The organism is Photorhabdus sp. HUG-39 (assembly GCF_963878365.1).
Lineage (GTDB): Bacteria > Pseudomonadota > Gammaproteobacteria > Enterobacterales > Enterobacteriaceae > Photorhabdus > Photorhabdus kayaii.
Genome location: NZ_CAWNWY010000017.1, coordinates 1 through 57,671 on the forward strand (window position 1 = coordinate 1; position 57,671 = coordinate 57,671).

The 57,671-nt window shown below is 43.0% G+C and carries 46 protein-coding genes and 2 pseudogenes (1 of these 48 running past the window's edge); 33 read left to right on the forward strand and 15 right to left on the reverse strand.

Going from position 1 to position 57,671, the window contains the following annotated elements; translation table 11 throughout:
* Both AAC155_RS12475 and AAC155_RS12480 read left to right on the forward strand, forming a co-directional pair.
* Positions 1-122: pseudogene (locus tag AAC155_RS12475) on the forward strand (IS5/IS1182 family transposase); the annotation flags it as partial.
* Complete coding sequence (locus tag AAC155_RS12480; RefSeq protein WP_191214981.1) at positions 98-403, forward strand: hypothetical protein; 306 nt, start codon at positions 98-100, stop codon at positions 401-403. The pseudogene AAC155_RS12475 and the gene AAC155_RS12480, both read left to right, overlap by 25 nt.
* A gap of 130 nt (positions 404-533) precedes the next feature.
* On the opposite strand, the pseudogene AAC155_RS12485 reads toward AAC155_RS12480, so the two are convergent.
* A pseudogene (locus AAC155_RS12485) lies at positions 534-650 on the reverse strand (phosphate acyltransferase); the annotation flags it as partial.
* Positions 651-965: 315 nt separating this feature from the next.
* Between AAC155_RS12485 and AAC155_RS12490 the strand changes: the two are divergent.
* From AAC155_RS12490 to AAC155_RS12500, 3 genes are all read left to right on the forward strand, one after another.
* Positions 966-1,268, forward strand: coding sequence for a hypothetical protein (locus tag AAC155_RS12490; RefSeq protein ID WP_205068553.1), 303 nt, complete (start codon positions 966-968; stop codon positions 1,266-1,268).
* A 61-nt stretch (positions 1,269-1,329) separates the two neighbouring features.
* A complete protein-coding gene (locus AAC155_RS12495; RefSeq protein ID WP_205068555.1) occupies positions 1,330-2,061 on the forward strand; it encodes a hypothetical protein in 732 nt (243 codons plus the stop codon).
* A 259-nt stretch (positions 2,062-2,320) separates the two neighbouring features.
* Positions 2,321-3,103: a TSUP family transporter gene (locus AAC155_RS12500; protein WP_112894039.1), complete on the forward strand. Its 783-nt coding sequence runs from the start codon at positions 2,321-2,323 to the stop codon at positions 3,101-3,103.
* A gap of 290 nt (positions 3,104-3,393) precedes the next feature.
* Here the strand turns inward: AAC155_RS12500 and pta are convergent, their stop codons facing one another.
* Positions 3,394-5,520, reverse strand: coding sequence for a phosphate acetyltransferase (gene pta / locus AAC155_RS12505; protein WP_205068557.1), 2,127 nt, complete (start codon positions 5,518-5,520; stop codon positions 3,394-3,396).
* Between the two features lie 86 nt (positions 5,521-5,606).
* Complete coding sequence (ackA, locus tag AAC155_RS12510; protein ID WP_113042483.1) at positions 5,607-6,809, reverse strand: acetate kinase; 1,203 nt, start codon at positions 6,807-6,809, stop codon at positions 5,607-5,609.
* A 318-nt stretch (positions 6,810-7,127) separates the two neighbouring features.
* On the opposite strand from ackA, the gene yfbV reads away from it, so the two are divergent.
* Complete coding sequence (yfbV, locus tag AAC155_RS12515) at positions 7,128-7,583, forward strand: terminus macrodomain insulation protein YfbV (RefSeq protein WP_113042485.1); 456 nt, start codon at positions 7,128-7,130, stop codon at positions 7,581-7,583.
* Between the two features lie 177 nt (positions 7,584-7,760).
* Positions 7,761-9,593: an SLC13 family permease gene (locus tag AAC155_RS12520; protein ID WP_113042487.1), complete on the forward strand. Its 1,833-nt coding sequence runs from the start codon at positions 7,761-7,763 to the stop codon at positions 9,591-9,593.
* Here AAC155_RS12520 and yfbR read toward each other — a convergent pair.
* The 3 genes from yfbR to AAC155_RS12535 all read right to left on the reverse strand — a co-directional run bounded on the left by yfbR (position 9,590) and on the right by AAC155_RS12535 (position 12,183).
* Positions 9,590-10,183, reverse strand: a complete 594-nt coding sequence (gene yfbR, locus AAC155_RS12525; protein ID WP_113026094.1) for a 5'-deoxynucleotidase — start codon at positions 10,181-10,183, stop codon at positions 9,590-9,592. The genes AAC155_RS12520 and yfbR overlap by 4 nt on opposite strands.
* A 559-nt stretch (positions 10,184-10,742) precedes the next feature.
* Positions 10,743-10,883 (reverse strand): hypothetical protein, encoded by a 141-nt coding sequence (locus tag AAC155_RS12530; protein ID WP_158536563.1) that lies wholly within the window; start codon positions 10,881-10,883, stop codon positions 10,743-10,745.
* A gap of 85 nt (positions 10,884-10,968) precedes the next feature.
* Positions 10,969-12,183: a pyridoxal phosphate-dependent aminotransferase gene (locus tag AAC155_RS12535; protein WP_011147308.1), complete on the reverse strand. Its 1,215-nt coding sequence runs from the start codon at positions 12,181-12,183 to the stop codon at positions 10,969-10,971.
* 812 nt (positions 12,184-12,995) lie between these two features.
* Here AAC155_RS12535 and hexA point away from each other — a divergent pair.
* The 14 genes from hexA to nuoN all read left to right on the forward strand — a co-directional run bounded on the left by hexA (position 12,996) and on the right by nuoN (position 29,641).
* Positions 12,996-13,925: a transcriptional regulator HexA gene (gene hexA / locus AAC155_RS12540; RefSeq protein ID WP_113042489.1), complete on the forward strand. Its 930-nt coding sequence runs from the start codon at positions 12,996-12,998 to the stop codon at positions 13,923-13,925.
* A 705-nt stretch (positions 13,926-14,630) separates the two neighbouring features.
* Positions 14,631-15,080 (forward strand): NADH-quinone oxidoreductase subunit A, encoded by a 450-nt coding sequence (locus tag AAC155_RS12545; RefSeq protein ID WP_011147306.1) that lies wholly within the window; start codon positions 14,631-14,633, stop codon positions 15,078-15,080.
* A 17-nt stretch (positions 15,081-15,097) separates the two neighbouring features.
* Positions 15,098-15,772 carry a NuoB/complex I 20 kDa subunit family protein gene (locus AAC155_RS12550; RefSeq protein ID WP_011147305.1) on the forward strand — a complete coding sequence of 225 codons (675 nt, stop codon included), beginning with the start codon at positions 15,098-15,100 and terminating at the stop codon, positions 15,770-15,772.
* 118 nt (positions 15,773-15,890) lie between these two features.
* The gene (gene nuoC / locus AAC155_RS12555) at positions 15,891-17,690 is read left to right on the forward strand and encodes an NADH-quinone oxidoreductase subunit C/D (RefSeq protein WP_113042491.1); all 1,800 of its coding nucleotides are present in this window, start codon (positions 15,891-15,893) and stop codon (positions 17,688-17,690) included.
* Between the two features lie 2 nt (positions 17,691-17,692).
* Positions 17,693-18,241, forward strand: coding sequence for an NADH-quinone oxidoreductase subunit NuoE (gene nuoE / locus AAC155_RS12560; RefSeq protein WP_112877600.1), 549 nt, complete (start codon positions 17,693-17,695; stop codon positions 18,239-18,241).
* Positions 18,238-19,602, forward strand: a complete 1,365-nt coding sequence (gene nuoF, locus AAC155_RS12565) for an NADH-quinone oxidoreductase subunit NuoF (protein ID WP_113042493.1) — start codon at positions 18,238-18,240, stop codon at positions 19,600-19,602. Before nuoE ends, nuoF begins: the two co-directional genes overlap by 4 nt.
* 75 nt (positions 19,603-19,677) lie before the next feature.
* Positions 19,678-22,404 carry an NADH-quinone oxidoreductase subunit NuoG gene (gene nuoG, locus AAC155_RS12570; protein ID WP_113042582.1) on the forward strand — a complete coding sequence of 909 codons (2,727 nt, stop codon included), beginning with the start codon at positions 19,678-19,680 and terminating at the stop codon, positions 22,402-22,404.
* Positions 22,401-23,378, forward strand: coding sequence for an NADH-quinone oxidoreductase subunit NuoH (gene nuoH / locus AAC155_RS12575; RefSeq protein WP_011147300.1), 978 nt, complete (start codon positions 22,401-22,403; stop codon positions 23,376-23,378). Before nuoG ends, nuoH begins: the two co-directional genes overlap by 4 nt.
* Positions 23,379-23,392: 14 nt before the next feature.
* Positions 23,393-23,935: an NADH-quinone oxidoreductase subunit NuoI gene (gene nuoI, locus AAC155_RS12580; RefSeq protein WP_011147299.1), complete on the forward strand. Its 543-nt coding sequence runs from the start codon at positions 23,393-23,395 to the stop codon at positions 23,933-23,935.
* A gap of 12 nt (positions 23,936-23,947) precedes the next feature.
* Positions 23,948-24,493: an NADH-quinone oxidoreductase subunit J gene (nuoJ, locus tag AAC155_RS12585; RefSeq protein WP_011147298.1), complete on the forward strand. Its 546-nt coding sequence runs from the start codon at positions 23,948-23,950 to the stop codon at positions 24,491-24,493.
* The gene (gene nuoK, locus AAC155_RS12590; protein WP_011147297.1) at positions 24,490-24,792 is read left to right on the forward strand and encodes an NADH-quinone oxidoreductase subunit NuoK; all 303 of its coding nucleotides are present in this window, start codon (positions 24,490-24,492) and stop codon (positions 24,790-24,792) included. Before nuoJ ends, nuoK begins: the two co-directional genes overlap by 4 nt.
* The gene (gene nuoL, locus AAC155_RS12595; RefSeq protein ID WP_113042495.1) at positions 24,789-26,636 is read left to right on the forward strand and encodes an NADH-quinone oxidoreductase subunit L; all 1,848 of its coding nucleotides are present in this window, start codon (positions 24,789-24,791) and stop codon (positions 26,634-26,636) included. Before nuoK ends, nuoL begins: the two co-directional genes overlap by 4 nt.
* Before the next feature lie 20 nt (positions 26,637-26,656).
* Complete coding sequence (gene nuoM / locus AAC155_RS12600) at positions 26,657-28,177, forward strand: NADH-quinone oxidoreductase subunit M (RefSeq protein WP_113042497.1); 1,521 nt, start codon at positions 26,657-26,659, stop codon at positions 28,175-28,177.
* A 6-nt stretch (positions 28,178-28,183) separates the two neighbouring features.
* Positions 28,184-29,641, forward strand: a complete 1,458-nt coding sequence (nuoN, locus tag AAC155_RS12605; protein ID WP_113042499.1) for an NADH-quinone oxidoreductase subunit NuoN — start codon at positions 28,184-28,186, stop codon at positions 29,639-29,641.
* Positions 29,642-29,717: 76 nt separating this feature from the next.
* Here nuoN and AAC155_RS12610 read toward each other — a convergent pair whose 3' ends face one another.
* Complete coding sequence (locus AAC155_RS12610; protein ID WP_113042501.1) at positions 29,718-30,779, reverse strand: alpha-xenorhabdolysin family binary toxin subunit B; 1,062 nt, start codon at positions 30,777-30,779, stop codon at positions 29,718-29,720.
* A gap of 45 nt (positions 30,780-30,824) precedes the next feature.
* The gene (locus tag AAC155_RS12615; protein ID WP_113042503.1) at positions 30,825-32,051 is read right to left on the reverse strand and encodes an alpha-xenorhabdolysin family binary toxin subunit A; all 1,227 of its coding nucleotides are present in this window, start codon (positions 32,049-32,051) and stop codon (positions 30,825-30,827) included.
* Positions 32,052-33,067: 1,016 nt separating this feature from the next.
* Between AAC155_RS12615 and menF the strand changes: the two genes are divergently transcribed.
* From menF to menE, 6 genes are all read left to right on the forward strand, one after another.
* The gene (gene menF, locus AAC155_RS12620) at positions 33,068-34,387 is read left to right on the forward strand and encodes an isochorismate synthase MenF (protein WP_113042583.1); all 1,320 of its coding nucleotides are present in this window, start codon (positions 33,068-33,070) and stop codon (positions 34,385-34,387) included.
* A 105-nt stretch (positions 34,388-34,492) separates the two neighbouring features.
* The gene (gene menD, locus AAC155_RS12625) at positions 34,493-36,187 is read left to right on the forward strand and encodes a 2-succinyl-5-enolpyruvyl-6-hydroxy-3-cyclohexene-1-carboxylic-acid synthase (protein WP_113042505.1); all 1,695 of its coding nucleotides are present in this window, start codon (positions 34,493-34,495) and stop codon (positions 36,185-36,187) included.
* Entirely contained in the window at positions 36,184-36,954 is a 771-nt protein-coding gene (menH, locus tag AAC155_RS12630) for a 2-succinyl-6-hydroxy-2,4-cyclohexadiene-1-carboxylate synthase (protein WP_113042585.1), read from the forward strand. Before menD ends, menH begins: the two co-directional genes overlap by 4 nt.
* Before the next feature lie 10 nt (positions 36,955-36,964).
* Entirely contained in the window at positions 36,965-37,822 is an 858-nt protein-coding gene (gene menB, locus AAC155_RS12635; protein ID WP_113042508.1) for a 1,4-dihydroxy-2-naphthoyl-CoA synthase, read from the forward strand.
* Positions 37,822-38,793, forward strand: a complete 972-nt coding sequence (gene menC, locus AAC155_RS12640) for an o-succinylbenzoate synthase (RefSeq protein WP_113042511.1) — start codon at positions 37,822-37,824, stop codon at positions 38,791-38,793. Before menB ends, menC begins: the two co-directional genes overlap by 1 nt.
* Positions 38,781-40,181, forward strand: coding sequence for an o-succinylbenzoate--CoA ligase (gene menE / locus AAC155_RS12645; RefSeq protein WP_113042512.1), 1,401 nt, complete (start codon positions 38,781-38,783; stop codon positions 40,179-40,181). Before menC ends, menE begins: the two co-directional genes overlap by 13 nt.
* Before the next feature lie 222 nt (positions 40,182-40,403).
* On the opposite strand, the gene AAC155_RS12650 is transcribed toward menE, so the two are convergent.
* The 5 genes from AAC155_RS12650 to AAC155_RS12670 form a co-directional block, all read right to left on the reverse strand.
* Positions 40,404-41,207: an inositol monophosphatase family protein gene (locus AAC155_RS12650; RefSeq protein ID WP_229015665.1), complete on the reverse strand. Its 804-nt coding sequence runs from the start codon at positions 41,205-41,207 to the stop codon at positions 40,404-40,406.
* A gap of 87 nt (positions 41,208-41,294) precedes the next feature.
* Positions 41,295-41,714, reverse strand: a complete 420-nt coding sequence (locus tag AAC155_RS12655; RefSeq protein WP_113042513.1) for an NUDIX domain-containing protein — start codon at positions 41,712-41,714, stop codon at positions 41,295-41,297.
* Positions 41,711-42,712 carry a DegT/DnrJ/EryC1/StrS family aminotransferase gene (locus AAC155_RS12660; protein WP_113042514.1) on the reverse strand — a complete coding sequence of 334 codons (1,002 nt, stop codon included), beginning with the start codon at positions 42,710-42,712 and terminating at the stop codon, positions 41,711-41,713. The genes AAC155_RS12655 and AAC155_RS12660 overlap by 4 nt, the downstream gene beginning before the upstream one ends.
* Positions 42,678-43,277 carry a Gfo/Idh/MocA family protein gene (locus tag AAC155_RS12665; RefSeq protein ID WP_113042516.1) on the reverse strand — a complete coding sequence of 200 codons (600 nt, stop codon included), beginning with the start codon at positions 43,275-43,277 and terminating at the stop codon, positions 42,678-42,680. The genes AAC155_RS12660 and AAC155_RS12665 overlap by 35 nt, the downstream gene beginning before the upstream one ends.
* Before the next feature lie 677 nt (positions 43,278-43,954).
* On the reverse strand, positions 43,955-45,397 hold the full coding sequence (locus AAC155_RS12670; protein ID WP_113042518.1) for a catalase: 1,443 nt from the start codon (positions 45,395-45,397) through the stop codon (positions 43,955-43,957).
* 286 nt (positions 45,398-45,683) lie between these two features.
* Here AAC155_RS12670 and AAC155_RS12675 point away from each other — a divergent pair, with 286 nt between their 5' ends.
* Positions 45,684-46,226 carry a YfaZ family outer membrane protein gene (locus tag AAC155_RS12675; protein ID WP_113042520.1) on the forward strand — a complete coding sequence of 181 codons (543 nt, stop codon included), beginning with the start codon at positions 45,684-45,686 and terminating at the stop codon, positions 46,224-46,226.
* A 46-nt stretch (positions 46,227-46,272) separates the two neighbouring features.
* On the opposite strand, the gene tyrP is transcribed toward AAC155_RS12675, so the two are convergent.
* Positions 46,273-47,478 carry a tyrosine transporter TyrP gene (gene tyrP / locus AAC155_RS12680; RefSeq protein ID WP_113026111.1) on the reverse strand — a complete coding sequence of 402 codons (1,206 nt, stop codon included), beginning with the start codon at positions 47,476-47,478 and terminating at the stop codon, positions 46,273-46,275.
* A 303-nt stretch (positions 47,479-47,781) separates the two neighbouring features.
* Here tyrP and AAC155_RS12685 point away from each other — a divergent pair, with 303 nt between their 5' ends.
* From AAC155_RS12685 to AAC155_RS12705, 5 genes are all read left to right on the forward strand, one after another.
* Complete coding sequence (locus AAC155_RS12685) at positions 47,782-49,461, forward strand: ShlB/FhaC/HecB family hemolysin secretion/activation protein (RefSeq protein ID WP_113042522.1); 1,680 nt, start codon at positions 47,782-47,784, stop codon at positions 49,459-49,461.
* A 60-nt stretch (positions 49,462-49,521) separates the two neighbouring features.
* Positions 49,522-54,846: a DUF637 domain-containing protein gene (locus AAC155_RS12690; RefSeq protein WP_113042524.1), complete on the forward strand. Its 5,325-nt coding sequence runs from the start codon at positions 49,522-49,524 to the stop codon at positions 54,844-54,846.
* On the forward strand, positions 54,846-55,352 hold the full coding sequence (locus tag AAC155_RS12695; protein WP_113042526.1) for a contact-dependent growth inhibition system immunity protein: 507 nt from the start codon (positions 54,846-54,848) through the stop codon (positions 55,350-55,352). The genes AAC155_RS12690 and AAC155_RS12695 overlap by 1 nt, the downstream gene beginning before the upstream one ends.
* Positions 55,353-55,515: 163 nt before the next feature.
* Entirely contained in the window at positions 55,516-56,016 is a 501-nt protein-coding gene (locus tag AAC155_RS12700; RefSeq protein ID WP_112894062.1) for a contact-dependent growth inhibition system immunity protein, read from the forward strand.
* Between the two features lie 163 nt (positions 56,017-56,179).
* A complete protein-coding gene (locus AAC155_RS12705) occupies positions 56,180-56,686 on the forward strand; it encodes a contact-dependent growth inhibition system immunity protein (RefSeq protein ID WP_113026115.1) in 507 nt (168 codons plus the stop codon).
* Positions 56,687-56,927: 241 nt separating this feature from the next.
* Here the strand turns inward: AAC155_RS12705 and AAC155_RS12710 are convergent, their stop codons facing one another.
* Positions 56,928-57,671 carry the 3' portion of a Gfo/Idh/MocA family protein gene (locus AAC155_RS12710; protein WP_113042529.1) on the reverse strand. Its footprint extends 270 nt past the window's final position, so 744 of the gene's 1,014 nt are visible here — the last part of the coding sequence; its start codon lies off the right edge, out of view — the gene reads right to left on this strand; the stop codon is at positions 56,928-56,930.

Sequence of the window (57,671 nt, forward strand, 5' to 3'; positions counted from 1 at the left end):
ATAGCTGGATGAATCGCTTTCGCCGGATACTGATCCGATGGGAAAAGAAGGTCGAAAACTATGAAGCTATGTTACATTTTGCGTGCGGGATTATAGTTTGGAACAAAACCCTATTGGGATAGGCTCTTACTCAAAAAGTTATCTATCCAATGATAAACCAGGTGTTGTGATTGAATTCAAAACAGAAAAGGACGGGTGGCTATTTAATGAATTCACAACTGAACATAAGTGTGAATATAAAGGGGAAGCTGGAACATTATCGTATGGGTTAGGTAAAAAAGGATCGAAGTGCAAGGCTCCTCCTCAATATAATACAGGAGTTGAATTTAATAAATGGTTATCAACGAATGAAATACAAGCTCAGGTTGCTTATGTATTATTATCGAAAAAGCTCAAAAAATAGGACTTAACATCTATTCTGTTACCCTGTAATTATTAACCTTAAATTTTTTCAGATAAATAAAAAGGCTGAATCCAGTGAAGTACAGGATTCAGCCTTTATCAGTCATTAATCTGCTACGGATAAGAAACGGTTACGCTTCTCCTTGTACCGATTGAATCGCAGTCAGTACAACAGTGTAAATGATATCGTCTACCAAAGCGCCGCGGGACAAATCGTTCACCGGCTTGCGTATACCTTGCAGTATTGGCCAGCAAGGGCTGGTTGGAAGAAGAGTATAATTATGAAATAACTTCTTTAGAAAATTAGTAAATAAAATTTTGTATTATTTAGTGATTATTGTATATCGGTTATACTGTGTTTTTAATAAATAACAATTAATAAGCGTAAGAAGTTATAAAAAATAAAAATACAACTTTGATTTATAATTTCATTAAAGTCACAAAATATAATAATATAGAATCTTAAAGTGTGTTTTTGTTCTGGTAATTACTTTAATAACTGATAATATAGTTTAAAATACATAATTAAATTAAATTAAATTAAAATAACTAAAGGTATAAAAATGGAATGTAATCTAGCTGTAGAAAAAAATAAAAAGATGATTTCATCGGATACTGTACAAAAAAATAAGGAAATTAACTTATTTATATTTAATGAACATCAAGCTAACCTGCTTCACTATTTTTCCGAAGATATTGCTAAACGTGGTGGTCCACAGGTTAGCGGAATTAGAATGATTGTGGTACAAGCTGGTATTGAATTAAAAAAAATATTTTCAGAAATCCAACAAGAAGTGATTAGAGTATATTCTGATGGTTTAATGTCCGCTCTAGTTTTTGAAGGGATGAAAAAAAGTTACCAATGATATACTCCCTGATAAATTACCCTCGTTTTCTTCACTAGATAATCAATATGCTATCCTTTATTTGGCGGCTCGTAATCAAATCTTACTGGAACTTGTTGAACATAGAGCTTTTGCATATGATATTGAAAATTATGGTAAAATAGTGCGTCTGGTTGCTCATTTTAAAGAGGGAGGTTTGCAGGATATTGATTCTGAAAATAATAGAGTAGAATTAAGTTCTCATTCAGGCTTATCCCTTGGCCCTCACACCGAAGGACCATATTGGAGCGCAGTGAAAGTTAAAAATAGTCACTCTCCTTCACCGTCTTCTTTGATTTTATCATCAATGTGGAATCCTCTAATGGAACCTACATTTGTTATTCCAATGCCTGAAGTATTAGAAAGGGTAGGTGCAACTAATGTTTTGGCACTGTCGTCATACAACTTTAATTTTACATATAGTGACTCTTATGCCGACGAAAAGGGAGAAGATGGTAAGGGGGTATCTATAATAGATTTTAATGAAAAATTCTCTTTCTCTATCCGATATAACTCCTACCGTTTTTCTGTTGATGAAAAAGCCTCAGATGTTGTCAAGAAAGCATATGAAATATTTTGTCAGGCAGTTAACGATGCTATACCGTATCGATATGTATTAACACAGGAATCTGCAATTGCTATTAATAATTATCGAGCATTACATTGTCGGGATATAGTAAAGGATAATCGTCGATTGTTAGTTCGGTTGTTTGGTCTTGCAAAATATGCGGAAGGAGTTGTTATCTCAGATGATCCTTTATTGCTTAAAGGCTAAATAATTACTCGTTGTATTATTACAATGAAATTTAATAAAGTATAGTTATATTTAATTTTTTGTAATGCTATATTAAATGGCACTTTTAAAGTTCTGCACTAATACTTTTTGGTTTTTTTGATCGGATTTGTAAGTATGTCACATTCTTTTGCAAAAAGGGTTGACTGAGTGTGAAGTACAATCATGAAATTCTATTGAATAGCTTGCATTATTAATAATTTAAGCTATTTTAAAACGTTTAATAATATGTGGAATCATTATGGAATGGGACCTAATAGGCATACTAGCGACTATTGCTTTTTTGGCAGGTTTTTTTGATGCAATAGCTGGTGGAGGAGGATTAATAACATTGCCCGCGCTATTTCTAGCAGGAATAGAACCTATCAGTGCTATGGCTACTAATAAATTTCAAGCAACTTCAGCTAGTATATCAGCTACTGTAACTTTTGCGCGTAAAGGGTTAATTGAGTGGAGAAAGTCAGTATTTTTAATAATTTTTAGTGTATTAGGAGGAATTAGTGGTGCATTATTTGTCACTGTGGTGAGTAAGAGAATATTAGAAGCTTGTGTGCCAATATTATTAATTGTCGTCGCAATTTATTTTATCTTCGCTCCGAAACTTAGTGGGATAAGTAATAGGAAAAGAATATCTGTATTGTTATTTTCATTTTTAGTCGCCCCGATACTTGGTTTTTACGATGGCATTTTTGGCCCAGGAACGGGTTCTTTTCTCATGATGAGTTTTATGTTCTTCTGTGGCCTTGAGATGATGCGGGCAATGAGTTTTACTAAATTAGCAAATGCTTCATGCAATATTGGTGCATTGTTTATTTTTATCACTAAAGGCGTCATTATATGGCCGTTAGCCTTAGCAATGGCTATCGCGTCCTTTGCTGGAGCACAGTTAGGAGCTCGTTGTGCTGTTAAAATAGGCCCTCGTTTAATAAGGCCGATGCTGATATTGGTATGTTGTGTGTTAGCGATTAAACTTATTAGTACTGAAAATAACCCGCTACGGATTATGATCCTTAATCTTCTATAAATTGTACTGAATTAAAACAAATCACCAGGCGGACTGAATTGTGTCCAATTTCATCAATTAAGATTGGTGTAGCATTTATACCCTATGGATTTCAAGATGGATCGCGACGGCAAGGGAGCGAATCCCCGGGAGTATAGATAACTATGTGACTGGGGTGAGTGAGTGCATCCAACAAAGAGGCAGCTTGAAAGATGACGGGTATATAGTGCAGAAGAATAAATTCAAAGGTCTGAACCTTATTAAGGAGGTCAGACCTTGATTAATTTAAGTGGGGCGCGTGCAAGAAACGGTTACGTTTCCCCCTGCGCTGATTGAATCGCAGTCAGTGCAACGGTGTAAACAATATCATCTACCAGAGCGCCACGGGACAAATCGTTCACCGGCTTACGCATACCTTGCAGCATTGGCCCGATGGAAACCAGATCCGCAGAACGTTGTACCGCTTTGTAGGTGGTGTTACCGGTGTTCAGATCAGGGAAGATGAATACGGTAGCTTGACCGGCAACCGGTGAGTTTGGTGCTTTGGATTTCGCTACGTCTGCCATGATTGCGGCGTCATATTGCAATGGGCCATCAATGATCAGATCTGGACGTTTTTCCTGCGCCAAACGGGTTGCTTCACGAACTTTCTCAACATCACTGCCTGCACCGGAGTTGCCGGTAGAGTAGGAGATCATGGCAACACGCGGTTCAATACCGAATGCTTTAGCTGAATCCGCCGATTGAATGGCGATTTCAGACAGTTGTTCAGCAGTCGGATCTGGGTTGATTGCACAGTCTCCGTAAACCAGAACCTGTTCTGGCAATAGCATAAAGAATACGGATGATACCAGCGAGCTACCCGGTGCAGTTTTGATTAACTGCAATGGTGGACGGATGGTGTTTGCCGTGGTGTGTACCGCACCGGAAACCAAACCATCAACTTCGCCCTGTTCCAGCATCAACGTACCCAGAACAACGTTGTCTTCCAGTTGTTCACGCGCAACGACTTCGGTCATGCCTTTGTTTTTACGCAATTCAACCAGACGTGAGACATAACGCTCACGTACAGCAACGGGATCAACAATTTCAATACCCGCACCCAGTTCTACGCCTTGAGCCGCGGCAACACGACGGATCTCTTCTGGATCACCCAGTAGAACGCATTGTGCGATACCGCGATCAGCACAGATAGATACCGCTTTCACAGTACGAGGTTCGTCACCTTCCGGCAGAACAATGCGTTTGCCCGCTTTGCGCGCCAGTTCTGTTAATTGATAACGGAATGCGGGTGGAGAGAGGCGGTGTGGGCGCTCAGAGTTTGCTGTCAGGGAGTCGATCCACTCTTTGTTGATATGGTGTGCGACGTAGTTTTGCAGTTTTTCGATGCGTTCACGGTCATCCGCCGGGACTTCCAGGCTGAAACTTTGCAGGCTCAGGGAAGTCTGCCAAGTGTTTGTATCAACCATAAAGACTGGCAGGCCAGTGTTGAAGGCACGTTCACACAATTGCTTAATCGGCTCGTCGATGGCATAGCCACCGGTCAGCAGAATTGCACCGATTTCAACCCCATTCATAGCCGCCAGACAGGCTGAAACCAGAACGTCTGGACGATCAGCCGAAGTGACCAGCAGAGAACCGGGACGGAAGTGCTCTAACATGTGTGGAATGCTGCGTGCACAGAAAGTCACGGATTTCACACGGCGGGTTTTGATTGCGCCTTCGTTGATAATACGGGCGTTCAGGTGTTTTGCCATATCAATGGCTCGGGTTGCAATCAGGTCAAAACTCCACGGAATGCAACCCAGGATTGGCAATGGGCTATTTTTGAACAGCGTGTTCGGATCGATGTTAGATACGATGGCTTTTGAGGATTCATCAAAGATCTCTGACAAATCCGGACGGGTACGGCCTTGATCATCAACCGGCGCATTCAGTTTGTTGATAATAACACCGGTAATGTTCTGATTTTTGCTGCCACCAAATTCAGCACGAGCCAGTTCGACACGTTCTTTCAACTGTTTCGGGGAATCATTACCTAGCGCCAATACGAATACGATTTCAGCGTTCAGGGTCTTGGCAATTTCATAGTTGAGAGATTGGGCGAATGAATGTTTGCGGGTTGGAACCAGACCTTCAATCAGAATGACTTCTGCGTTTTTGGTGTTTTCGTGGTAAAGAGCCACGATTTTTTCCATCAGCACATCTTTCTGATTGGTTGTCAGCAAAGATTCCACATGCGCCATGTCCAGCGGTTCAGCGGTCTTTATGCTGGAATGAGAGCGGATGATGGTGGTGGTTTGATCTTGGGTGCCACAGCAACGGGGTTGGGCGATAGGTTTGAAAACACTCAGGCTGACGCCTTTTTGCTCCATTGAGCGGATTACACCTAAACTAACACTGGTCAAGCCGACGCTGGTGCTAGTAGGGATTAACATAATTGTACGGGACACGGAAACCTCTTTACGGTTGCTCGTTGGTCAAAAATAGTACCGCCAGCAGTGGCTGGCGGTGGGTAAAGTGATTACGCGGTCAGGCGCGCTGCATCTTGAGCGATCACTAATTCTTCATTGGTTGGGATCACTAAAGCAGGACGGCTGTTGTCGGTAGTGATTGCACCGGATTTACCGAAGCGAGCTGCCAGGTTACGGTCGTGATCGTATTCGAAACCTAACAGAGCCAGTTTTTTCATCACCTGTTCACGAACCAGTGCGGAGTTTTCACCAATACCACCGGTAAAGATAATGGCATCCAAGCGGCCTTCCATCAGTGCGGAATAAGCACCAACGTATTTAGCCAGACGGTGGCAGTAGACATCCATAGCGCGTTTAGCATCGGCTTTGGTTTCATAGTTATCTTCTATATAACGGCAATCACTGGTGACTTCGGTCAGACCTAGCAAGCCAGATTCTTTGGTCAACAGTTTGTTGATTTGTTCAACGCTCATGCCCAGTGAATCATGTAGGTGGAAAATGATCGCCGGGTCGATGTCACCACTGCGGGTACCCATTACCAGACCTTCCAATGGTGTCAATCCCATAGAGGTGTCAACACACTGACCATTAACGATAGCCGAGATAGAGCCACCATTACCCAAGTGGCAGACGATAACATTCAGCTCTTCAACCGGTTTGTTGAGCGTTTTCGCCGCTTCACGGGAAACGAAGAAGTGGCTGGTTCCGTGGGCGCCATAGCGACGAATGCCGTGCTCTTTATACAGGTTGTATGGCAGGGCATAGAGGTAAGCCTCTTCTGGCATGGTTTGATGGAAAGCGGTATCGAATACAGCAACGTTTTTGTCAGCCAGGTGTGGGAACCCTTTTTTCGCTTCTTCAATGCCAATCAGGTGAGCAGGGTTATGCAATGGCGCGAATGGAACCGCATCTTTAATCCCTTGAATGACTTCATCATTGATGGTAACGGATGCCGTGAATTTTTCACCGCCGTGAACAATGCGGTGGCCGATTGCGGCGATTTGATCAGAAAGTTCTGGTTTTTCGGCCAGAATCGTATTAACAATAAAGTTCAATGCTTCACTGTGGGCTGCACCAGCACCTAAAGCGGCTTCATGTTTTGCGCCATCCATTTTCCACTTAATGCGGGCTTCAGGCAGGTTAAAACATTCAGCTAGACCAGAAAGATATTCTTCACCGTTAGCAGGATCGATGATAGCAAATTTCAGAGAAGAGCTACCGCAATTGAGGACCAGTACCAGCTTACTTGACATGGAAGTACCTATATCGTGTTTGTCATTGAGTCTTACAGATAAGACATGTGATTAATAAAGCGTCAATTACTCATCAGCGTAGAGCATATAGTGATGACATTAAATGATTAACATCATGCTAAGTGCAAAGAGCATGATGATAAGGTTTAAATTTTCAAAAAGGTAAAATATGCCGCTTTGCTGCTGTGTATAACATAAAAGTGAATGTAGGATACCGATAGCGAGCAGCAAAGACAAAATATACTTAATCCTACAAAAAATATTTTATCAGTTACAATGTTTTTTTAAAAAATATGTTTTTAATTGATTGAGGTCATGATGAGCGCAATACCTCCCCCCAGTAACGGATGGCTGAGAAAGATGCAACTGGGACAGCAATACATGAAAACTTGGCCGATTGAGAAACAGTTGGCACCCGCGTTCCCTGAAAATCGGATTATTAAGGCAACTCGTTTTGGTATCCGGTTTATGCCGCCGTTGGCTATTTTTACTCTGACGTGGCAAATCGCACTGGGTGGTCAGCTTGGTCCAGCGGTGGCGACGGCACTGTTCGCGTGTAGTTTACCGATGCAAGGGTTATGGTGGTTGGGGAAACGGGCATCAACCCCGTTACCCGCGGCATTGCTGAAATGGTTTCATGAAATCCGTGATAAATTCGCCGCAGCGGGTATCGCAATGGCACCTTTGCAGCAAACGCCAACTTATCAATCTCTCGCAGAACTGCTGAAACGCGCATTTAAACAACTTGATCGTTCGTTTCTTGATGATATTTGAACCGGGAGAAACCCGTTGCTAGATTATTGCAGTCAATGTACTGGAAAATCAGAGATGATGGTTCATGACGAAAAGTGGACACATTGTTGATCGCAACCGGAGATTTTCTCTTAATAAAATGGTCTACTAGCCAAGTTTTTGACACTAATATCTTCTTTTTTGTTGATAGAGGCCATTTTGAATAGCGAACTCTTGTGGGTATTGACCCTGCTACTGATAGCTATTGTTCTTTTTACCACCAATAAACTGCGCATGGATATTGTTGCATTATTGGTGATTATCGCGTTTGTCATGAGTGGAACGTTGACGCTCGGTGAAGCGACCAGCGGTTTTAGTGATCCCAATGTGTTGTTGATAGCTGCCCTGTTTGTTATTGGTGAAGGATTGGTAAGAACTGGCGTTGCTTATCAAATGGGGGATTGGCTGGTAAAAGCTGCCGGAAACAGCGAAACCAAAATGTTGGCATTACTGATGATGACTGTTGCAGGGCTTGGTGCGTTTATGAGTTCTACGGGTGTGGTCGCGATTTTCATTCCGGTGGTGCTCAGTGTCGCGGTAAGGATGAAAATTTCGCCGGGTCGGTTGATGATGCCCTTGAGTTTTGCCGGGCTTATCAGTGGCATGATGACATTGGTAGCGACGCCACCCAATATGGTGATTAACAGTGAGTTGATACGGGAAGGGCTTCCCGGTTTCAAATTCTTCTCTATTACACCTATTGGTATTTTGATGCTGTTTGCCGGTATGGGTTATATGCTGATCGCTCGCCATTGGTTGGGGAATAATCAATCGGATAAAGGCCATGATAAATGGCATCGTCGTACTTTCCGTGACCTTATCCGCGACTATAAATTATCAGGTCGCGCGCGTCGCCTGGCGATTCGCCCAGGTTCCCCGTTGATAGGTCTTTCTCTTGATGAGTCAAATTTACGTGCTCGCTATGGGGCTAATGTCGTTGGTATCGAGCGTTGGCGGCGTTTCCGGCGCGTTATGGTCAGTGCGATGGGCAATACAGAATTGAGAGAACGGGATGTGTTGCTGGTTGATATGTCAGACAGTGAGGTGGATCTGCGTCAATTTTGCAGTGAGCAATTATTAGAACCGATGGTGCTGCGCGGGGAGTATTTCTCTGAACAATCTCGTAACGTAGGTATGGCTGAAGTCTCTCTGATCCCGGAGTCGGATTTATTGGGTAAGTCACTGCGGGAAATAGGTTTTCGTACCTGCTATGGTTTGAATGTTGTTGGTATTCGACGTGATGGTGAATCGTTGTCGGGTAAACTGGTTGATGTGCCACTGCAACTTGGCGATATTTTGCTGGTTATTGGTGACTGGAAACTGATACGTATCCTGCAAACTAAAATGCGCGATTTTATTGTCCTTAATCTGCCGGTTGAGATCGAAGAGGTGGCTCCGGCAACGTCTCAAGCGCCACATGCGCTTTTTAGCTTGGCGCTGATGGTAGCCATGATGCTTACCGATGAAGTACCCAATGTGATTGCCGCATTGATAGCTTGCCTGTTGATGGGAAAATTCCGTTGTATTGATATGGAAAGTGCGTACCGCTCTATTCATTGGCCCAGTATTATCCTGATTGTCGGGATGATGCCGTTTGCTCTGGCATTACAGAAAACGGGCGGGATTGAGCTGATTGTCCGTGGCTTGATGGATATTGCGGGTGATATGGGTCCGAGGGTGATGCTGGTATGTCTGTTTATACTTTGTGCCGTAATCGGCTTGTTTATTTCTAATACGGCAACGGCGGTATTAATGGCACCGATAGCTATTGCTGCTGCACGTGAAATGGCAGTATCTCCCATGCCATTTGCCATGATTATTGGTGTGGCAGCTTCCGCCGCATTTATGACCCCGGTTTCGTCCCCAGTGAATACGCTGGTTCTTGGCCCCGGTGGTTATAAGTTTTCCGATTTTGTCCGTTTGGGCGTGCCATTTACCATGTTGGTGATGGTGATAAGTGTGCTGGTCATCCCTTGGTTGTTTCCATTTTAATGTGGAATATCAAGGCTAATTTCGTCCAATGACAGGCTGAATCCCGGTACAAAAACTTTCATAAAGTAATCCATCTCCTGGCTGTGACGATCAGCCAGGGTTTTTTCAAGTCGGGCTATCGCCAGATTGAATTCATGGTTACCTGCCGATAACTCTTCCAGACATTTGAGGTAAGCACACAGGGAATCGGCCTGTTTAATGATAAAAGTTTCTTCTGTTGTATGCTGGCTGTCATCTAGGATTGGACGGAAATCCTCTTGCAGCTCTGCTGGCAGCATGTCCAGTAATTTTTTCTGCGCGATTTTTTCTATTTTTTTGTATTCCCGTGCAATATGTGGATTGTGATATTTGACCGGAGTGGGTAAATCTCCGGTAATAACTTCGCTGGCATCGTGATACATAGCCAGCAACGCAATGCGTTCAGCATTTACATTGCCACCAAATTTGCGGTTTTTGATAATGGCTAAGGCGTGTGCGACAAAGGCCACCTGTAAGCTATGTTCCGATACATTTTCTGTACGTACATTACGCATCAGAGGCCAACGGTTAATCAGTTTCAAACGGGAAAGGTGGGCAAAAAAGTGGCTCATAATCATCTCTTACAGTAAATATTGTTTTTATTGTGAGCGGTGGATAGGGGTAAAGTAAACCTTAAAATCGTTTCTTATTTTTATCCCTTGTTTTCATAGGGAAATCTGCTATTTATCTAAACGGGTACCCAGACTGTATAGCAAGGTTGATATGATTAATTTACATTTATTATTAACTGGCAATGTTATAATCGTAATAGATATCATTTTTTAAATGAAATTTATATTTTTACTCCATTTTGCATACAGTTTATATACAAAAATTTCATATAATTTACAATAGTTTGTTATTTATCCAGGCGTTCTCTTGTATTAAGTTTAATAAATGCAATGTTTAATTCTTTTATATCTTGCTAATGCCTTATATAATCACTGCAAAAATCGTCCATAAAAATAAAAAAATTAGTCTGTGTTACCGGTAAAAAATGAAAATTTATTGACCTTATTTTGCAGAGAGTGATTAGTGGGTATCAATAAAGAGAGCTATGGACGTGGTTATCAAGGATTTCTATCTGACAGGTGAGGTTTTCACCAGTGAGGAAAAGTGGGTAGGCTAGACTTATCGGAATAGCAGAAATAAGTTTTCGCCTATTCCGATAGAACGCATGGTATGAATAATGTCCGTTATCAGCGATATTTTTCTATACCCGTTATCCTTCAAGTTGCCTCTTTGTTGGCTGCACTCGCTCACCACGGTCACATAGTTACCTATGCTCCCGGGGCTTCACTCCCTTGCCGTCGCGATGCATCTTGAAATCTATAGGGTATATAAACGGTTCTTATTTTTATTGATGATATTTGCCAATAAATCGGGCGAATTTCTGAATTGCCATCTCCAGTTCATCAAGCCTTGGTAGGGTCACGATGCGGAGATGGTCAGGTTCCGGCCAGTTAAATGCGGTTCCCTGCACTAACAAGACCTTCTCTTGTAATAAAAGGTCAAGCACCATCTTCTGGTCATCGTGAACATTAAAACGTTTCGCATCAATTTTTGGAAACATATATAAAGCGCCTTTAGGTTTCACGCAGGAAACGCCGGGGATTTGATTAATTAATTCCCATGCTCGGTTACGCTGCTCATACAAACGGCCACCAGGTAAAATGAATTCACTGATACTTTGGTAACCGCCTAAAGCAGTTTGAATAGCGTGTTGCATTGGCACATTGGCACATAAACGCATGGATGCCAGCATCTCCAAGCCTTCAATGTAGCTCTTTGCGTGTTTCTTCGGGCCATTTAATACCATCCAGCCTTGACGAAAACCTGCAACCCGATATGTTTTGGATAATCCATTAAATGTTACCGTTAACAGATCAGGCGCGAGGGCAGCAATTGAATGATGTTCTGCATCGTCATATAAGATTTTGTCGTAAATCTCATCAGCAAAAATAATCAAATTGTGTTGCCGGGCTATTTCAACAACTTCCAATAACAGCTCTTTACTATATACAGCACCCGTTGGATTATTAGGGTTAATAATCACAATCCCACGTGTGCGGGGCGTAATTTTGTTACGGATATCATTTAAGTCAGGAAACCAATCTGACCCTTCATCACACATATAATGCACGGCTTTGCCACTGGAAAGTGAAACTGCCGCAGTCCAGAGAGGATAATCAGGTGCAGGAACAAGCATTTCATCACCGGTATTCAGTAATGCTTGCATTGCCTGAACGATTAATTCAGAAACACCATTGCCGATATAAATATCTTCAACGGTCACGTCCATCATATTCCGGGCTTGATAATGTTGCATGATAGCTTTGCGTGCAGAATACAGACCTTTCGAATCTGAATAACCCTGTGCTGTTGGTAAGTTACGGATAACATCTACCAAGATTTCATCTGGTGCTTCAAAACCAAAGGGGGCTGGATTGCCAATATTTAATTTGAGGACTTTATTGCCTTCTTCTTCAAGGCGTTTAGCTTCCTTGAGTACGGGGCCGCGGATATCATAACAAACATTATCCAATTTGCTGGATTTTTTAACTGCTAGCATAGAGAGTCTTACCTTATCTTGGTAAAAAAAAGTCGCTTGGCATATAGCGTGTAACATTTAATGTACTCCTCCCTCTGAGTGTTTTGAAGATGCATTGATATATTTGGTTAAAATGGTTGTTTTAGTAGGGGAGTTGTTATTTGAGTATCTTTTTATGTAAATTATGTTAGCGTTAAATTCTGAATTTACTGATGATATCAAATTTATAATCTGGATTGTTGTTGTTTTTTAGTGTGGAAATGGGGGTGTTTTTAGCGTGATAACGGCATGGCCGGGCCATTGTGGGGAGAAAGTGAGCATAGCGCAATTTGCCAATAAAAATTGTTGTGTTTGTATAATTTATTCTTATGTATAAGATTTGGCTTGAATTGGCAATTTAGGACTATATATTTTAGAAAGATCAAACAATATTTTTGATCATTTCTGGAAACTAGTTGTAAATTTATCTGAATAGGATTATTAAACATTAGTGATATTGTAGATTTTTACTTTATATTTAGTTTTTCTGATATAACTTATGTTATTCTTTGACGTGAGTCAGAAAACAAAATAACCAAACTAGAAATCACATATAGGGTGTTGTAAATAGGGATTGTCCTCAATTTTATTTAGGAATCCGAGTAACTTTTGCTAAGAAGAGGAGAAAATAAAACCCGCAATGGGTTCAATAGGTAAAAAAACAGCAGTAAATCTTTGCCCTATTTAATAGAGTAGAGTACTGTCTAAGCGATGTTAATTTAAATTTGATAGTGCTTACGTAAAAACACCAGGTTAGTTAGTAATTAAAATCAAAAAAAAGTGATGAATAAACAATGATAAATGCAAATCGTCCGATAATGAATCTCGATCTCGATCTGCTAAGAACTTTTGTTGCTGTTGCTGATTTAAATACTTTTGCAGCAGCAGCAGCAGCAGTATGCAGAACGCAATCGGCTGTAAGTCAGCAAATGCAACGTTTGGAGCAGTTGGTGGGCAGAGAGTTGTTTGCCCGTCATGGTCGTAATAAGCTTCTTACTGAGCATGGTCTTCAACTTCTTGGTTATGCAAGACAAATTCTGCGCGCTAACGATGATGCCAGCGCATCATTAACCTATAGCGATGCAGAAGGTGAACTAAGAATCGGTGCGTCCGATGATACGGTGGATACACTGCTCCCTTTTTTGTTAAATCGCATCGCTTCCGTTTATCCACGGATGGCAATAGACGTCCGGATAAAGCGTACTCAGTTTATTGAAAGTATGCTGGATAGCCATGAGATCGATTTGGCACTCACAACCGCGAAAATCAGTCATCACCCAAGGACTGTTCTGCGCTCAACACCAGTATTATGGCATTGTGCTCCTGATTTCCAGCTACAGTCAAATGAACCTGTGCCACTGGTTGTGATGGATGAAACCAATCCATTCCGTCAGTTGGCGTTGGATACGCTGGATGAGGTGGGAGTATCGTGGCGGATTGCTTATGAAGCCGCTTCTCTGTCGGCAGTTCGCACGGCAGTGAATGCAGAAGTCGGTATTACTGCTCGTCCTTTGGAAATGCAAAATGCTGATCTGCGTATTTTAGGGGAGAGTGAAGGGCTTCCTCGTTTACCTGAAACCCAGTTCTCTCTGTATAGACATAGTAATGAACAAAATGAATCTGTTCTTACGGTTTTTAGTGCAATAGAGAATAAGAAAACGCCATACGTGGTAACGAGTGTTTCTGAAGAACTTCCTGATGATGGCGATATTATTGATGAGTAATATCTGAAACACTTCTCTTTGCTAATACCTCCATTATGGATGGAAGGAGGTATTAGCTCCCCGAATATATTTATAAGTAATCATCAACTAAATTCACCTTATTCTGTTGTTATCGTAATCATTAAATATACGGTAGCATTTTTCTTAACACCCCCCTGATTTGGTTAACAAATTGTTATATTGTTAACAAAGTAATAATTTGCTGAATTGATGAAATAAAGATTTCTGTAGTGAACGGGAGCTTTTCTCGTCGCTTATGGATAAAAATATAATTTCTTCAGATTTGAATGAATTATCATCAGTAGTAAAATTTTTTTCTGTCAAATTGTGTACTTGATCAAAGAAATACTCCCTATGTAGCAGTGGAAAGGCAGGTTTTTCCTGAGATAATGATGTGGTAAAAACGAATTATCGGTTAGACTAGTTGCCGCCACTGTTCGCATGCCAGTTGACTGACACGTTTTAGCCGTGCGGCAGCACGATCCGTTAAGACTAAGTTTGTTATTTGTAAATAAATGTTAGATTAATTTTGTCATAACAGACAAAATATTGTTGAGAGGAGTAAAAACCAAGAAGATTCACTCCATCAATCATTGATTAACAGTGTTTCAGATTTGGTTGTTACCCCTTCCCTTGAATCGATGTGGTGCAACACTGCCAGACAAAAGAGCAGACACTTTTGACACCACTTTTGATGAGTAAGCAATGAGTATGTCAACATCCACTGAACTCTTTGCCCATCACTGGGCATTCGCGGTATTTCTTTTAGGTGCTTTCGGTCTGTGTGCTTTGATGCTGTTAGGGGCATTTTTCTTGGGCGGGAGAGCGAAAGCCCGGGCAAAACATGTCCCTTATGAATCTGGTATTGATTCTGTCGGTAGTGCTCGTCTCCGTATGTCGGCCAAGTTCTATCTGGTCGCTATGTTCTTTGTCATCTTCGATGTTGAAGCTCTGTTTTTATATGCATGGTCAGTCTCTATCAAAGAGAGTGGCTGGTTAGGCTTTATCGAAGCAAGCATTTTCATTTTGGTGTTACTCGCAGGCTTGTTTTATCTGGTGCGTATTGGGGCGCTGAATTGGACGCCATCTCGTTCAAGCCGCCAGGTAAGTAAACCAAGTGTTGTGATTAACATTAACAATAGTCATCCGCAGTAATAGCGAGGCATTTAAAGATGGATTATACACTCACCCGCATAGATCCGAACGGTGAGAATGACCGTTATCCCCTGCAAAAACAGGAAATTGTCGCAGACCCACTGGAGCAGCATGTTCACCGTAGTGTTTACATGGGCAAACTGGAGCATGCTCTGCATGATATGGTGAATTGGGGACGTAAAAATTCCCTGTGGCCCTACAACTTTGGTCTTTCCTGTTGTTATGTGGAAATGGCGACATCATTTACTGCTGTTCATGATGTCGCTCGTTTTGGCGCTGAAGTTTTACGTGCATCACCCCGCCAAGCGGATTTTATGGTGGTCGCTGGAACCTGTTTTACCAAAATGGCGCCGGTTATTCAGCGCCTGTATGACCAGATGCTTGAGCCGAAGTGGGTTATCTCTATGGGAGCCTGCGCCAACTCTGGTGGTATGTACGATATTTACTCTGTCGTTCAAGGTGTCGATAAGTTTATCCCTGTTGATGTTTATATTCCTGGCTGTCCTCCCCGTCCTGAAGCTTATATGCAAGCTCTGTTGTTGTTACAAGAGTCAATCGGCAAAGAGCGTCGTCCGTTGTCTTGGGTAGTGGGAGATCAAGGAGTTTACCGTGCCAATATGCAGTCAGAAAGAGAACGTAAGCACGGGGAACGTATCGCAGTGAAAAATCTGCGTACGCCAGACGAAGTTTAAGAATCTGTCTTTAGACAGTAGGCGTGACTCAAAGTAGCCTAATGAATGTAACCAGAGCAATGTGTTGCGATACTAATCCTGATCAAAACGAACACTGATCAAAGCGTTGTGGTGAAAAATGATGATAGATCAGATAGCGCAAGAAAGCGCCCGGCCTGCGTGGCAAACTCATGATCATCTTGATGATCCGGTCATGAGTGAGCTGCGTAACCACTTTGGCCCGGATGCCTTTACTGTTCAGCCAACCCGTACGGGTATACCCGTTGTCTGGGTGAAGCGTGAACAATTACTGGAAGTAATGACTTTCCTGAAGAAGCTGCCTAAACCTTATGTCATGCTATTCGATTTGCATGGCATGGATGAACGCCAGCGTACTTATCGCCAGGGTCTGCCAGAGGCAGATTTTTCTGTGTTTTATCACCTGCTTTCTATTGAGCGTAACCGCGATATCATGTTGAAGGTTGCCCTCAGTGAAAAAGACCTGAATCTCCCGACTGCAACTCCTCTGTTCCCAAATGCCAACTGGTATGAGCGTGAAACATGGGAAATGTTTGGTATTGTCTTTAACGGCCATCCAAACCTGCGCCGCATTATGTTGCCACCGACTTGGGAAGGGCATCCGTTGCGGAAGGATTATCCTGCTCGTGCGACAGAATTTGATCCTTTCGAATTGACCAGACAGAAAGAAGATCTGGAAATGGAAGCACTGACTTTCAAACCAGAAGAGTGGGGAATGAAGCGGGGTACCGAGAATGAGGACTTTATGTTCCTTAACCTTGGTCCTAACCATCCCTCTTCTCATGGGGCATTTCGTATCATTCTGCAACTGGATGGTGAAGAGATTGTTGATTGTGTCCCGGATATTGGTTATCACCATCGTGGCGCGGAGAAGATGGGAGAGCGCCAATCTTGGCACAGTTATATTCCCTATACAGACCGTATTGAATACTTAGGCGGTTGTGTTAACGAAATGCCTTATGTGCTGGCGGTGGAGAAACTGGCGGGAATTGACGTGCCTGACCGGGTAAAAACCATTCGCGTTATGTTGTCGGAATTGTTCCGCATTAACAGCCACCTACTCTACATCTCGACCTTCATTCAGGACGTTGGCGGGATGACACCGGTGTTCTTCGCCTTTACTGACCGTCAGAAAGTGTATGATCTGGTGGAGGCGATTACCGGTTTCCGTATGCACCCAGCATGGTTCCGTATTGGCGGAGTTGCTCATGATTTGCCGCGTGGTTGGGATAGATTATTGCGCGATTTCCTCAACTGGATGCCCAAACGTCTTGATTCCTACGTGAAAGTGGCGCTGAAAAACAGCATCCTGAAAGGCCGTTCTATTGGAGTTGCTGCTTATAATTCCAAACAAGCTCTTGAATGGGGCACCACTGGAGCGGGTTTGCGGGCAACGGGTATCGCATTTGATGTGCGTAAATGGCGCCCATACTCCGGCTATGAAAATTTCGATTTCGACGTGCCGATTGGTAATAACGGCGACTGTTATGACCGCGTGATGTTGAAAGTGGAAGAAGTGCGTCAGAGCTTGCGAATCTTGAAACAGTGTCTGGACAATATGCCTGAAGGTCCATTCAAAGCAGATCATCCACTGACGACGCCACCACCGAAAGAACGTACTTTGCAGCATATTGAGACCATGATTAACCACTTTTTGCAAGTGTCATGGGGACCGGTAATGCCAGCAAATGAATCTTTCCAGATGATTGAGGCCACTAAGGGCATCAACAGCTATTATCTCACCAGCGACGGCAGTACTGTGAGTTACCGTACCCGAGTCCGTACACCGAGTTATCCGCATTTGCAGCAGATCCCATCGGTAATTCGCGGTAGCTTAGTTTCTGACCTGATCGTGTATCTGGGCAGTATTGATTTTGTTATGTCTGATGTGGATCGCTAACTATGCAAAGTGAAATTAACGCGAGTGCTCAACAAGCGCGCCTTGATGTGGTTAACGTAGCAGAGTCTCAGGCAAAAGCAGATTTTGTGCTGAGCACCGAAGAGCACGATGCTATTGAGCATGAAAAACACCACTACGAAGATCCGCGTGCCGCTTCGATAGAAGCATTGAAAATCGTACAGAAGCATCGTGGTTGGGTACCGGATGGTGCCATTTACGCGATTGCTGATGTGCTTGGTATTCCCGCTAGTGATGTGGAAGGTGTGGCAACATTCTACAGCCAGATTTACCGTCAACCTGTGGGCCGCCATATTATTCGTTATTGTGACAGCGTGGTTTGTCATATCACCGGTTATCAAGATGTCCAGGCTGCAATTGAAAAACATCTAAATATCTGTCCGGGGCAGACGACGAAAGATGGGCGTTTTACGCTGTTGCCAACCTGTTGTCTGGGTAACTGTGACAAAGGCCCGACGATGATGATCGATGACGATACGCACAGTTCTGTCAGACCTGAAGAGATTGAAAAGTTACTGGAGCAGTATCCATGACAGCATATTCAGGAATAAAAGAAATTATTCGTACTGAGGAAAACCATCCTCTTACTTGGCGATTGCGTGATGACAAACAACCGGTATGGTTGGATGAGTACCGTAGCAAAAATGGTTATCGAGGTGCTGAGAAAGCACTGAAAAGCATGTCTCCAAATGAAGTGGTTTCTCTGGTAAAAGACGCCGGGCTGAAAGGCCGTGGAGGAGCTGGTTTCTCTACTGGTCTGAAATGGAGCCTGATGCCAAAAGATGAAAGCATGAATATCCGTTATCTGTTATGTAACGCAGATGAAATGGAGCCGGGTACCTACAAAGATCGCTTGCTGATGGAACAACTTCCTCATTTGCTGGTGGAAGGGATGTTGATCAGTGCATTTGCCCTGAAAGCTTATCGTGGCTATATCTTCCTGCGTGGTGAATATGTGGAAGCGGCTGTATATCTGCGTAAAGCCATCGAAGAAGCTAAGGCAGCGGGTTTGTTGGGTAAAAACATTATGGGCAGCGGCTTTGATTTTGAGTTGTTTGTTCATACCGGCGCGGGGCGTTATATCTGTGGTGAAGAGACCGCACTGATTAACTCATTGGAAGGTCGCCGAGCGAATCCTCGTTCAAAACCGCCATTTCCAGCCACTTCCGGCGCATGGGGTAAACCTACTTGCGTCAACAACGTTGAAACCTTGTGCAACGTTCCTTCAATTCTCGAATACGGTAAAGAGTGGTATATCGGTTTAAGTGCAGGCAAGAGTAAAGATGCCGGTACCAAACTGATGGGTTTCTCTGGTCGGGTGAAAAATCCGGGCTTGTGGGAACTGCCATTTGGTACGACTGCTCGTGAAATTCTTGAAGATTATGCTGGTGGTATGCGTGACGGTTTGAAATTCAAAGCATGGCAGCCCGGTGGCGCAGGAACTGACTTCCTGACTGCTGAACATCTGGATCTGCCAATGGATTTCGAAAATATTGCTAAAGCGGGCAGCCGTTTGGGCACGGCCTTGGCAATGGCAGTTGACCATGAAATTAATATGGTTTCGTTGACGCGTAATCTCGAAGAATTCTTTGCCCGTGAATCTTGCGGCTGGTGTACTCCATGTCGTGACGGGTTGCCGTGGAGCGTAAAAATCCTGCGTGCAATAGAGCGTGGGGAAGGGCAACCCGGGGATATTGAAACGTTGGAGCAGCTCTGTCGTTTCCTTGGGCCAGGTAATACGTTCTGTGCTCACGCACCAGGGGCCGTGGAACCACTACAGAGTGCCATCAAATATTTCCGTGATGAATTCGAAGCTGGAATTGTGACCAAAGACTATGGGAACACCCATTTCATTGCGGGTATCCAGTCAAACCTGTTAAAGCAGCGTTGGTAATGGGTTCTTCACGAAATTAGCAGAATTTTTGATTAACACTTGCTGAAAAGCAGGTCATTTGGAAGCATGCTGACTATGGCTACGATACATGTAGACGGCAAAAAATATGATGTAGACGGGGCTGATAACCTGTTACAAGCTTGCCTCTCTTTGGGGTTAGATATTCCTTATTTTTGCTGGCATCCAGCGCTTGGAAGCGTTGGCGCTTGCCGCCAGTGTGCGGTGAAGCAATATCAAAATGCGGATGATACGCGCGGTCGTCTGATAATGTCCTGTATGACTCCGGCAACGGATGGCACTTTTATCTCTATTGATGATGAAGAGGCTAAACAGTTCCGTGAGAGTGTGGTTGAGTGGTTGATGACTAACCATCCGCACGATTGCCCGGTATGTGAAGAAGGGGGCAACTGTCACTTACAGGATATGACGGTGATGACCGGTCATACATTCCGTAAATACCGTTTTACTAAGCGTACTCATAACAATCAGGAATTGGGGCCGTTTATTTCTCATGAAATGAACCGCTGTATTGCCTGTTATCGTTGCGTACGTTACTACAAAGATTATGCCGACGGCACTGATTTTGGTGTTTATGGCGCTCACGATAACATCTATTTTGGTCGCCCTGAAAGCGGTACGTTGGAAAGCGAGTTCTCCGGTAACCTGGTAGAAATCTGTCCAACCGGGGTATTTACTGATAAAACCCATTCTGAACGTTATAACCGTAAATGGGATATGCAGTTTGCGCCAAGTATCTGTCAACAGTGTAGCATTGGCTGTAATACCAGCCCGGGGGAGCGTTATGGTGAATTACGCCGTATCGAGAACCGTTATAACGGTACGGTAAACCACTATTTTATGTGTGACCGTGGTCGTTTCGGTTACGGTTATGTCAACCGTAAAGATCGCCCTCGTCAGCCACGGCAATTGCGTGGTGATCATTGGATCTCGCTTAACGCTGAACAGGCCATGCAGGGTGGGGCGGATATTTTGCGTCAGGCCAAAAATGTCATCGGTATCGGTTCTCCACGCGCCAGTCTGGAAAGCAATTTTGCACTACGTGAACTGGTGGGCGCAGAAAACTTCTATAGTGGGATTGCTGCGGCTGAACAACAACGCCTTGATATAATGCTGGAAATTCTGCAACAGGGTGGTGTTTATACACCGTCGCTACGTGAAATTGAAAGCTATGATGCGGTATTGATTTTAGGCGAAGATTTAACGCAAACCGGTGCTCGGATGGCACTGGCGGTTCGTCAGGCTGTGAAAGGTAAAGCCCGCGAAATGGCTGCTGCTCAGAAAGTTGCTGATTGGCAGATTGCCGCTGTGATGAATATTGGTCAGCGTGCCAAATATCCTCTGTTTGTAACCAACGTGGATGATACGCATCTGGATGATATCGCAGCGTGGAATTATCGTGCGCCGGTTGATGATCAGGCTCGTTTTGGTTTTGCAGTCGCTCATGCATTGGATAACACGGCGCCAGCCGTCGAGAATTTGCCTGACGAATTGAGAGCCAAAGTGGATATGGTGGCGCAAGCATTGATTGGCGCTAAGAAACCGTTAATTATCAGCGGCAGTAACGTCGGCAGTGATGCGATTATTCAAGCAGCTGCTAATATTGCCTGGGCACTGAAAGACCGAGGTTCAGATGTCGGTTTGTCGTTTGTTGCAATCTATGCGAATAGTATTGGATTGGCAATGATGGAGGCCCAGCCACTGGATGTTGCTCTGCAACGTATAAGTAGTGGTAAATCTGATACGGCTATTGTGATGGAAAATGATCTCTATCGGCATGCCGCAGCAGATAAGGTAGACGATGCACTGAACAATCTGAAAAACCTGGTTGTGGTTGACCATCAACGCACTGCTATCATGGATAAAGCCCATTTGATTCTGCCAGCTTCCAGCTTTGCAGAAAGTGACGGCACGTTGGTGAATCAGGAGGGTCGGGCCCAGCGTTATTTCCAAGTTTTCGAACCCTCTTTCTATGACAAATCGGTGGTGATGCTGGAGAGTTGGCGTTGGTTGCACTCCTTGCATACAACGTATGCTGAACGTCATTTGGATTGGACGCAGCTTGACCATGTGATTGATGCCTGCGCTGAAGCAATGCCACAGCTTAAAGGCATTGTTGATGCCGCGCCTGATTCGACGTTCCGCATCCGCGGTCAGAGACTGGCTCGTTCACCGCACCGTTACAGTGGTCGTACTGCTATGTTGGCGAATATCAGCGTACATGAGCAACGTCAGCCGCAGGATGTCGATTCGCCATTTGCTTTCTCAATGGAAGGTAACAATAGTCCTAATGCCCATCGTCAGCAGGTGCCATTTGCATGGGCACCGGGCTGGAACTCACCACAGGCTTGGAACAAATTCCAGGCGGAGGTAGGTGGTCATCTGCGCTTTGGCGATCCTGGTGTGCGTCTGATTGAAACCACTGATGGCGGTTTGAACTATTTTGATCAGATTCCGACAGCATTTACTGCACAAAATAACCAATGGACAGTGGCTCCTTACCATCATTTGTTTGGTAGTGAAGAGTTAACTCAACGTTCCGATGTGATTCAGGAACGCATGCCGGAGCCTTATGTGATGCTTAATAGCAAAGATGCGGATCAATTAGGTGTGAAAACGGGTTCTGTTCTGGAGTTTGATTGTTTTGGTCAGCAACTGCGTCTGGCAGTTCGTCTGAGTGAAAATCTTGCTCAAGGGCAGATCGGTTTGCCAATGGGAATGCCGGGTATTCCTCCGGTATTGGCAGGTGTTTCCGTGAATAATCTGCGGGAGGTTGCACAATGAGTTGGTTAACCCCCGAAATTATTGATGTGCTGATCGCTGTTCTGAAGGCAGTGGTGATACTGGTAGTGGTGGTTGTCTGTGGGGCATTGATGAGCTTTGGTGAACGTCGTTTGCTAGGGCTGTTTCAAAACCGTTATGGGCCTAACCGCGTAGGTTGGGGCGGATCGTTACAGATCGTCGCTGACATGATCAAAATGTTCTTCAAAGAGGACTGGGTACCCCGTTTTGCGGACAGAATGATCTTTACCTTGGCACCGGTGATTGGTTTCGTTTCTCTGTTGCTGGCATTTGCCATTGTGCCGATCACGCCGACTTGGATGGCCGCTGATCTGAACATCGGCATTTTGTTCTTCATGATGATGGCGGGTCTGGCTGTCTATGCGGTGCTGTTTGCTGGATGGTCAAGTAACAACAAATACTCGTTACTGGGGGCAATGCGTGCTTCTGCGCAGACACTGAGTTACGAAGTGTTTATTGGCCTCTCTTTTATGGGCGTTGTTGCGCAGGCGGACTCCTTCAATATGGTGGATATCGTCAATGCACAAGAGCATATGTGGAATGTCATTCCTCAGTTCTTTGGTTTTTTGACTTTTGCTATCGCGGGTGTGGCGGTGTGTCACCGTCATCCATTTGACCAGCCGGAAGCAGAACAGGAGCTGGCTGATGGCTATCATATTGAATATTCCGGTATGAAATTCGGTCTGTTCTTCGTTGGTGAATATATCGGTATTGTCACGGTTTCTGCCCTGATTGTGACAATGTTCTTTGGTGGTTGGCATGGTCCGTTCCTGCCGCCGTTTGTCTGGTTTGCGTTGAAAACGGCATTCTTCATGGTGATGTTCATCCTGATACGTGCCTCTTTACCGCGTCCGCGTTATGACCAGGTGATGGCGTTTGGCTGGAAAATCTGTCTACCGCTGACCTTACTTAACCTGCTGGCGACTGCGGCAGTGATTTTGTACAACGCTCAATAAGGGGGGAATGAACCATGACATTGAAAGAGTTAGTGGTTGGTTTTGCCACCCAGGTACGCAGTATTTGGATGATTGGCTTGCATGCCTTTCATAAGCGCGAAACCCAAATGTATCCAGAGGAACCGGTTTATCTGCCACCCCGTTACCGTGGCCGTATTGTGTTGACGCGCGATCCGGACGGTGAAGAGCGTTGTGTTGCCTGTAACCTGTGTGCGGCTGTTTGCCCGGTGGGATGTATCTCACTGCAAAAGGCGGAACATGAAGATGGTCGTTGGTATCCAGAATTTTTCCGCATTAACTTCTCACGTTGTATTTTCTGTGGCTTATGTGAAGAAGCTTGCCCGACTACAGCGATCCAATTAACGCCTGATTTCGAAATGGGGGAATTTAAGCGTCAGGATTTGGTATATGAAAAAGAGGAGCTGACGATTTCAGGTCCGGGTAAATATCCTGATTATAACTTTTACCGTAAGACAGGTGTGGCAATTGACGGCAAATCAAAAGGTGAAGCCGACAATGAAGCGAAACCTATCGACGTTAAAAGCCTGTTGCCGTAAGGAGCGATATTCATGGAATTTACGTTTTATACCGCTGGGCTGATTGCCATATTGGCAACTATCAGGGTAATTACCCATACCAATCCGATACATGCGCTTTTGTATCTGATCGTTTCTCTGCTGGCGCTTTCAGCGGTGTTTTTCTCGCTGGGTGCTTATTTTGCCGGTGCGCTAGAGATCATCGTTTACGCCGGGGCTATTATGGTGCTGTTCGTTTTCGTGGTGATGATGCTTAACCTTGGCAAATCCGTTGTTGAACAGGAGCGTGTTTGGTTGAAACCGCGGACGTGGATTGGTCCGGGAATACTGTCAACAATGCTGCTTGTTGTGCTGGTGTATACCATTATCAATGTTTCTCATGGGGATATTGCCGACAATATCACGGGTGAAGTTGTCAGTGCCAAAGAAGTGGGTATCAGTTTGTTTGGTCCGTATGTATTGGCCGTTGAACTGGCTTCTTTGCTGTTGCTTGCCGGTATGGTGGTGGCGTATCACATTGGCCGTGAACACAAACAGGGTGAAGTGCTCAGCAACCGAAATGCGGAGGAACAACCATGATACCTCTTCAACATGGACTGATTTTGGCGGCAATTCTATTTGTGTTGGGCCTGACCGGGCTCATCATCCGCCGTAATCTGTTGTTTATGTTAATTGGGCTCGAAGTGATGATTAATGCTGCGGCTCTGGCTTTTGTTGTGGTAGGCAGCTATTGGGGCCAGCCAGATGGTCAAGTGATGTTTATTTTGGCTATCAGCTTGGCGGCGGCAGAGGCGAGTATTGGCTTGGCGCTGTTATTGCAGCTCTATCGTCGTCGCCAGAATCTGAATATTGATACAGTCAGTGAGATGCGCGGATGAACTTACTCTATTTAACAATTCTGCTGCCACTGCTGGGATTTTTGCTGTTGGCATTTTCCCGTGGCCGCTGGTCTGAAAATACATCGGCTACCATCGGGATTAGTTCTGTTGGTTTGGCTGCGTTGGTTACCTTATGGGTAGCTATCGATTTCAACAGTCAGAATGGGGCGGGTGATCTGGTTTACAGTCAGAACCTGTGGAACTGGATGGAAGTTGGGAATTTCAGTATTCCGTTCACTCTGGTTCTTGATGGTTTATCGCTTACCATGTTGAGTGTGGTAACGGGTGTTGGTTTCCTGATCCATATGTATGCCTCGTGGTATATGCGTGGTGAAGAGGGCTATTCCCGTTTCTTCGCTTATACCAACCTGTTTATTGCCAGCATGGTGATACTGGTTCTGGCAGATAACATGATGCTGATGTATCTCGGTTGGGAAGGGGTAGGGCTGTGCAGTTATTTGCTGATTGGCTTCTACTATACCAATCCGGCGAATGGTGCCGCAGCAATGAAAGCCTTTGTCGTTACCCGTGTGGGTGACGTCTTCCTGGCTATCGGCATGTTCATTTTGTATGACAATCTGGGAACGTTGAACTTCCGCGAGTTGGCGATTTTAGCTCCACAGCATCTGGAAGCCGGTTCTTCGGTGATTACCTGGGCGACTCTGATGTTATTGGGGGGAGCAGTAGGTAAATCAGCCCAGTTGCCGTTACAAACTTGGTTGGCCGATGCGATGGCCGGTCCAACGCCAGTTTCTGCGTTGATTCATGCTGCAACGATGGTGACCGCCGGGGTTTACTTAGTTGCACGTAGTCACGGCCTATTCTTGATGGCGCCAGAAATCCTGCAACTGGTTGGCACTGTCGGTGCTGTCACGCTGGTGTTGGCAGGTTTTGCCGCGTTAGTACAAACCGATATTAAGCGTGTATTGGCTTACTCAACCATGAGCCAGATTGGTTACATGTTCCTGGCGTTGGGGGTTCAGGCGTGGGATGCAGCAATCTTCCACCTGATGACTCACGCTTTCTTTAAGGCGCTGTTGTTCCTGGCATCGGGTTCCGTCATCTTGGCCTGTCACCACGAACAGAATATTTTCAAAATGGGAGGATTGCGTAAATCCATTCCGTTGGTTTATGCCTGCTTCTTGGTAGGTGGCGCGGCGTTATCAGCGTTGCCAATTGTCACTGCGGGTTTCTACAGTAAAGATGAAATTCTGTGGGGAGCAATGTCACATGGTCATATCAACCTTATGCTAGCTGGTCTGGCGGGTGCATTTATGACCTCTTTGTATACCTTCCGTATGATTTTCATTGTATTCCACGGTGAGGCGAAAACAAAAGCTCATCCTGTTAAAGGTATCACCCATCACCTGCCGTTACTGGTATTGCTGGTGCTTTCCACCTTTGTGGGCGCACTAATTGTGCCACCATTGGCGGGTGTATTGCCGGGAAGCCATGCAACGGATCACACAGGAAAAATGACCTTGGAAGTGGTTTCTGGTGTGATCGCTGTCGCGGGTATTTTGCTGGCAATGGCACTGTATTTGGGTAAACGTCAGTTAGTGAATGGTGTGGCACAAAGTGCTCCGGGGCGTTTCTTCTCCGTATGGTGGTTTAATGCTTGGGGTTTTGATGTTCTCTATGATTGGGTATTTGTTAAGCCGTTCAAGAACATTACACATGTATTGCGAAACGATCCGCTAAATTCATTGATGAATATTCCTGCGGTGTTATCACGCTGGAGTAATAAAGGTCTTAGTCTGAGTGAAAATGGACAGGTCCGTTGGTACGTTGCCTCTATGGGGTTGGGTGCAGTGCTGGTTTTAGCTCTGCTGCTACTGGTTTAATTTAAGGGATACATTGCGCCATGCTATTACCTTGGCTAATTCTTATGCCCTTCATCGGTGGCCTGTTGAGTTGGCAGGCTGAACGCTTCGGTACCCGTGTACCGCGTTGGATCGCGTTAATTTCGATGGGGTTGACTCTGGTGCTCTCTCTGCAACTGTGGTTGCTGGGGGACTATACCTTGGCGAATCCGCAAGGGATCCCTCAATGGCAAGAGGAATTTCTTATGCCATGGATCCCACGTTTTGGTATCAGTATTCACCTTGCTCTGGATGGCTTATCGCTGCTGATGGTGGTGTTGACCGCACTACTGGGGCTGATGGCTATTCTCTGTTCATGGACGGAAAATCAGCCATATCAGGGCTTTTTCCACTTGAACCTGCTGTGGATCTTGGGTGGTGTGATGGGGGTGTTCCTCGCTATCGACATGTTCCTATTCTTCTTCTTCTGGGAAATGATGTTGGTGCCGATGTACTTCTTGATTGCACTGTGGGGGCACCGAGGCTCAGGCGGTAAAACCCGTATCACCGCAGCGACCAAGTTTTTCATTTACACCCAGGCGAGTGGCTTGGTGATGTTAATTGCGATTATGGCGCTGGTACTGGTTCACTATAACGGGACAGGTGAGTGGACATTCAGCTATGGAAAGCTGCTGAATACACCCATGTCACACACCGTTCAATACTTGCTGATGCTCGGTTTCTTCATTGCTTTTGCTGTAAAAATGCCAGTAGTGCCTTTACATGGGTGGTTACCTGATGCGCACAGTCAGGCACCAACAGCGGGTTCTGTTGACCTGGCGGGTATCTTGCTGAAAACCGCAGGTTATGGTCTGTTGCGTTTCGGTTTGCCACTGTTCCCGGAAGCTTCTCATGAGTTTACTCCCATTGCGATGTGGTTCGGTGTGCTTGGGATCTTCTATGGCGCATGGATGGCATTCAGCCAGACAGATATCAAACGCTTGATTGCTTATACCAGTATCTCTCATATGGGGTTTGTGTTAATCGCGATCTATTCTGGCAGCCAGCTTGCTTACCAAGGGGCAATTATTCAGATGATTGCTCATGGTCTGTCAGCCGCAGGTCTGTTTATTCTCTGTGGGCAGCTTTATGAGCGCTTACATACCCGTGATATGAATCTTATGGGTGGTTTGTGGAAACGTGTGCAGTTCCTGCCTGCGTTATCGCTCGCTTTTGCTGTGGCGACACTAGGGATGCCGGGGACCGGTAACTTCGTCGGTGAATTTATGATCCTGTTTGGTAGTTTTAGTGAATTTCCGTTAATTATAACGATTTCTGTGTTTGGTCTGGTCTTCGCCTCTGTCTATGCCCTGTATATGATGCAGCGTGCTTACTACGGTGAATCAAAATCAGATGAACCACTAAGACGAATGGATATGCGAGAAGTATCCATTGTAATGGTGCTGTTGATATTACTGGTGGTGATGGGTTTCTACCCACAACCTATCCTTGATACTTCAGCGGCAGCGATGGATAACATCCAGACCTGGTATTCAGCTTCAATTTCAACTACAAGGCCGTAATTCGCCATGACAATAACTCCTCAACAACTGATCGCGCTGTTACCGCTGTTGATCGTCGGATTGACGGTAGTCGTTGTGATGCTGTCCATTGCGTGGCGACGCGATCACTTTATTAATACCACTCTGACCGTGATAGGTTTGAATCTGGCCCTGCTGTCTCTCTATTTTGTCGGACAGCAAGAAGCGATGGATGTCACTCCACTGGTTCATGTGGATCGCTATGCTATGCTCTATATCGGTCTCGTACTGGTTGCAAGCTTAGCAACGACGACTTTCGCCTATTCCTGGCTAGAAAATTACCCAGATAACAAAGAAGAGTTCTATTTACTGGTGCTGATTGCGACAGTGGGCGGGATTCTTCTGGCGTGTGCAAACCACTTAGCATCATTGTTTATCGGTATTGAGTTATTAACTTTACCGCTGTTTGGTTTGATTGGTTATGCATATCGTCAGAAACGCTCTCTGGAAGCGGCTATCAAGTATATGCTTCTGTCTGCGGCAGCCTCTTCTTTCATGCTGTTTGGTATAGCGTTGTTATATGCGGAATCAGGCGATCTCTCTTTTGCCGCACTGGGGCATCGTTTGTCTGACAGCTATATCTATCAACCTTTGATACTGTCAGGCTTGGGTATGCTGGTTGTTGGCCTTGGCTTCAAATTATCACTGGTACCTTTCCATCTCTGGACACCGGATGTTTATCAGGGAGCGCCTGCTCCGGTCTCCACCTTTCTGGCAACCGCCAGTAAGATAGCGATTTTCGCAGTAGTAGTGCGTTTGTTTGTTGAAGCACCAATGGCGGATAGTGAAGCACTGCGTACGGTATTAACCGTTATTGCAATTGCTTCTATGCTGTTCGGTAACTTGATGGCGCTGACCCAGACAAATATCAAACGGCTGCTTGGTTACTCTTCTATTGCTCACCTGGGTTATCTGCTGGTGGCACTGGTGGCGGTACAGAACCACCAGCTTTCAGAAGAAACGGTCGGTATCTATCTGGCAGGTTATCTGTTTAGCAGTATTGGTGCATTTGGCGTTGTTAGCCTCATGTCCAGCCCATATAAAGGGCCGGATGCAGATTCCCTCTACTCATACCGTGGCCTGTTTTGGCATAAACCTATTCTGTCTGCGGTGATGACGGTGATGATGTTGTCACTGGCGGGGATCCCAATGACGTTCGGTTTTATTGGTAAGTTTTACGTCATTGTGTTGGGTGTGAAAGCGGAATTGTGGTGGCTGACGGGTGCCGTGGTGGTGGGTAGTGCTATCGGTCTGTATTACTATTTACGGGTCATGGTCAGTTTGTACCTGCCTGCGCCGAAAGCGCTTAATCGTGACACACCAAGGAACTGGGCATCGACTGCCGGCGGGATGGTTGTTCTGATTTCCGCATTATTGGTATTAGCGCTAGGTATCTGGCCTCAACCGTTGATTGATGTGATACAGCAGGCGAAAATTATTCTCTAAATAGCCAGTTGGTTGTTACCCATTATTTGGAATATAAAAACCCGGTAAGATTATCCTTACCGGGTTATTGCAAGTTTTATTTCAGCAGAATCCCGCTGTATTGCGATTCCAGATTATCAAGGTAGGCTAGCTGATCGTGTATGAGCTTAGCCAGGTTTTGCTGACGGGTTTGATCATCTATGGTCTCCTGTAATTGATTGGCAAAGATGCTCCATACTTGCTCCAGTTTAGTTGCCTGGAGTAATAGGGTAGTGCGTTCTTTGTCGATTTGATGCACATCAGCTATACCGGCAATCCGTTGTTCTACGCCTTTTAACTGGATATTTAAGTCGTCGCCATCTTTGGTTAATTGAGCGATTTGTTGATCCAATTTGATCCTGGCATCAGCTAGCTCAACATATTTTAGTCCTGTGGAGATATTGCTCAGAATCTTTTTGGTGATTTCAATTCCTTGTTTGATTGCTTGTTTGATAAGTTCTTTTTTAGGGCTAGCCAGATTCAGTTTGTCCAGTTCACTGAGGTTGGGAATATAGTCCTTAAACATATCGGCCAGATTATATTGACGGATAATGTTTTGACTTTCGATGAGCTTATCGCGATCTGGGATTAATTTGGCCTTATCTTGCTCTTTCTGCGTGATATCAGCTTGCAGTTCTTCTTTTCTTTCCTGCTCTTCTTTCAGGCGCTCTTCCAGACGTTCTAAAATAACGACATTCCGAACATCAGCAATTTTGCTGGTCATTATGTTAGCTTCTGCGTGTAAGTTGGAAATGACGTTTTTAACATCTTTGTTCAAATTGCGTACTTGTTCTGAACGTGCATCTAACAAGGTATTACGAGTCTCGTCATCCAATTCTGAATTTTCCAGAGCAGTATCAATTTCGATGATGGTCTGGAAATAGTCTTGAGGCGGGAGTTGTCTCAGGACAGTTTGTAGTTGAGGTACAGAGGCGCGAGCGGCTTCATCGATATCACGACTGTATAAGCTTATCCGCAGAGTTTTGTCCTGGATGATTTCAATGCCTGATTTTTGTTGGTGCGTTAAACGCCAGATATTTTTCACCGCCTGACTCAAAGTTTTTACACTAATTTCTGGATAAGTGATAGTTTTCTGAGGGAAAGTAATGACTTCAGTCATTTTAAGACTCCTTTTTTCTATAATCCTATGTAATACGGGGAACGATTAGTTATAGCGATGTTTGTATTCTTTCAATGCTTCATCGAAAACCTTGACTAATTGTTTAGCGGAACCTTCCACCTCTTTCCAAGGGTTTATGACTTGCTGGAATTTAGTTATAAAAGAGGTCAGGTTCAGTGCATCATTAATTTGGGTGAATTTATCTTTAGAAGCATTGATCTGGGTCAGCATGGATTGCCACATGTAATCTAAATGGTTCAGAGCCACTTCTGCATCCAATAAGCGGGTATCAATGTCGCTAAAATCAAGGGATAAACTAGTAATAGATTTTTGTAATGCGCGTTTACCTTTGATGCTCTCTTCCAGGCTGCGTACTTCTTCGATCAGCATGTTTTTACGTTTTCGTACTTCTTCTGCCTTGGAACCAAAAATGCCGCCAGTAATAGCGAGGCCGATCAGTCCCGCTGCGATACCGGAGAAAGCCAAGCCTACGAATTTATCGTAGTCTTTCTTGAGTTGGACAATTTCCTCTTTTTTCTCAATGATCTTATCGTCCAGATCTTCGATGCTGACTGACATCTTATAGTCTTTCATCAGCTTTCGCTTATTTTCGACTTGTGGTTGTAAACCTAGAGCAATGCTGCCGTTTGACAATCTGCCGCCAATCAGCTTTAGCTTGAAATCGGATACTTCGGTTTTGACTTTTTCTGTTTTCTCACGCTGTTTTTTAATATCATTTTTTATGGTGTCAAGGATTTCCTCTAGAGCAGATGATACTTCTCTGTCTTCATGGGTGTAGGTGATCTGGGCGAGTTGTCTCTCCGATATTTCTCCTAGTCTCATTTTTATGCGTGTGATAATTGGCATTTCATTAATGATGCTAATGATGTTTTCACCCGTTTCGGTGATTTGTTGGCCAATAATTTCTAGGTCTATGCTCTGTTGCAGAATATCGTTTTCCACATCGCTCCAGCTAAACGAGTGAGTGCGGATTTCTTCAAACAAAGTGTGAATATCTTCTGGTTCTAATCCGGCGATATTGATCTTTTGGTAACCCAAGTAGCTTTTTACTTCCTCAAGATTAAAAGGGAGTGATAGACCTTTTTTAACATACAGTTTGATATTAATCAGGTCTTCTTTGGTAAATATTCCTCCGGGGCGTGCAACACCTTCTTGTTTACCAGTCAGTAATTGCAAGGTAGCCGAGGGAATATCTGTTTCGTTCAGTGTTTTTTCCGCTGGAAGTTGAGCTAATAACATATATTTCTCCATTAATGGTTCTTGCTTTATTAAAAAATCATTAAATACATCAAGGCATAACCGAACGTTATAATACTCATGTTGTTAAATTAACGTTGTGTTTTTTATTGAATAATCTGAATTAAAAATACATATATTTGCATGATTAATTGTTGTAAAAACAGTTTAATTCATGAGTTTTATTAAATAATTGTCTACATTTTTATCAGTCTTAAATGAAATTATTTATGATTTTTGTATATCTGATATATGAAATTAAATAGTATGAATTTTTATTATTTTAATAATTAAATGTAAAATAAATCCTTTGTCTTTATTGTTCATATAGTTTGAAATTTCATTTTTTAATTGACATTAAGATGATAAATATAAAATATTTTAATGTTATTTTTATAAAATACATTTTAAAACAATCGGTTATGTTGGTTGCATGATGTGGAGATTATATGATTTCTATATTATTGATTTAAAAGATAGGTAATGTGATTTTTTTATCAAGAATAAGTTGGATGTTTTTTGCTTTGTTATTTATGGTATATTAAAAAACAGATGGAATAGCATTCTATTCTCCTTATGTCATTGAATAAATTTTTTGTTATTTTTAGATCTATATTTTAATTAAAGTCTTAATTGTTTATATGATGGTTTAAATTAACAGATAAGAAGGATTTTTTTATAATTATATTTAGTTATTATGGAAGTGACATCTGTTTTTTATAGGGCGATTTTTTTAGAATAATAAATATTTGTTCCGTTGTTTATAATAACGGTATTTATTTAGTAAATTTTCCGTAGTAAATAAAAGAGTCGTTTTTGTATAAATTGCATCGTGAAAATTGATTATGCTAATGAACTTAATATTTGTTATCGGAATGGCTGAGTCTCTGATTTAGCCTGTTTCAGTATTGGGATAAGAGCATATCACTAACGGAATCGAACAAGCATAAAGACATAAATAATCAGGGCTTTAATTATTATTAATGCCCCGTATAATCCTACTTTTTATCATGTCTTTTGGGGCAGAAGTGGTGAATCAAATTGCTAATGTTGTCGCTGATGTATGTAAAACACTGAATAATAAACAAGTTAGCGAAGTTGGTATCCAACAGATTTCATTTCCTCTGCCAGCAGATTGCAGCACTTACTGGTTGGAATGGCTGGCAGCGCAGTCTCATTATCCGCAGTTCTATTGGCATCACAGAGAGGGCCATGAAGAAGTCGCTGCTTGTGGGCAAATCCATCTTTTCAGTGATATCGCTTTAGCCGAAAACTTTTTGCAGAGAAACCGTCAGTTTCCACAGATGTGGATCTGGGGGCTGAATGCTTGGGATCGGATTCAACCAGCTCGTATTACGCAATCAGAAGCAGGGGAAACGAGTTATCTGTTTTTGCCCCGTATCGAATTACGCCGCTGCCGTGATGAAAGCTGGTTGTATCTGAATATAGCTGGTCCGCAGGATGTAAGGAATGCACAGGAATTTCTGCAACAATTAGTTCCGCACCAGGAATTCTCTGCGTTACAGGCGGTGGTAGTGAATGCGGAGGATATGCCGGAACGCGCCCGGTGGAGTGATTTGATTGAGCAGGCTTTGGACTCTATTACCCATCGTAAGATGGAGAAGGTAGTGATGGCGCGTAAGACGCAACTAGAACTGAGTGAATCTTTAGCGGCTGCACAGTTTATGGCCGCGAGTCGCCAGATAAATCACTGTTGTTATCATTTTATGCTAGCTTTTAATCAGCATGAGGCATTTTTGGCGTCTTCACCAGAACGGCTTTACCACCGTAAGCAGACTCAGCTTTATACAGAGGCGCTGGCGGGGACGGTTGCTAATTCTGATGATGCTCAGCAAGCCGAAAAATTGGGGCAATGGTTGCTAGGTGATAAAAAAAATCAGCATGAAAACTTGCTAGTTGTTGATGATATTTGCCAGCGTCTTCAAGGCGCAGTGGTTTCTGTCGATGTTGCTCCGCCAGATGTGATTCGTTTGCGAAAGGTTCAGCATTTGCGCCGCCGAATTCAGGGAAAACTAAAGAGTGCCAGTGATAGTGACTGCTTGCATCGTTTACAACCAACGGCCGCTGTTGCTGGATTACCTCGTGAAGCGGCGCGTGATTTTATTCGTGATAGCGAGTTATTCAGTCGTGATTGGTACGCCGGGTCCGCAGGATATCTTTCCTGTGAGCAGAGTGAGTTTGCGGTTTCACTACGTTGCGCACAAATTAACAACAATTTACTTTCACTGTATGCCGGTGCGGGGATTGTGATGGGGTCTGATCCACAACAAGAGTGGATAGAGATAGAGAATAAAGCTGCCGGGTTGCGCACTTTACTGAAAGGTGAATGAAAACAATCTCCGATTAAATGGCAATTCATTGAACTAGGATAAAGAAATAATTATCGGTGCCGTTAGGCTAATAGCCAGCATTTATAGAAATTCTTTGAGTAAAATATGTCAAACAGCGCATTTAACCGCCGCTGGGCGGAACTTTTATTGGAAGCACTTACTCGCCACGGATTACGTCATGTTTGCATTGCGCCCGGTTCACGCTCCACGCCTTTGACAATAGCTGCCGCAGCAAATAACAAACTGATTTGTCATACTCATTTTGACGAACGCGGATTAGGACATCTGGCACTGGGATTATCCAAAGCAAGCAGAGAGCCGGTTGCCGTTATCGTTACTTCTGGAACCGCAGTGGCAAATCTCTATCCTTCATTAATTGAAGCCAGTTTAACGGGTGAACGAATGGTTTTCCTTACCGCTGATCGGCCTCCAGAATTGATGGATTGTGGTGCGAGTCAGGCTATTCGTCAAAATGGTATTTTTGCTTCTCATCCATGCCAAACAATTTCTTTGCCAAGACCGACCGTAGATATACCGGCAAGCTGGCTGGCTTCTGTCATAGATCATAGTATGGCGAATTTGCGGCATGGGGCCTTGCATATTAATTGCCCATTTGCCGAACCATTATATGGCAATGAAGCGCCTGCTTATGATGAGTGGCAGCAGCAGTTAGGCGATTGGTGGAAAAGTAAAACACCTTGGTTAAGCCAGCCAGTAGCTAATGTTGTGGCAGAAGTAGCGGATTGGGACTGTTGGCAACAGAAAAAAGGCGTTGTATTGGCTGGTCGAATGAGTGCCGAAGAGGGCGTTAATGTTGCTAAATGGGCAAAGGCATTGGGCTGGCCGTTGATTGGCAATGTGCTTTCACAAACTGGGCAGCCATTGCCTTGTGCCGATTTATGGTTGGATAATCCTCATGTGCAGGAGATTTTAGCGCAAGCACAACTGGTAGTGCAGTTTGGTTCCAGCCTGATAGGGAAACGCTTGTTACAGTGGCAGGCGAAATGCCAGCCGCAGGAGTTTTGGATTATTGATCCGATACCAGGCCGGCTTGATCCTGCCAATCATCGTGGCAAAAAATTGACCTGTCATATTGCTGACTGGTTACTGGCTCATCCGGCACAGCCGCGTATACCGTGGGCACAATCGTGTACATTGTGGGCAGAAGAGCTCAAAGTCTGGTCAGAAAAAGCAGTTAACTGTGTCAGAACTGAATTGGCTGGGAAATTTGGTGAAGCAACGGTGGCCTATCGATTGTGTGAATTACTGCCTGAACGCGGGCAGCTGTTTGTCGGTAACAGCCTGATTATTCGTTTGATCGATGCACTGGGGCAATTACCTGCGGGATATCCGGTTTACAGTAACCGGGGTGCTAGCGGCATTGATGGGTTAATTTCCACTGCGGCAGGTGTGCAACGGGCAACGGCAAAGCCCACTTTGGCTGTTATCGGTGATTTATCGGCGCTTTATGATCTCAATAGCTTGGCTCTATTGCGTCATCCTTCCGCTCCAATGGTATTAATTGTGGTAAATAATAACGGCGGGCAGATTTTCTCTTTACTACCCACTCAGGAAGAAGCAAGGCAGCGTTTTTATTGTATGCCTCAATACGTTAATTTTGATCATGCTGCGGCGATGTTCGGCTTGAAATATGCCAGCCCACAAAATTGGATGGAATTGCAACAAGGTATTGAACAGGCATGGCAACAAAATGAAACCACACTGATTGAGCTAAAAGTGCCGGATAGAGAAGGGGCTGAGTGTTTGCAACAACTGTTAAAACAGGTGGCTATGTTGTGAGCCTCGCTTGTCGTAAGTTTAACGGTCACAATGACCGTCCGTGGCTGGTTTGGTTGCATGGATTATTGGGCTGTGGTGATGAATGGTTGCCATTAGTGAATCTGTGTGCTCAGCATCCTTCATTGGTTATCGATCTACCTGGTCACGGTGATTCCACTGACGTGCGGGTAAAAGATCTTCTGGAGATGAGTTGTCTTTTATCTGAAACATTAGCAGAACAGCAAATTAGTAAATACTGGCTGATTGGCTACTCCTTAGGGGGCCGTATTGCTATGTATCATGCCTGTTATGGTGATAATCAGGGATTATGCGGATTGCTGGTTGAAGGGGGAAATCCTGGGTTATTTTCCCAACAGGAGCGGAATAATCGTCTCGAACACGATAGAAATTGGGCCGGACGTTTTCGTTCTCAGCCGATTGAACAGGTTTTATCTGATTGGTATCAGCAGCCGGTTTTTTCTGATTTATTACCTGCACAGCGTCAGCAACTGATCAAAGTACGCCGTCATAATAATGGCAATGGTGTGGCTAATATGCTGGAAAATACTTCACTTGGACATCAACCTTGGTTAGTACCGGTATTGCAACAACTGGCGTTACCTTTTGTTTATCTGTGTGGCGAAAATGATAAGAAATTCCAACAATTGGCAAAACGTTGCGCTTTGCCGCTGCAAACTATTCCACATGTTGGGCATAATGCTCACCGAGCGGACACGGCGGCGTTTGTTGCGGTAGTAAACCATTTTTTATCACTCTTTAATGTATAGGAATACGAATATGATTTACCCGAGCGAAGAAGAACTCTATGCCCCAATTGTATGGCAGGACTGCTCTGAAGGGTTTGACGATATTTTTTATCACAAATCCACAGATGGTATGGCTAAAATCACCATTAATCGCCCACAAGTACGTAACGCATTTCGGCCATTGACGGTTAAAGAGATGATGCAGGCATTGGATGATGCCCGTTATGATGACAATATCGGGGTGATTATCCTGACGGGAATGGGTGAAAAAGCTTTTTGTGCTGGTGGTGATCAAAAAGTTCGTGGTGATCATGGTGGTTATAAGGATGACAACGGCATGCATCATCTGAATGTTTTGGATTTCCAACGCCAAATTCGCACTTGTCCAAAACCGGTCGTTGCTATGGTTGCTGGATATGCGATTGGTGGTGGTCATGTACTGCATCTGGTATGTGACCTGACCATTGCGGCTGATAACGCTATTTTCGGTCAGACCGGACCTAAAGTGGGCTCTTTTGACGGCGGTTGGGGGGCATCTTATATGGCTCGAATTGTTGGTCAGAAAAAAGCCCGCGAAATCTGGTTCTTGTGCCGTCAGTATGATGCTAAACAAGCGTTGGAGATGGGGCTGGTTAATACAGTTGTGCCTTATGCGGATCTGGAGAAAGAGACCGTTCGCTGGTGTCGTGAAATGCTGAAAAATAGCCCAATGGCTCTGCGCTGCCTGAAAGCCGCTCTAAATGCGGATTGTGATGGTCAGTCTGGATTGCAAGAGCTGGCAGGTAACGCCACCATGCTTTTCTATATGACAGAAGAAGGTCAGGAGGGACGTAATGCATTCGTTGAGAAACGCCACCCTGATTTCAGCAAATTTAAACGTAACCCGTAATGCGTACTGCAATTTTATACCGGTTCAGATTGCCGATGGAGTCAGGTGTTATCCTGCGATATCAGCGGCTTAAAACTCGTGATGGTTTTTTGGTTCACTTACAGGAAAATGGTCAACAGGGATGGGGTGAAATTGCACCATTGCCCGAATTCAGCAAAGAAACAGTTGAACAGGCGGGTGAAGCAGCGATGGCATGGCTTAGACAGTGGCATCTTGGCGCTGAACCTGATGAAAGTGAATTACCTTCTGTCGCATTTGGGATTAGCTGTGCATTAGCTGAATTACAGGGTAACTTACCGGAAGACGCTGATTACCGGAAAGCGCCACTATGCAATGGTGATCCTGATGAACTGATTGTTCGTCTCAGTAAAATGAGTGGACAAAAAGTTGCCAAAGTGAAAATCGGGCTGTATGAAGCTGTACGTGACGGCATGGTAGTGAATGTTTTACTGGAAGCGGTACCGGATTTATCTTTGCGGCTGGATGCTAACCGTAGTTGGAGCCGTGCTAAAGCGGACAGTTTCGCTAAGTATGTCAATCCTGATTACCGTAACCGAATTACCTTTCTGGAAGAACCTTGTCAAACCCCGGAACAATCGCTCGCTTTTGCCCGTGATACAGGGATTGCCATTGCATGGGATGAAAGCGTCCGTGATGAAGGTTTTAACGTAGAGGCACAAGCAGGGGTGACTGCTATTGTGATTAAACCCACTCTGATAGGAAGCCTTGCCCGTTGCTGTCAGTTGATTTCAGCCGCGCACAACGCTGGATTGGAGGCGGTGATTAGCTCCAGTATTGAAACCAGCTTCGGTTTGACTCAGCTTGCCCGTATTGCTCATTGGCTGACGCCAGCGACTATTCCTGGACTGGATACGCTGGAATTGGTTCAGTCTCAGTTGGTGCGCTGTTGGCCGGGCAGCACGATGCCAGTAACAAGATTGGACGAGTTAGACATCGCATGGCGCAGTTAAATTCATTTACCCAGTGGCCATGGCGCTACTGGGCATCGTTTAGCCCTGAAAATATTGCTGTCAAGTTGCGTAATCGTTCCCTAACCTGGCATCAATTAGTTATCTCTTTGGATACGATAGCGGCCAATTTTCGCCAACAGGGGATAGTTGAAGGCAGTGGTGTAATGCTGCGAGGGAAGAACAGCGAAGAGATGTTGTTTTGCTATCTTGCCGCGCTACAGTGTGGTGCGCGGGTATTGCCACTGAATCCTCAACTGCCTGAAATGCTCTTGGCTAAATTACTGCCACATTTGAATATCGATTTTGTGGCTGATTTTTGTGGTGACAACTTGCCTGTGATGGATGCCAAATCCCTCGATTGGCAAAGTGAACCACTAAATTCTGATGATAATTCAGTCATGTGGGATGCTATGCGCCCGGCCAGTATGATACTGACCTCCGGCTCTTCTGGATTGCCTAAAGCGGCTGTTCACTCAATTTATGCTCATCTTGCCAGCGCGCAAGATGTACTTTCAGTAATCGAATTTCAGCAACAAGATAGCTGGCTGCTCTCATTGCCGTTGTTTCATGTATCGGGTCAGGGGATTATTTGGCGCTGGCTAATCAAAGGGGCTTCTTTAGTGCTCAGAAATACCCGTCTGTTAGAGCATGCTTTAGCCGATTGTACTCACGCTTCATTGGTTCCGACTCAGCTTTGGCGGTTACTGGAGCAGTCACAAAATCAGACACTGAATTTGAAACAAGTGCTGTTGGGTGGAGCAATGATCCCCATTGAATTGACACAAAGAGCGGAGCAGCAAGGCATTTGCTGTTGGTGTAGCTATGGTTTGACCGAATTGGCTTCAACAGTATGCATTAAACGAGCAGACGATCTTCCCGGTGTCGGCAATCCTTTACCGGGCAAAGAAATTCGACTGATAAATGAGGAAATTCAGATTCGTTCTGGCAGCCTTGCTAATGGATATTGGCTGGATGGTAAATTACAACCGTTAGCTGATCGTGATGGCTGGTTTCATACCCGTGATCGGGGAATAATCGAAAAGGGTGAGTTACGTATCCTTGGCCGGATGGATAATCAATTTTTCAGCGGTGGAGAAGGCATTCAGCCGGAAGATATTGAACGGGTGATTAATACCTATCCACAAGTAGAGCAAAGTTTTGCTATTCCTGTACCTGATCCTGAATTTGGTTATCGCCCTGTCGCGGTGATAGACAGTAATTCATCTGAGGTCATTGATACATTACCTGAATGGTTGATTGATAAACTGGCTTCTTTTCAGCGCCCGGTAGCTTACTATTTATTACCTAAACAGTTTAAAAATAACGGCATTAAAATCTCCCGCCAGCAAATTAAAAAATGGGTGATGGATTTACCTGGTTTCCCTTGAGCTATTTTTATCTGTATTTGGTGTGGTGAGATGGATATCCATCCCATTTGCTCTATTGATATATATCCGCCATCTTTCAAGTTGCCTCTTTGTTGGCTGCGCTCACTCACCCCGGTCACATAGTTTGCTATGCTCCCGGGGATTCGCTCCCTTGCCGCCGCGATGCATCTTGAAATCCATAGGGTATATTGCCACTTCAGAATAGCGATTCAGCTTATTATGCTATGAATTTAGTGAAGCTATAACCGAATCTAAAAGTTGTGAATTACAGGCAGATACCAATCCTCCACCAAACATAACTTTTTCTCTACTACCATTTAGCGTGCAGTAATCCCCACCTGCTTCTTTAATGCAAGGCAGAATAGCTGCGCTATCCCATGGTTTCATTAAAGTATCGATGGCACAATGAATACGACCATTTGCAACCATTGCGTGCTGATAACAGTCATTTATAAACATAAAATCTTTAGCTGTCTTCACCAAGGAATTGAGATTATACGGAATTGTCCCATCGGCTAGATGGTATGATGAACTATGTATCCCTGATGCAGAAATTACGGCATGACTAATTGTATCTGGAGAACCGTTTTGAATAATAAGCCTGCGTAATGAGACATCATTATTACTCATCCAACAACCCTGCCCTTCTGAAGCGTACACAATAGTTGAAATAGCAGGAAAACTAATAACACCCGTAGTAGGTTCTCCATTCTCGACAAATGCGATTAGAGTGCTAAACAATGGCACACCATATAGAAAGGCCCGAGTACCATCGATAGGATCGATAACCCAACCAGTTTCAAATTTACAAGATCCAGTCAATCCAAACTCCTCACCAAGAATAGGGACTCCCGGGCATTGTTGCTCTAAAAGATTTCTAATTTCAGATTCGATTCTTACATCAGTATCTGTTACAACAGAACGATCAAGTTTATATTCGAATTCCTGAGAGCCGTTGAATCCATCTTGAGTGATTTTTTTAACCTTTTTAATCGCTCTGAGTGCAATATTAAGCATATCTGTCATTTTATGTTGCCTAATAATGGGTCATATGTTGTGACCCATTTTCATTGTCATCCTTAAACCATCCCTAGAGAGGTGGTCTTTTACTGCTCACACCTGAAGTATCTTCATCATGAAATCATCAAGATTATCCTTAAAATCAATGATATAAGCCCATGAATACTCGGAGTGTTCATCGGAGAGTTTTACGGTACCTTCGCACTTCACTTCAAAATTGACTTGAATACATTTATTTTCACCTGCTTTGTACTCAGCAGAACTTACGAAATTAACTAATTCTAATAAATTTAAGTTGGTTTCTTCCTTGATTTCACGTGTAAGTCCTTGAACTATTGATTCAGCATTCTCAATACCACCTGAGGGTATCTCCCATACATTGGGGAGAAATTCATGTTCTGATCGTTTAAGAAATAGCACGCGTCCTTCTGGGTCTCGGATGATGCCACCTACAACGATACGATCGTAAGCAGAAAATAACTTTGCAATTTCCTTTGGAATGAGCCTATTCACTTTCGGAGCCTTTCAGTTGTAGAAGTAATAATTGCCAAGTAGTTATCAATGAAGTATTGGCGCTCAGGACCATACCAAATATCTAGTTTAAACATGCTATTATGGAATTTAATGGCATTTTTAAAGTTCTCAGGTAATACACGGTCTTTCTTTTCGTAGTTCTTAGAAATACGCTCTGGAGAGTGGAACAAACTGTAATTGTGGATAGGGCAAGTGGAGCCTGGAATATCTGCTTCAACAGCACCAGCTTTAATCAATGCATCAACAAATTCGTGCAAGCCAACTGTAAATTTACTCTTATCAAACATAATAGGCATTGCATACCATGCTGGGTCTGCTTTTTTTGGAATTCGGGTTATCTTCAAGCCATTAATTTTTTCGATTTCATGTTTCAGGATACGAGCGGTTTCACGTTTTTCTTCCATCATTTGATGGAATTTATCCATCTGCGGCAGTACAACAGCAGCGCCTAATGGGTGCATACGTAGGTTGAGACCTGTTCCAGTAATAGCAAATTCTTTCAAATTGTCTGTATGAACTTCTTTCTTTGCGCGTTTGTTAAAGTGACCAACAAGCACTGCACGTTCGTAAAACTCGCGGTGCTTAGTTGCAAAGAAACCACCTTCCCCGGAAGTTAGAATTTTCTTACCTTGGAAACTCCATGCAGAACCGTCAGTGAAACTACCAATCATTTTGTTATTCCAAGTAGCACCGTGTGCATGAGAGCTATCTTCTAAAAGAAGGATGTTATTTTTCTCGCAAACTGCCATAAGTTCATCCATATCACAAGGTATACCCCACATATGCGTGACAACGACAGCTTTAGTCTTCGGGGTGATCAAAGATTCTACAGCCTTAGGGCAAATGTTTCCGTTGTCAGTACAGTCTGCAAATTTCAACTCTGCTCCTAGCTGGTGGAGTGGACTACAGGTTGCAAAAAATGTGTAACTTGGAACAATAACTTCATCGCCTATTCCTATACCTGCGCCATAATACATTGAAAATATAGCAAAGCAGATCCACAATATGATAACCCATATCTAACCAGACACCTCCTCCTGCATTACTGTACTTACCGCGCCAATTACTATTGGGATCCTTGCTTGGGATGGTGTATCGAATCTTAATTTGTTTGAGTTTGCCATTGTTTTCATCCATTACTGATTTTAGTTGTCTGTATGATTTAGTATACCGCTTTTGACAAACAGTAAATAGTTCAACGTTATTGGTATAGGCTAGTTGTTTCAATTTTTTAGCTTGATTGATACTAATGGCAAATGGTTTTTCTTTGATGATTTTTAATTTTTTTCCAGAGCAATACTTAATGACATCTTCATACATGTAATGAGGAAGAGCTACAAGAACAGAATCAGTGGGAACCTCTTCCAACATTTCTTGATAGCAAGAATAACTTGGTATTTTGTAATTAATTAGCTTACGTGCTTCGATAATGTTTTCTTCTAAAATATCACAGAGTCCAACGATTTCAATCCCTAATGTATTTATTGTAGGGATGTGCTCTTTAAGAACAATATTTCCGCAACCAATTATAGCTAGTTTCATTAATTCTCCTTAGTCTTGGATTAATAGAACTATCTTCTGATTTAATAATTTAATAGAGAATGTTCATATATTTGTAGTTCAAATATTATTTGTTATGTATTCTCTTAACGGATTATCGTATTTAAAATACTCTTTCCCGTTATAGAAGAATATATAACGCACAGTTATTCGTTCAAAAATTTCTGTTCTCTATCGATAAGGGTGGGGATCTTAGCAATATTATTTAGAGCCTATTGAGATAGGCTCTAAATAGAGATCAATGCCTAGTGGATAAAGTAGAACTAATAAGCTGAGCGATCGAATAACACTCCATTGCATACAATACATTCCAGAAAGTGAATAGGTGCAATGGCTAGCCCAAAGCAATTCAGCAAAACGGTGAGCCGAAATTTAGCAATTTCCTAAATGGAAATCCATAACTATAATTAGCTAAAAATAAATCGGGAAATATTTGTTTTGACTCTTATCAATGCTAAATTTCTTACTATCTATTACCTCAACAGTTTAAAAATAACGGTATTAAAATCTCCCGCCAGCAAATTAAAAAATGGGTGATGGATTTACGGGTGATAGATTTACCCGGTTTCCCTTGAGCTATTTTGATTTATTTTCGTACTGCCCATTATCACTAATGGAGTCATGGGCAGAGATAATTAATGATACGGGGTTGTTAGCAATCAGCCTTTCATTTTTTTCAGCGCATTTTCAACACCGGCGCCATATTCTGGGTGAACTTTTCTAAATAGCTCGACTTGGCGGCGTTGAGTATCTTCATGAGCTTGTGACAGTTCACTGGCGATACGGTCAAACATACGCTGATGCTCTTTACTACTGATTAAGTTATATAGTGCGCGAGGCTGACTGAAATAATCTTCATCTTGACGATGGTTCCAGTGATCGGCATCTCCTTCTAAAGACAATGATGGGTGTTTGAATTCAGGTTGTTCCTGGAACAATCCTGCATTGTTTGGTTCATAAGTCACGGTGTTTCCGCTGTTGCCATCGACCCGCATTGCCCCATCACGGTGGTAATTATGGAACGGACAACGAGGCGTATTGACTGGAATTTGATGGTGGTTAACGCCAAGACGATAACGTTGAGCATCACCATAAGAGAACAGACGGCCTTGTAACATCTTATCAGGGGAGAAACTGATACCTGGCACGACATTGGCTGGGTTGAAAGCAGCCTGTTCAACATCTGAGAAATAGTTATCAGGATTACGGTTTAGCTCGAAATAACCGACATCAATCATCGGATAATCGCCGTGAGGCCATACTTTGGTCAAATCAAATGGGTTGTACGATAACAGATTAGCTTCTTTCTCTGGCATGATTTGGACTTTTAATTTCCAGCGTGGATAATCTCCTTGCTCAATTGCTGCAAACAAGTCACGTTGAGAACTTTCACGATCTTTACCTACCAGCGCTTCTGCTTCTTCGTCCATCAGGTTTTTAATGCCTTGCTGACAACGGAAATGGAATTTCACCCAGAAACGTTCATTATCTTCGTTGATAAAGCTGAAAGCATGGCTACCAAAACCGTGCATATGACGGAAAGATTTAGGTACGCCACGGTCACTGAAATCAATCGTTAATTGGTGCAGTGATTCAGGTTGATGAGAGAAAAAATCCCATTTATAGGCAGGATTACGTAAATTAGTGTGAGGATCGCGTTTAACAACATGGTTAAGATCTGGGAACTTCAGCGGATCACGAAGATAGAATATCGGGGTATTGTTGCCGACTAAATCCCAGTTCCCTTCTTCAGTATAGAACTTAAGCGCAAAACCACGAATGTCACGTTCAGCATCTGCTGCGCCGCGCTCACCGGCGACGGTTGAGAAACGGGCAAACATCTCGGTTTTTTTGCCTATTTCAGAAAAAATCTTAGCGCGGGTGTACTTAGTAATATCGTGAGTAACCACAAAGATGCCATGAGCTCCAGAACCTTTGGCATGCATACGGCGCTCTGGGATCACTTCACGATCAAAATGGGCAAGCTTTTCTAAAAACCAAACATCTTGTAACAACATAGGACCACGTTGACCCGCAGTCATGACATTATTGTTGTCAACGACAGGGGCACCAGCATTCGTTGTAAGTCCTCTCTTTTTCATCACACTTCTCCTGTTTTACATGAAAAAAAACAGCGGAATCGCTGATTAAGAAAAAATGTTCTGGTCAAATGGCGAAATGCAAATATTGTGTTTTTTTATAATTCATTTATTATTTTCTTGTTTATTGTTTAAAATAAAACTATTTACATAATTAATTATTAAGCAAATGAAATGAAAAATTCACACATATTTAGTAAGTATAGATGATTCATTTCTTTTTGTTGTCTATCGGTTTAGTTGTATTTACGTAATATGTTTAACATTAAGTAAATAAAGAGGAAATATCATGAAGGTTTATCTTGCCGCGGTAGCAACCGGTTTGTTGTTGATTGCTGAATCAGCGAATGCAATTTCCGTGAATGTTCAGGCTGGCCGCCATTTCACCCATACTTCTGCGGCAATTGGTGATAACAGTGCTGGATTATCCTTTAATGGCAACTGGGCACGCAGTGATCATAATGGGCAGTTGGGAAGTTTGGGAACCGCATTTAGCCTGCCTGTTGGTCCATTGACGGCCAGCATTGGCGGTAAGGCTCTCTATTTATCCCCTAAAGATGGGAAAAATGGTGAGGCATTAGCCGCAGGTGTGGGTTTGAGTTGGACTATTATGCCCGCTTTAGCGCTGTACGGTGAAGCTTACGGTGCGCCATCCAGATTAACTTCGGGTATTGATTCTTATGTTGAGGCTGCGGGTGGCTTACGTTTTACCGTATTTAAACCGTTGACGGTGGATGCTGGTTATCGGGTTATGAACATGAGAGGGAAAGAGGGAAATAGGGATAACAAACTGGCTGATGGATTTTATATCGGTGCTGGTTTGAATTTCTAATTTACTTTTGCGTTTTGTCCGCACCATTGCTGATGCGGACAGTTAATTAACCTACTTCTGGCAGTAAACCACTGACAATACCTATCTGGATGGCAATGACTGTAATTCCGCAAAGAAATACTAGAATCAGAACGGGTTTTCCGCCTTTTACCCGATAGGCTTTTTGTTCAATTTGACGACTGCGCCAAGCCAGCATGGAAGGCAGTAACAGGGCGAGAATGGACAGTGCGACTGCGGCGAAAGTTAACGCCATAACAAAGTTTGGATAGTACAAGGAGCAAAGTAGTGGTGGAACAAAAGTCATGATGCCGGTTTGCAGGCGGCCTGTCGCATTATTACGGCGTTTGAACAGATCTGCCATATAGTCAAACAAACCTAGGGAGACCCCAAGAAATGAGGTTGCCAGTGCCAAATCAGCAAACAGACGGACAGCAAGCTCTACACGAGGCGTCGCGACAACTTCTCTCACCGCTTTTAACAGTCCATTCAGCCCTGATTGCTCCGCTAAGATGCCGACAAAAGTATGGGAAGAGATGGCACCCAGAGTGGCTAATTGCCATAAGATATAGGCAGTCAGTGGGATAGCACTGCCGATAACAAATATTTTGCGTAACTTACGGGTATCGCCCCCCATATAATTGACGATACTTGGCACACTGCCGTGAAAACCAAAAGAGGTGAATACCACGGGAATAGCTGATAATACCAAACCTTGTTCCAAAGGCATTGACATCAGGTTAGTGCTTTTAATGTGGGGCATCATGACGGTCAGCATAATAACCAGAAAAATAATTTTTGCCGTAAACAGCAGGCGGTTAATCATATCGACAGATTGAGTACTGATAGTGACAACACAACCCGCGACAAGAGTGAAAATCAGCACACCGTATGAAACAGGAATAGGTTTATCCAGCCATGAAGAGAGGCTGCCTGACAGCAACTCACCTGCACCACTGATATAAGCGGTTGTCAGAGCATACATGAGGAAAAGCATACTGAAACCGGTGAGCCATTGGCCTCCTCGCCCAAGATAACGTTTTGCCAGCGTTCCCAGGCCCGTATCGGCCGGGCTGTATTGATAAACTTCCACCAACAATAAAGCGGTATAGCTCATCAAAACCCAAAGAGCGATTAACATCACGAAGGTTGTTCCAAAACCGACACCGGCTGCTGCCAGCGGCATCGCCAGCATTCCTGCGCCAATTGTCGTGCCCGCTACGATAAAAATACTGCCAAGAGTACGATTCTTCACGCTTTCCCCTAGTTTCTGAACTGATTGAAATCGTTATGGAAAGGCAGGCTAAAGGATTAATTTATTCATGTCAAATTAAGGTTACACTTAGTGTAAATAAATAATTACAATTGTGTTTTTGCATGATCGTAAATGATGTATTTCATTAAATATAAAAAGTTACTTATTCTATTAAGTATTTAAAAAACCAGACTTTATTCACACTTAAATAAGATAATTTTTTATTTTCATCTAGATTGCCAATTAAAATAAGACGTTATTCATTATCTTAACAATTAACGCATGGTGAAATAAAAATTATCAATGGAAAGAATATCTGTTTGTTTTAGGACATTGGTTGTATCTGTTCTATTCGCTATATCGGGGCAAGCTTATGCTTCAGAGTTTATTGGCCCGGCGGATCAAGAGGTTATCACGCAACAACAGAAAGCGTTATTGCAGCAGGCTCAACAGCAGCGGGAGGCGTTACGTAACAACATCACTTTGTCTCCAGCTTTAGAGCCCGAAACTGATGGTGCTAAATCTGTTTGTCATACCATCCGCTATATTCAATTTGAAGGTGTTGAGAGCCTTTCCCAATCAGTAAGGGAAAAACTAATACAACCTTATTTAACCCGTTGCTTAACCTTGCCAGATATTAATGAACTGGTGCGTAAAGTATCGAATGCCTATATCGAGCGAGGTTATGTCACTTCTCGGGCTGGGCTCAGAGCACAGGATTTATCCACCGGTACGCTCATTATTACCGTGAGTGAGGGCAAAGTTGAATCAATCACGCTTGATGGTGAGACATCCCTTTCATTGAAAATGGCCTTTCCGAGGATGGTTGGTAACATACTGAATCTACGGGATATTGAACAGGGGATGGAACAACTGAACCGGCTTCCTTCCCAACAGATAACCATTGATATTCAGCCAGGAAAACAGCCCGGTCATTCTGCGGTTATCTTAAAACGAATATCGACTCGTTTGCCGGTTGGCGCTAGTTTGGGGATAGATAATAGTGGTCAAAAAAGTACTGGCGCCGGGCAAATCAACGCCAGTGTGAATGTAGATAACCTATTACATCTTGCAGACCAATGGTCATTATCTGTCAGTCGCAACAACGATTTTCGTAATAACCACCGTAGTCGAAGTCTCTCTTCCAATGTGACGATTCCTTATGGTGACTGGTTGTTCAATTATCAATATGCGTGGAACGATTCTTTTCAGGAGATTCCGATCGGCTCACAAACCTACCGTTATGAAGGTGACAATCAAACTCACCGGCTAGCAATAAACCGGACGTTATATCGTGACGGTGAGCAGAAACTGGCTTTGAATGCAGGAATAACACATCGTCAGACGGCTAATTTGTTTGCAGGAAAGAAATTATCCATCAGCAGCCCGACATTAAGTGTTGCCAATCTTGGTATTAATTACAGTTCGGTACTGGCGGGTGGCTATATCACGTTCAACCCTGCATTGAGTTATGGCTTACCCGTGTTAGGCGCAACAAAAGATGATCCGCATTTCCCGGATGCTCCACGTAGCCAATTTCGCAAATTCAGCCTGAGTGCTAGCTATTTTGTCCCGATCTCCGACTCGCTTTATTACCTTTCATCTGCTTACGGTCAAACCACACCGTACAACCTTTATGCCAATGAGCGTCTCTCGTTAGGCGGGCAATATTCTGTTCGGGGATTTAAAGAACAATATCTGACCGGCAATCGCGGTGGGTATTGGCGTAATGAACTGAATTGGCAAATTTCAGAGTTGCCTGTGCTGGGTGAACTGGCCTTAACGGGAGCGCTGGATACGGGTTGGTTACAGGGAAAAACCAAGCAAATCGATGGCGGTAATGTTACCGGTACAGCGCTTGGCATATCACTGACGCACAGCAAGTTCAATCAAACGATGACATTGGGAACACCTCTGATTTATCCAGACCACCTGAAACCGGATAACTGGGTAGTTTACTGGTCTGTATCACTGATTTTTTAGCGATGTAATACGGATATTTATACCAATAACTTTGTACTCAAATTAAGAAAGGACAGAATAATGGAAAGACGTAACGGCCCTATGGCAAGGGGCGCTTGTTATCTTTTAATTTATCTTACTGCCGTATATCCCCTTCATCCTGCTATTGCGGCCGGGATCACGCCAGATAATAACCGAACACAGGTACAAAACCAGGGTAATGTGCCGATCGTAAATATTGCTACGCCTAATGGTGCAGGAATATCTCACAACACCTATAAAGAGTTTAATATTGCCACTCAGGGTGCCGTATTAAATAACGCCACTCAGGTTGCTAAATCACAATTAGCCGGGCAACTTAACGCTAACCCTAACTTGAATGGTAAATCGGCTGAATTGATTATTAATGAAGTCACCGGTAGTGGTCGATCGGATCTTCAAGGAAAACTAGAGATAGTTGGTCATAAAGCCAATGTGATGATTGCCAACCCTAATGGCATTATTTGTGATGGTTGTGGTTTTATCAATACTGGCAGTGCAACATTGACCACGGGTAAACCTCAATTTGATAAACAGGGCGCATTGGAGGCATTGGAGGTTAAAAAAGGCCAGATTACTATTGGTGGCAAAGGGTTGGATGGTAAGACAACGGATTATATCGATATTATCAGCCGAGTGACTGAATTAAATGGAAAAATTCAAGCTAATAATTTATCCCTGACGCAGGGAGCTAACCGGATTGATTTTAACGATGGCACAGTGAAAAAAATCACTGGAGAAGGTGTTAAACCTCAATTAGCCGTTGATACCAAAGCATTAGGCGGCATGTATGCCAATAAAATCCGTTTGGTTGCTACGGAAGATGGTGTCGGTGTTAATCTTAAGGATTTAATCAGCAATCAGCGTGATATTACCTTAAACGTTAATGGTAAAATTGAACTGGGAAATGCCAAAGCCAAAACGGATTTTAATCTTAGCGCTAAAGAGACTCATATTGCGCAAAATATTAAGGTACAAGCGGAACGGGATATTACTCTGGCAAGTACTAAATTGGATAATAAAGGGAGTGTAACTGCGGGCCGGGATATGCGGATATTTGGTGATACCTTGCGTAATACCGGTGATAAAGCACTTTTGCAAGCCAATAATAATATGTGGTTACAGAAAGATTCTCAGGGAAATAAGAGCACTCTGATTGAAAATAAATCTGCAACGATAAAGACTGTGAAAGGGGATTTGGTTGTTCGCACTGATAAACTGGATAATATAAGAGATCAAACCATAACTGAATGGAAAACCATTCCGGCTGACTCCGTAGGAATTAATAAATGGGCTGGTAGTTTTTATGGTATCAGACAAGGTGTTGATTCCGTCATTACATTGGCTGTGAAATTGAAAGATTTTAATCGGGATAAATGGTTTGGTATTATTGATTTATTAAAAAATAACTTTATCAATATTAAACAGGATAGATTTTCAATAAAGGCGATAAGCCCAGCAGGGAATATTGTTTCTGGTGGTAATGCTTATATTAATGCAACTAATTTGCGAAATGATGTTTCATCTATATATGCGAAAAAGGATCTTATTCTCACCGGGGAAAATATTGATATTATCAGTCGTCAATTAGGTAAGAAAAATACATTTTGGCATTATACTACATCAAACCCTATGGTTGGCAGTGAATTCAAAGATGATGATGCACCACCGGGTGATTGGGATTTATTTTATGTTTATGAAGATGCAGAATATACTAAGCAAGGAGAGTTATATACTTGGGGAGAAGAAAGTTATATATCGTCTTCAATTAGTGCGGAAAAAAATCTAGTAGCGGATTTTAAAAATAACTTAAATATCAGAACGTTGATTCCTGATGATGCAAAAAATCTGTCAGAAATAACAGTAACTACCCGACCTGACACATTATCAGCAAAAAACATTTTGCTTCACGCAGGTAAAATCAATATCACTGATAAACTAAAGGCTATTGATGGGTTAAATATTATTTCCGAGAATGATATTAATCTTAATAATTCAGCATTGATTTCATCAAATAGCTTATCTATGACAGCAACTAATAATATTAATGCTTTGCAAGGTGAACTAAAAGCCAAAGATGTAACTATTATCAGCCGCAACGGGAATGTTCAGTTTCAGAGTAGTAGTAAGCCAGGATATTTTAATCCTGATAATACGCGTAAAATAAGCAGCTTGGAAGCTACGGGTGATTTACTCTTACATGCAGGTAAAAATATTCTTCTTCGCAATATTTTCTTAACGAAAAGTCATAATATTTCTTTAACTGCAAATCATGATATTACCATTGATAATAACAGTGAGTTATTGACACATAAACGAATGGGGGATGTGAACGCTGAAAATAAAGAACAAACGCTGTTTAATCAGATGTTATCTACAATAGGTAAACTTGATGCTAAAAGTTCTGTTGTGATTAATGCTGGCGGAAATTTATCTATTAAGGGAGTTAATGTTTCAGCGGTAAAAGATATCAACTTGACCGCTGCAAAAAACATTGATCTCGCTCCCCGTGAATTATCTCCTTCACTGAATAAACTATTTTCCACATCCCGTTCTGGTGAATTAAGTAGCCGATTAACCGCAGGAAATAATATCAATATTATCAGTGGTGCAGATATCAATGGCAAGGCGGCTCAAATTAACGCCAAAGGTAACACATTATTATCAGCAGGTCGGAATATTAACTTGTTAGCTCTGGGCTATTCCGCTATTGATAATAAGAACGATAACAATAAAGATGATCGCCATATCGTTGCTGTAGTTAATGGTGGAAAACAGCTTACCTTAGCTGCTAATGGAACGCTGATTACCCAAGGCGCTACATTAAGCTCAGGCGGAAATACAACGATTTCTTCCGGCGGCAATATGCGTTTTGAATCAGTGCAGAATCACGCTTACCGGGAAAAAGGCAGGGAATTCACCGAATCAGTCACACAGCAAGGTACTGCATTGACTAGTGGCGGTATATTAACTGTTATTTCAAACGGCAGTATTCTTTTCCAAGCCACTAAACTGACTGCCAAAGGTGCGATGGACGTCGCGGCGAAAGGCGGTTATCTGTACGCTCAGGCAATGGAAGAATCTAGCCACTATGAGAAAACAGAAACCAAACGTAAGTGGTATGGCAAAAAGAAAACCATTAAACGTACCCGCCATGATGTTACTAATAAAGTCACTGAATTTACCGCGGGTGGTGATATTAACCTGTTAAGTCGGGATGATAGCACTTACGAAGCCAGTAAAATTGCGACTAATAAAAACGCCAAACTGACCAGCACTCACGGTAAAGTTAATTTTAAGGCGGTAAAAAATACCTCTTTTGAACAGACTATTACCTATTCCAAAGGCTTTTATATTAAGCAAAGGGATAAAGGTTATACCGAAACCCAATGGGTATTACCGCAGATTTTCACTGGTGGAAAACTGACAGTGGAAGCAGCCAACGGTGTTAGTGCTGATATTAAAGCTAAAAATGGTCAGTCATTGCAAAATGTATTAGCCGTATTGGGAAATACGCCAGAAACAGCTTGGTTGAAAGGGCTTCGAGAAAATAAAGATATTCAGTGGAATTTGGTCAAAGACGCTTATGACAGTTGGGATCACAAGAGCCAGCATTTGAATCCAGTGGTTTCTGCGGTAATTGCTATTGCAGCGGCGGCGGCAACCGCAGGCAGTTCTTTAGCGGCATCTGTCGCATCTTATGCGGGTAATAGCGTTGCGGGTGGAGCGTTAACTGCGGGAATGTCATCACTGGCGGCACAGGCGGCCGTTGCTATTGTGGATAATCAGGGGGACATCTCCAAGGCGCTAAAAGTATTAGGTAGCAGTGATGCGGTTAAATCAACCATTACCTCAATGGCGATTGGTGGCGCATTGGCCGGATTTGATTCCTACATGGGATGGGATAAAGCGGCTGATGGCACTAAATTAGATCCCACAAAAGCGAAATTACCTCAAATCAGCAATGGTGATTGGAATAAAGTTGTCCAACGGGTAGCGGGTCAATCCATTATTAGTTCCAGCCTGAATACTGCCATTAACGGCGGCAGCTTTAAAGATAATTTGACTACGGCTCTGTTGGCTAATATTGGCAGCCAGATTAATGCTGAAGGTGCCAGATTGATTGGTGACAACGGCGAGGTATTGGGCATACCGGGTAAAATGTTAAGCCACGCCGTTATCGCAGGGATAAGCGCTGAAATTGGCAGAGGAAATGTTAAAGGCGCAATGGCAGGGGCTTTGGCTGCGGAATTGGCTGGCGTCATGATGGGAGATAATCTCATCAAAGCCGAAGAATGGCAGAGAACATCTGAACGGCAAGCGCAAATTGCTCGTGTTTTTGGCGGCTTTGCCGGCGCAGTGTTTACCGGTAAAGCAGATGGTGCTTACAGCGGAGCGAGCAGTGCAGAAAACACTTTCCGCTATAACTATTTGGCTCATCATCAACGGGAATTAATGGAAAAAGAGCTGGCCGTCGAGTCCAGTTACCTTAAAAAAGCGCAGATTTTTGCTAAATGGGGCTTGATTAGTCACACTCAAGATGGCTATCTGGCTGCGGGTTTTGTATCCGGTATTCCATCAGAACTCTATGATAGTGTGATGGCAATTGTCGGCGCGGTATCTAATCCTTCGGAAGTCATTGAATCGCTTAGAACACTGTTGATTCAGGAGGATATGCCCGGTTTTATCTGGCAAGCGACGAAAGAGGGTTATCTCAAGCAGCTTGATATTGTCAAAACTGAATATGAAAAAGCGGGTCCTGGGGGAGCTTATAACGCTGGCTTGGAAGCAGGAAAGATTGTCACTGAAATAGCAGGCATGCTAGCCGGTGGCCTTGGCGTAGCCAAAGGGTCTACATCTGTCGCAGCTAAATTATCGAAAGTCATCTCAAAAGATCCGCACCTAACAGTAGACATACGGCATGTATATCGGGTAGAAAAAGATGGTAGTAAAACCCAAATGGCATGGGGAGAAGGTAACTATAAGCAGGGGTATCCTTTTGAGGATTTTGTTGCTACTCAGATGCCAGCAGGTACTCGGTTGCCAGAGAATTTCAAAACTTTTGATTTTTATGATCCTGCTACGCGTACAGCTATTAGTGTTAAAACTATAGATACACGTACACCAGCACGGATAAAGGATCCCAAGCAGATATATACGTCAATGAAAGGGAATATTGATTCAGCGGCAGATTTCCGGGGGTACATTAAAGATGGTAAAGAGGTAACATCTTCGATAATTGCACAACGAGAAATTCGTATTGCTGTACCGAAGACAACAACAGTAGATCAGTGGGAGCAGATTAACCGTGCAATAGTCTATGGTGCAGAAAAAAGCATTAATGTCAAAATTACGGTGGTGAAATAATGAATGCAGATTTTAAACAAGGGTTACATGCAAGAGTTAAATTTAATGGTGATTTCTATTCAGTACAAACCTATTCAGGCAATGGTTTATTGGGAGCAGATCCCTCAGGAAGTAACTATTTATTACAGCCAATTGTATCTGATCAAGAGTTGGGAAAGGCTGTGCTTGATGCTTTATCAAAAAGCAGAGTAATCCCTCTGGATAAGTACGGGGATTATTTTGATCATGATGTAAATGCTGAACAGTATAAAAATTGGATCACCGAGATGATGGGATCTTATAATTACCGTTCAAAACGGCAGTTATTTAAGAAAATGTTAAGCTGTGGTATCTGTATGCTTGATGGTCAAATAACGATCCGACCATCCCGCCATGAGAAATTGGAGGGTTGGTCTGAAGATGGTATTTCTGAAGCTGATTATGTCGTGATTCCGGCAGACAGTTCTCCTGAGGAAGTTGGAGCAGCATTACGGCTAGCTTTTTCACGTTGCAGAAGTTATGTTTGACGATAAATGAACAGTTGTTTTTGCACTAAATTGATCATGATCTTTGATTTATAGAGTTAATTAAGGTGGACACGTAGTAGTTATTATGTGTCCACTAATTATCTCGAAAAGATTCAAATAGTTATTAAATAAGCCTTACTGCTAAAATTACGGTGGTGAAATAATGAATATAGATTTTGATCAAGGACTGAATGCGAGTGCCAAATTTAATGGTGATTTTTACTCTGTCAAAACTTATTCTGGGTATCGCCTGCTTAAAGCTGATCCTCAAAGTCACGAACATGTTCTATCTCCTGATGTAACTGATAGCCAATTGGGTAGTGCCGTTTTAGATTCACTTTCTAAAAGTCGGTTGGTCGATCCTGATGATGATTTTTTCGACAACGAAAGGGCAGCTGAACGATATAAAGAGTGGATTGAGCATTTAATGAAAGTTTACAATTACCGTTCAAAACGTCAACTATTTAAGAAGATGAACAGTTGTAATATTCAGTTGTTAGATGGTGTGATAACTATTAGACCTTCTGGTCATGAAAAACTTGAGCTTTGGACAGGGCAGGGTATTGTCGAATCTGATTATGTCATTATTCCAGCAGACAGTTCCCCGGAGGAAGTGGGTGCCGCATTACGACTGGCTTTTTCTCGTTGTAGAAGTTACGTTTGACGATAAGGTAACAGTTTGTTTTTACATTGATTATTCATGATCTTTGATTTAGAGAATTAATTAAAGTGGACACGTAATAGCTATTATGTGTCCGCTAATTATCTCGAAAAGATTCAAATAGTTATTAAATAAGCCTTACTGCTAAAATTACGGTGGTGAAGTAATGAACATAGATTTTGATCAAGGATTGAATGCGGGTGTTAAGTTTAATGGTGATTTTTATTCAATACAAACCTATTCAGGCAACGGTTTATTAGGGGTAGATCCCTTAGGAAGCGAATACCTATTACAGCCAGTTGCATCTGATCAAGAGTTGGGAAAGGCTGTGCTTGATGCTTTATCAAAAAGTAGGATAATCCCACTTGATGAGTATGGGGATTATTTTGATCATGATGCAAATGACAAACAGTATAAAAACTGGATCACAGAGATGATGGGATCTTATGGTTATCGCTCAAAACGTCAGTTATTCAAGAAGATGAACAATTGCAATATTCGCTTGTTAGATGGTGTGATAACTATTATGCCCTACGGTCACAAAAAACTTGAGCTTTGGACAGGGCAGGGTATTGTCGAATCTGATTATGTCATTATTCCGGCAAACAGTTCTCCTGAGGAAGTTGGTGCGGCATTACGGCTGGCTTTTTCACGTTGTAGGAGTTATGTTTGATTAAAGAACCTAAGTTTTATTTCGTAACTGATCATAGCGATATCCATTATATAAAATCATCAGTAAACAGAATATATGGCATTGTTCTGTTAAGAATAAATCTTATGAATAGTAAAACTGTTTTAGTTGATAAAAATGGTAATAAAAAGAAGTTAATAAAGTCTTTTAGACCATTTATTAACTTCCGATATTTTTAATGAACTCATATATATTTGGTTTTTATTTTCCTCTAAAAACTAATTTATTCATTTTTATATTGTAAATAATTATTAATTCTATAGTCTTTTAATACTTGGTCTATTACCCAACTGGTTCGTGAGCCTGATTCTCCTGTTGATGGGCAAAATCCTTTTCCTTGTAATTCATTAATTATTGTATTAATCAATGGCATTTCTATATGCTTTGGATTATCAATATTAAATTGGTGTAATTTATTATTTTCGTCATAATATGAAATGGCTGAATTTCCAAATGTAGAGAAAGATATTTTTCCTTTAGTACCAATTATTTCAACATTATCTCCTCTAGAGTTCGACACAAAATTCCATATACCCACACCTTGAATATTATTTTCAAACATAAATGACATTGATACACAATCTTCAGCGGGATAAGCATTCCCTTGTGAATTTGCATGTCCTTTGACAGAAATAATCTTTCCCAAAAGAAAGTCTAATATATCAAGAGTATGACATGCTAAATCAACAAATAACCCACCACCGGAAATTTCTGGATTAACAACCCAAGGTAAATGATGAGGATCTTGGTAACATTTCTCTATCTCTCTATAAAGTATACAGTTTACTATCCTTGGTGTTCCTATCGCGCCTGACTCAATTAATTCTTTGATCTTTAAAAATCTTGGCAATGCTCTTCTGTAATAAGCTACAAATAAGGGAACATTTTGGGATTTACAAGTCGCGATCATCTCATTACATTCTTCGAATGTTAATGCCATAGGTTTTTCTACATATATTGCTTTACC

Excerpts from the sequence above, each read along its gene's own strand:
- AAC155_RS12670 (WP_113042518.1), bottom strand. The coding sequence starts at position 45,397 with ATGAAAAAGAGAGGACTTACAACGAATGCTGGTGCCCCTGTCGTTGAC.
- menC (WP_113042511.1), top strand. The coding sequence starts at position 37,822 with ATGCGTACTGCAATTTTATACCGGTTCAGATTGCCGATGGAGTCAGGT.
- AAC155_RS12650 (WP_229015665.1), bottom strand. The coding sequence starts at position 41,207 with ATGACAGATATGCTTAATATTGCACTCAGAGCGATTAAAAAGGTTAAA.
- AAC155_RS12690 (WP_113042524.1), top strand. The coding sequence starts at position 49,522 with ATGGAAAGACGTAACGGCCCTATGGCAAGGGGCGCTTGTTATCTTTTA.
- AAC155_RS12550 (WP_011147305.1), top strand. The coding sequence starts at position 15,098 with ATGGATTATACACTCACCCGCATAGATCCGAACGGTGAGAATGACCGT.
- yfbV (WP_113042485.1), top strand. The coding sequence starts at position 7,128 with ATGAGCGCAATACCTCCCCCCAGTAACGGATGGCTGAGAAAGATGCAA.
- AAC155_RS12615 (WP_113042503.1), bottom strand. The coding sequence starts at position 32,051 with ATGGAGAAATATATGTTATTAGCTCAACTTCCAGCGGAAAAAACACTG.
- nuoK (WP_011147297.1), top strand. The coding sequence starts at position 24,490 with ATGATACCTCTTCAACATGGACTGATTTTGGCGGCAATTCTATTTGTG.
- AAC155_RS12545 (WP_011147306.1), top strand. The coding sequence starts at position 14,631 with ATGAGTATGTCAACATCCACTGAACTCTTTGCCCATCACTGGGCATTC.
- AAC155_RS12700 (WP_112894062.1), top strand. The coding sequence starts at position 55,516 with ATGAATATAGATTTTGATCAAGGACTGAATGCGAGTGCCAAATTTAAT.
- AAC155_RS12695 (WP_113042526.1), top strand. The coding sequence starts at position 54,846 with ATGAATGCAGATTTTAAACAAGGGTTACATGCAAGAGTTAAATTTAAT.
- nuoJ (WP_011147298.1), top strand. The coding sequence starts at position 23,948 with ATGGAATTTACGTTTTATACCGCTGGGCTGATTGCCATATTGGCAACT.
- nuoM (WP_113042497.1), top strand. The coding sequence starts at position 26,657 with ATGCTATTACCTTGGCTAATTCTTATGCCCTTCATCGGTGGCCTGTTG.
- AAC155_RS12500 (WP_112894039.1), top strand. The coding sequence starts at position 2,321 with ATGGAATGGGACCTAATAGGCATACTAGCGACTATTGCTTTTTTGGCA.
- nuoL (WP_113042495.1), top strand. The coding sequence starts at position 24,789 with ATGAACTTACTCTATTTAACAATTCTGCTGCCACTGCTGGGATTTTTG.
- AAC155_RS12685 (WP_113042522.1), top strand. The coding sequence starts at position 47,782 with ATGGAAAGAATATCTGTTTGTTTTAGGACATTGGTTGTATCTGTTCTA.
- AAC155_RS12535 (WP_011147308.1), bottom strand. The coding sequence starts at position 12,183 with ATGCTAGCAGTTAAAAAATCCAGCAAATTGGATAATGTTTGTTATGAT.
- AAC155_RS12665 (WP_113042516.1), bottom strand. The coding sequence starts at position 43,277 with ATGAAACTAGCTATAATTGGTTGCGGAAATATTGTTCTTAAAGAGCAC.
- pta (WP_205068557.1), bottom strand. The coding sequence starts at position 5,520 with ATGTTAATCCCTACTAGCACCAGCGTCGGCTTGACCAGTGTTAGTTTA.
- ackA (WP_113042483.1), bottom strand. The coding sequence starts at position 6,809 with ATGTCAAGTAAGCTGGTACTGGTCCTCAATTGCGGTAGCTCTTCTCTG.
- nuoF (WP_113042493.1), top strand. The coding sequence starts at position 18,238 with ATGACAGCATATTCAGGAATAAAAGAAATTATTCGTACTGAGGAAAAC.
- nuoI (WP_011147299.1), top strand. The coding sequence starts at position 23,393 with ATGACATTGAAAGAGTTAGTGGTTGGTTTTGCCACCCAGGTACGCAGT.
- nuoN (WP_113042499.1), top strand. The coding sequence starts at position 28,184 with ATGACAATAACTCCTCAACAACTGATCGCGCTGTTACCGCTGTTGATC.
- AAC155_RS12705 (WP_113026115.1), top strand. The coding sequence starts at position 56,180 with ATGAACATAGATTTTGATCAAGGATTGAATGCGGGTGTTAAGTTTAAT.
- nuoE (WP_112877600.1), top strand. The coding sequence starts at position 17,693 with ATGCAAAGTGAAATTAACGCGAGTGCTCAACAAGCGCGCCTTGATGTG.
- AAC155_RS12490 (WP_205068553.1), top strand. The coding sequence starts at position 966 with ATGGAATGTAATCTAGCTGTAGAAAAAAATAAAAAGATGATTTCATCG.
- yfbR (WP_113026094.1), bottom strand. The coding sequence starts at position 10,183 with ATGAGCCACTTTTTTGCCCACCTTTCCCGTTTGAAACTGATTAACCGT.
- nuoH (WP_011147300.1), top strand. The coding sequence starts at position 22,401 with ATGAGTTGGTTAACCCCCGAAATTATTGATGTGCTGATCGCTGTTCTG.
- AAC155_RS12675 (WP_113042520.1), top strand. The coding sequence starts at position 45,684 with ATGAAGGTTTATCTTGCCGCGGTAGCAACCGGTTTGTTGTTGATTGCT.
- nuoC (WP_113042491.1), top strand. The coding sequence starts at position 15,891 with ATGATGATAGATCAGATAGCGCAAGAAAGCGCCCGGCCTGCGTGGCAA.
- menE (WP_113042512.1), top strand. The coding sequence starts at position 38,781 with ATGGCGCAGTTAAATTCATTTACCCAGTGGCCATGGCGCTACTGGGCA.
- AAC155_RS12610 (WP_113042501.1), bottom strand. The coding sequence starts at position 30,779 with ATGACTGAAGTCATTACTTTCCCTCAGAAAACTATCACTTATCCAGAA.
- nuoG (WP_113042582.1), top strand. The coding sequence starts at position 19,678 with ATGGCTACGATACATGTAGACGGCAAAAAATATGATGTAGACGGGGCT.
- hexA (WP_113042489.1), top strand. The coding sequence starts at position 12,996 with ATGATAAATGCAAATCGTCCGATAATGAATCTCGATCTCGATCTGCTA.
- menD (WP_113042505.1), top strand. The coding sequence starts at position 34,493 with ATGTCAAACAGCGCATTTAACCGCCGCTGGGCGGAACTTTTATTGGAA.
- AAC155_RS12660 (WP_113042514.1), bottom strand. The coding sequence starts at position 42,712 with ATGTATTATGGCGCAGGTATAGGAATAGGCGATGAAGTTATTGTTCCA.
- menB (WP_113042508.1), top strand. The coding sequence starts at position 36,965 with ATGATTTACCCGAGCGAAGAAGAACTCTATGCCCCAATTGTATGGCAG.